The organism is Paenibacillus sp. FSL R7-0297 (assembly GCF_038009025.1).
Classification (GTDB): Bacteria; Bacillota; Bacilli; order Paenibacillales; family Paenibacillaceae; genus Paenibacillus_AQ.
In genome coordinates this window covers 2993332-3051002 of record NZ_JBBPAQ010000001.1, presented here as the reverse complement: position 1 = coordinate 3051002, position 57671 = coordinate 2993332, and the positions used below count along the sequence as shown (strand labels likewise).

Genomic DNA, 57671 nt, shown 5'->3' with positions numbered 1-57671 from the left:
AAATAAGGCCATTATTTTCTGGATATCTCTCTTTTTCATATTTTTCAGCTTGGGCAAGAATGACATTTTTGTCATCTTTGTTTCTCCGTATGCAAACTTCTGCCTCTTTATATATGCAGTTTCTTCCATCAGAGTGCCTAAAAAAGACAAGTGAAGATTCCTTCAAATAATTTTGCAGCAACTCGTGTAGATCTCCAACGATAGTAATATTTGCATCTACCCATACACTGTAGTTATAGTCTTGAAAAAACAAGTGAGGTTGTATTTTTACATATCTTGCCTTTCTTGTCGAATCAAGATTCTCACGCGGGAAGGGTATTATCTTCCAAAAATTTGATTTTATATCCGGATTATCAGTGAAGCATACATAATCAAATTTATCGGATTTATACTGGGGTTCATAAAGATTGTCATAATTAGCTGTGATAGCAGTATAAACGACAACTTTATTTTTATTAATTTGACCGACTGAAGTACCTACTTCAGATTGATATATTATTTTGTTTTGCTCCATTAGTAAATACCTCCAGTATGTTTGCTAATCTAAACGTGTACCACTTACACAGCGTCTGCTAACGCAAAAGTCTGAGCCAGGTACCTGTTATGCTGAATGAAGCTCAGCAACCTGGATGAGAATCTCCGATCCTTACAATGTTAGGTTTATCTATATTTTTAAAGGCATTTCTTGTATCCATAATTAAGTTGGAATTTTCCGAAATCTCGTGGTAGTTATAAACATTATGGTTTGTTAATAAGATAGTACAATCAAAATTACGAAGATTTTGATGATCCAATTCAATGGAATGTACAATATTTCCTTCATTATCTGTAAACTGGGTTGCATAAGGATCATTGTATTCAACTATAGCGCCCATTTCTTTTAATGTATGATAGATCGAAAGACTAGGAGATTCCCGTAAATCATCAATATTCGGCTTATACGCCATGCCTAGTAATAATATTTTAGAGTTTCTGACAGATTTATTAACCTTATTAAGCGCTATTTCAACCTTATTTAACACATACTCCGGCATATAATGATTTATTTCATGTGCTAATTCAATGAAACGGCTATAAAAGTTTAATTCTCTTGCTTTCCATGATAAGTACATAGGGTCAAGAGGAATGCAGTGTCCTCCAACACCAGGGCCAGGAGAAAAGGGCATAAAACCAAAGGGTTTTGTACTCGCCGCTTTAATTACTTCCCATATATTTATTTCTAATTTTTCGCATAACATGGCCATTTCATTAATGAATGCAATATTCACACTGCGAAATGTATTTTCTAAAAGCTTACTCATTTCGGCTATCTTAGGGGAAGAAACAGTCACAAGTGATTGAATGGCATCCTTATATAACAAGGTTGCTATTTCAGTACAGAATTTTGTTTTTCCTCCAATTACTTTTGGTATGTTTTTTGTATTATATTTTCCATTACCAGGATCTACTCTTTCTGGGGAAAAACAAAGAAAATAATCCTCGCCAGCTTTATATCCTTTTTGGGTCAATTCATATTCGATCAATTCCTCTGTTGTACCCGGATAAGTAGTACTTTCTAAAATAATGAGTAATTCTTTATGCATATATTGTTTTACTTCTTCAACTACTGATTTTATATACGACATATCCGGGATGTTATCCTTTGTTAAAGGAGTAGGAACACAAATGTTAATAGAATCTAAAGATGAAATTACTGAAAAATCATTTGTAGGAATAAATTTTTTACTGTTTATCACTTCGTGTAAATCTTCTTTATTTACTCCTGACATATAGAAATCCATGTTCTTTAATCTACTGATTTTTTCTACATTAATATCAATTCCATAAACTTGGTAACCTTTTTTTGATAATTCAATTGCTAAAGGCATCCCTACATAGCCAAGTCCAATTACGCCAACTTTAGCCTTTAGAGAAATTAATTTTTCTTTTAAATTAGAATATGGTGAGTTCTTCTCCAATTCTAAAACCTTCCTTCTTTCTACTTTTCACTTATAATTACATTATTTTTTAGTTAAAATGGATTGAATGGATTGCGTGATATAACAAGCATATTGTAACTAGCATAACGTTCCACAAGCCCCATAAGCCAAGGCATGGGTTATCTCACTGGTTTGTCAAAGGCCTAGGAAGATTGGCTATTCGTATGAGGTTTGGACGCAGCGTCTTCTGGCTAAGTACGTTCGAGAACATGCAGTGGCTGAAGGGTATGAATGCAGGAGCGTCACCGGAGTTGTGAATTGTTTATAGCCATGAATTACGCATCCAAATCATACTGGATAACCACTCTGCCCATATTTCCAAAGAGACCAATGCCTATCTAGCAACCTTACCTGAACGGTTTGAATTTACGTTCACACCAAAACATGGTTCATGGCTAAACGTAATTGAAAGCTTCTTTGCAAAAATGACAAAACAAGTTTTAAGGCATCTTCGTGTCAAATCGAAGGAAGAGCTCAAACAAAGAATTGAGTTGTATCTTGAAGAGGTCAACAATAATCCTGTCCCGCATCATTGGAAATACGGGTTAGAGCATTAAGCCTACGAACGTTATTTTATGAGCGTTCTACTAGTCATGATTATAGGTACCCAACATATAACCTCCCTTGCTGTTTACTCCCTATAATATGACTAGAGAACAAAAACGTAATAGGTTAGAAGACTAAATTTTCAACGATTTACATAATGTTTTTTTGCATATACAGTCGCATAGTAAAAAAACGCTTAACAGTTTTCCTGTCAAACGTTCTTTTATCCCGGGAAATTATGATCTTTAAGATTGAACTTTCAGCAACAAGTGATGAATCCGATGCTGAAAAGTATGTGAAATCAGAACACGTTTTCTAGCTTCTTCAGCAATTTGTTTGCGTTCTTCGTCATGTGCAATATAATAATGAGTCTTCTCAAGTAAATCATGCTTATCCTGGTAAGAAACAACTTCTTTCCCTTCCTCAAAATGATTTGCCAGCTCTTCTTTGAAATCTGTAAGCTGGAATGCTTCACAACTGGCAGCGTCAAAGGTACGGTTGTTGATACTTTTAGCAATAATACCTATACGATTTTTATTGTATTTCTCATTAGAAAGACGGTGACAATTTAAAACGATCTTGGAACCATTATAGTAATTAACAACTGTTTCAGGCTTTACCCATGCATTCACCAAATCTAAATCCCGGTTTTTTTTAACCCATTCATTATAATACTTCCCCCACCCTCTCCCAACGATTTGTATTTGATAATCTGTTCTCTCCAGCAAGAAATCAATAAGCTCAATCCGGTTACTGTAAGGCACTCCCACTAAACAAATATCACTTGTGAACTCATCAGAGACTAGTACGTGATGAAATATTTCCGGATCTGTTCCCAGTGGCAGATGATACACCTGTGGATGCCCAAGTTGTGTATATTGTTCTAATGCAGCTTGATCAATGGTGAAAATGTAGTCAAAATAAGGGATTAACGGAACGGTCCAATCCATATAATATGGATCCTCCGTCATCCAGATGGCTGACTTTACTTTTGTTTGTTTTATGAATTCCAGCATAGGTTTGGAGATTTTCAAGCCGGCCATGACCAATATTAGCTCTGGCTGCAAGGATTGCTTCTTAAGCTTTAATGCATTTAAGCCATTATTTAATGTAAAAGATTCACAATAGTGACCTGCATTATGTAATGCTTCTACTATAGTTTGCTCAAAAAAGGAATACACTGCTCGAAAACCCGAAGTAATAAAAAGAATTTTCATTTATCTTCCTCCCTTGAAAATATAAGATTTTTTTTAATTTATAGGATATTGCCACAAGCATAAAATAATAATCACCATATAATGCTTCTATGAAATATGTGGAGGTGAACTTATGGCACATACTTTAGTTGAATTTGCTAGAAGTCTACAGACCAATTTACACAACGGAGTAATTGTCCCAATTGATGCAACACCAACCTTGATATTAGCATTTGGTATGAATGTTCCTACTGCAACCAATTTTGTAGAACTCACTACTATAGTAGGTTGGCAGGTGACAAACGTTTTTGCTACACCACCAGATCAGCCGATACTATTACTTCAAGTCCTTATGGATGGAGTGGCAGTTGGTAGTACTGAACATGAGTCCATTTCAAACGATGAAGATGGACCACTTGAAATGACCACAACGTTCCAGACTATTCTTACGAATGTCTCCGTTGGATTCCATGCATTTCAAGTGTTTGCCACAAACGAGGAGGACCTTCAGGGAGACATCACTATAACAGGCCCAGTGAGTATCACTGGTAAAGTATATGCACCTGCTTAAAAATCCAAACAAAAAAACTCCTTTGTAGAAGTCTTGTTTATTCTAAAACAAACAAGATCACTTCTACTAAGGAGTTTTTTACTCACATGCGTTCCGAATCGTCCCGGAGGTTCGGATCATAAGACTGTATCCGCGCTCAAAGCGCGTTCTCGCTTACCTCGCGGCTCTCAAGCGCATTCCAGTCATCCTGCGACAGCAGCTCCAGCTGGGCTTCCAGCAGGGTCCGGAAACGGGTGCGGTAGATGGAAGCCTGCTTGCGCAGCTCCTCTGTCTCGATCGCTACCTTGCGGGATTTGGACAACGCTTCGTTGATGATCCGGTCCGCATTTTTCTCCGCTTCCTTGAGGATCAGCTGTGACTCTTTCTTGGAGTTGTTCTTCACATCATCTGCTGCCTCCTGAGCCACGATAATGGTCTTGGACAGGCTTTCTTCAATATTGACAAAATGATCAAGTCGCTCCTGAATGGATAAAAGCTGGTTGTGCAGCTCTTTGTTCTCTCGAATAACGCTTTCGTAATCCTTAATGACCTGATCCAGAAATTCGTTGACCTCATCTTCGTCATAACCGCGGATTCTCCGAGAGAATTCCTTGTTATGTATATCGAGCGGTGTTAATGGCATGCTGTGCACCTCCTAGAAATTTCGGACATCCATTGTCCCTGAACGATATTCCGTCCGGAAGACAAAGATGAAAGACTGCTTGCTTGGATATCCCCAAGTGTAAGGGGGGTGTTTCCCTGAGAATATCAATTTCGACAAGCACGCCTGTAATCCTGCAAAGAACTCAGACAAATTTGCCTACCAGAATCCGGTAACGGCCTTTCTTCGTCAAGCTGCCGATCTCCAGCACCTTGAACCGTCCGAAACCCTGGATAGAAACTACATCACCGTCTTTCAGACTGCAGGACGGATCTTCCTCCACTTTCCAGTTCACCCGCACACGTCCGGCTTTGATAGGAGCCAGAATTTTGCTCCGGCTTAGCCGGGTCACATCTGCTGCAATTCCGTCAAGTCTCAGAGAAGCCACAGTGAAATCCATCGTTTCGAGCTTAACCTGGCTGCTGCGTAAGCCGGATAGCGTCAATATCTCTGTACTAACGCTGATCCGGTGCACACCGGTCAGATTCATGGACAGATAATCGGCAATATCCTCAGCTACCACAACGTGACAGCCGTCCTCCAGCACATGAATATCACCGATCTTGCCTCTTTTGATGCCGAGTCCCAGGATGGCGCCCATATAATCACCATGCTCCAGCGCAAGGAATTTCTGCTCCCCCGAGGTAATGGCCAGCACTTTCAGCTCCATGTCCTCACCCGTGAGATCACGGTAATCCGGCGCAACCATAGCCCGCTTCCGCTCGGCATCGTCAGAACCGCCCTCCCAGCGTACAATGACATCGGGATGGCGGTTCACCAGGCTCTGCAGTATATATCCCTGACGGGGATCGAGAAATTCGGTCAGCTTGGTCTCATGGTACTCTCCTGCATTCGTAACCCATTCCCAGGCCTTGTCCACAAATTGCCGTTCATCCGGGTGGAAGTGGCCGTAAATTTCATTCTTCATGTGATTAGCCGAACACCAGGGCCACAATGGAATGAAGCCCGCCTACCGCAAACCGGAGCACGACAATCGCAATAATCGGGGAGATGTCGATCGTTCCGAATAGCGGAGGAATAATCTTCCGGAATGGCGTCAGATACGGCTCGACAAGCTTGCCGAGCAGTTCACCGATAAAGTTCTCACGCAGATTAGGCAGCCAGGACATGAGAATGTATACGATAATCATGTAATAGTAAATTGTAAATAGCATGTCTATAATCGAAGATATTTGATCCAAAACCTGCTCACCTCATTCTGTTGTAGTCTTGATCGTCACCAAGAATTTCTGTTATGGAGCCTTGGATTTCCACTGTATCTGGAGTGCACATAAATATATTGCCCCCAATTTTGGATATTCCTCCACCCAGGGCATAAACTGTTCCGCTTAAAAAATCAATAATCCTCATTGCCTGGTCGTTACGCACCCGCTGCAAATTAATAACTACCGTGCGGTGAGCACGCAGATGGTCGGCAATCTCCTGGGCCTCGTCATATGAACGCGGCTCGTAGAGCACAACCTTCACATTTTTTTGCGAATGGATACTGACGACGTTAGCCCGCTGATTTTTGCGTGTTTCTACAGGGGCGGGTTCGTATTCATCCTCATCACGGGAGATTTGCTCCCGCTCCACTATTTCCTCTTCCTCCTGCAAACCCAAGAAACTCATAAACCGGTTCATCACGCCCATCAATCTCCCTCCTAATGACCTACTAGTACCGTACCCAGGCGCACCCGGGTGGCTCCTTCCTGTATCGCCACTTCAAAATCATTCGACATTCCCATCGACAGCTCTTGTATAGGCTCAGGTGTCAAAGCAAGCTGATTAAGTGAATCACGCAGCTCACGCAGCCCCCGGAATACGGGACGGGTAAGCTCCGGATCTTCCTCATGCGGGGCCATGGTCATTAGTCCGATTACCTTCACACGGTTTAGCGGGGCGATGTCCTTCAGGAACCCCTCCACCGCTTCGGGCGGTAAACCGAACTTTGTATCTTCTCCGGAAATATTCACCTGCAGGAACACCTTAACATCCAGTCCGGCGGCGTCCGCCTTCTTGTGGAGTTCCCGTGCCAGCGATAGCCGGTCGAGCGAGTGTATATATTCAAATTTACCGATAACGTCTTTTACCTTATTGGTCTGCAAATGCCCGATAAAGTGCCAGATTCCCTTGTGTCCAAGCGCATTCCATTTAGGCTCTGCATCCTGCCAGCGGCTCTCCGCAATCTCCGTGAGCCCTGCTTCCAGTACAGCAGCTACCGTGTCCAGAGGTACATATTTCGTCACCGCGATAACCTTGACGTCACTCACCTCACGGCCGCTGACCGCGCAGGCCTGTGCGACACGTTCCATGGTGATGGCGATTCTTTCCTGTAATGAGGCCAACATTCAACTCTCCTTTATTCCGATCCAGCTCGTCATTCTCCCTGTAACCCCATTTTCCTTGCGGTACGAAAAGAACAGATCACTGTTACAGCTTGTACACCAAGATGTACATTCGATATGAGTCGGCAATATTCCTGCTTTTATCATAATGCGTTGATTCATTTCTTTCAAGTTCAGCATACTTTTGCTGCTGTCCTTATCCGAGCTTCTATATAAGTCCGGCGCCCCTTCCACCATCATCAGCGGGTTCAGCCCGGCCTCCAGCCGGCGGACATGGTCCATTACATAATCATCTACCTCGTAGCAGCATTCGCCAATCGAAGGGCCTATAGCAGCCTGGATATCCTCCGGACGGCTTCCATACTCCTGTTCCATTCTGTCCGCCATCGCTGCTGCGATCTCTGCCACAGTCCCCTTCCAGCCTGCATGTGCCAGCCCCACAACACTGTACACGGGGTCATAGAAGTATAGCGGCACACAATCCGCATAAAAGGAAGTCAGCAGCACACCCGGCATATTAGTCAGAAGCCCGTCGGTAGCCTGAAAAGCTGTAGACCGGTCCAGGCTGCCTCTTCCGCGGTCCTGTTCTGTAATTACAGCTATATCTTTACCATGGGTTTGTTCTCCGCAGGTCCAGGACTGGAGCCCGAAACCAAGACTTTCGGCCAGCAGCTTCCTGTTGCTAAGCACAATAGCCGGATCATCACCGACATGAAGCGCACAGTTGAAGCTGTCATACGGCTTCGTACCGCTGCCGCCCTCTCTGCCTGTGAATCCTGCTGTGATTGCATTATACTTCTCACGCCACGGCTCCAGATGAAGCAGCCTAGGCGTTCCGTCAATCCGCATAAACGGTTCCATATCTTCACCTCCGCTTAAGTGTAACATAAACTCAGCCCCATAAACTCTACCCCACAAACTCTACCCCACAAAGTGATGTAACGCTGCACTCTCCTGAGCCCACCCTATGCCTTTACCCATATACGCAGAAAAAAGACGCACCTGTTCAATAAGTGCGCCGCTCGCTGCGTTCCGGCCGCTCCAAATACATCATCTCCCGCTCTTCCTGGCCCTGAGGCATCCGGGATTCCTCAATCTTTACCAGGACGACATCGGCACCGATCTTGACGATATTCCGCCACGGGATAATCAGATCGGCACCGCCTCCGAACAGTCCCATGAACCTTGTATATCCCGGTACGATGATGGCATCAATAACCCCCCGGCGCAGATCCAGCTCCAGATCACTAATCTGTCCGAGCCGCTTGCCGTCCACAATATTAATAACATCCTTGGTTTGAAAATCAGAGATTTTCATCTTTTTGCCTGACCCTACGGAATCTTCATTCATCCTGCCACCCCTGTACATTCAGACCTATAGCTCCAGTATATGTCCTTAAGGCTTGGCAACATGTCTTAATTCATTTCCGGCATTCGTTGTTACATACAAAAGGATACCCCGGGCAGCCGCTTACGCGCCTTCCGGAATATCCCCCGCTTATCTATAGCCTGCTGTTTAAGACTTCACATGCTTTTGCATTTGCTGGATAGCCGACTTCTCAAGCCGCGATACCTGCGCCTGTGAGATCCCAATCTCATCCGCTACCTCCATCTGGGTTTTACCTTCAAAGAACCGCATGGACAAAATACGTTTCTCGCGCTGTCCCAGCCGCTGCATCGCTTCACGAAGAGCAATCTCTTCAATCCAGGATACATCCTTGTTCTTATCATCGCTGATCTGATCCATCACATAGATCGGATCACCGCCGTCATGATAGATCGGCTCGAACAGGGATACCGGGTCCTGAATAGCATCAAGGGCAAAGACGACATCCTCTTTAGGTACACCGAGCGCTTCTGAAATCTCGAGGATCGTCGGTTCCCGCGAATTCTGATTGGTCAGGCTGTCACGGACCTGAAGGGCCTTATAGGCAATATCCCGCAGCGAGCGCGATACCCGGATCGGGTTGTTGTCACGCAAGTAGCGGCGGATCTCTCCGATGATCATCGGCACCGCATAGGTAGAGAACTTGACATTCTGCGATAAATCAAAATTATCGATGGCTTTCATGAGTCCGATGCAGCCTACCTGAAACAGATCATCCACGAACTCCCCACGATTATTGAACCTTTGAATTACGCTAAGAACAAGTCTAAGGTTACCATTTACCAATTTCTCTCTGGCGGATCGCTCGCCCTGCTGCTGCAGCGAAGTGAACAATGCCCGCATTTCCACGTTCGTAAGAACGGGCAGCTTAGCGGTGTCCACACCGCAAATCTCGACTTTATTTCGGGTCATGATGATTTACCTCCCAAGGAGAAACATTACTGTACATTATCTCCCCGGTCCGGCATTTTATTCCTCGGTTCCCTCAGCTTACACCATCTTGTTGAACTCCTTGCGCAGCCGCTTGATAATTCTTTTCTCCAGCCGCGAGATGTAGGATTGGGAAATGCCAAGCAAATCAGCGACATCCTTTTGGGTTTTTTCCTCACCGCCGCGCAGTCCGAACCGCAGCTCCATAATTAATCTTTCCCGTTCACTGAGCTTCTCCAGCGCCTTCTGCAGCAGCTTGCGGTCCACCTGTTCTTCGATATTCCGGTAAATCGTGTCATTCTCCGTTCCCAGCACATCCGATAGCAACAGCTCGTTGCCGTCCCAGTCAATATTCAGAGGTTCATCAAACGAAACCTCGCTTCTAGTTTTGCTGTTGCGCCGCAGATACATCAGAATTTCATTCTCAATACAGCGTGAGGCATAGGTGGCCAGTTTTATTTTTTTCTCCGGATCGAAGGTGTTGACGGCTTTAATCAGTCCTATCGCCCCGATGGAAACAAGATCCTCGATATTGATCCCTGTGTTCTCAAATTTGCGGGCGATATACACCACCAGCCGCAGGTTGCGTTCAATCAGCATGGCCCGGACCGCTGCATCACCGCTCGAGAGCCGCTGCAGCAGGAATTCTTCCTCTTCCCGAGTAAGCGGAGGAGGCAGCGCTTCACTGCCCCCGATATAATATATTTCCTGGCTCTTCAGTCCCAGCAGAAACAGCATGCGATAATACTGCAGTTGCAGCACAAGTTTGAATTTGACCATTTATTGTTCCTCCTATATGTTCCTTAACTCATAGCCTTGTCTGCCGGCGCCTCTACAGCGCTCTCATTGTGGGTCAGGTCAGGATGTATGACCGCCCGGTACGCCCCGTCTCCCGACAGTGTCCCGCCATCCAGCCCGATGAGAACCCTCTTGCTGTAGAAGGTTTCGCCGCCAAGCTTTATCATCACTGAATCCGGCTTCAACGCGAGCATGAAGGATGCCCCGCGGTTAACGCCTCTGTACGGCACCAGCCGTATTCTGTCCTGCCAGGCGAACGACTGCCCGTCCGCTTCCAGCACAAGTGTATCTGCCCCCGTCTGTGTCAGCCTCCCTTTCCATGAGGCCGGCAGATGGCCTTCCCATAATGAGGATTCCATAACCATGACCGGAATTCGCGTAAGCGGATCATTCAGCCGGTTTCCGGTATCCAGCAGCCCGGGGCAAGTAACAATAACACCGTCAATCTCCACAGTCACTTCACCGATATATGTCTCCAGCTGCTCCCTGCGCCTGCGTGAGGCTTGAATCAGCTTGAAGAGAAGTAGCACCAGCGGAAGCATCGCAAGTACGAACCAGAATCCAATCTTCAGCCGGTAAGCTTGGCCGCCTGAAGAAGTAAAGATAATGCCGTTCCAGATGTCGCCTGAGCTTTGCAGCAAATAATGAATCCCTACTATACCTCCTGCCGCCGCAAAATTAATGATATAAAATGCCCCCAATGCACGAAGATAGCTTTGCAGACTTCTAAATCCAAACGCGATCCACAGCATCACTACCGACAACCCAAACTTGATGAGGAAGGTGTACATGAAGGACAGCTCCGGTACAAACATCATCACGACATAGAGCGCGCCAACCAGCGCAGAGAGAGACAGGCGCCACCAGGACACCTTCAGCTTGACCAGCCAGCTGGTCAGCCACAATAGAATTCCGTCGATCAGCAGATTGGCGGCGAAGATCAAGTCAATATAAACAACCAGTGTTTTCACCTGCCTGGTAACGGATATCTAGCCGGAGGCCAGGGTGAAGGCTCTCTTTTTAGACGATAAGATTAGTATAGGAACTCTCGCATTCAAAGTCTGTCTAAACTTGGGGGGCGTACTTACGTTTTTTTTGTCGAGTTATAGGTCAGCAGAGATATTAAGAGGATAAAACAAAAAGCCAGCCTGTAGAGGCTGACTTCAAGTTCGAATATTTATTTAACTAATAGATTTCAATTCTTCTTCAGTCAGTCCGGTTGCCTTCATTACAGAAGGAAGATCCATCCCCATAGCCAAGAGATTCTTGGCTATTTCCAGCTTTGCCTCGAGCTCACCTTCTGCTCTGCCTTCTGTTCTGCCTACTTCTCTGCCTTCCGCTATGCCTTTAGCAAACCCTTCTCTTTGTGCACCGTCTCTCTGCGAGGCTTCGTCAAGCAGAAACTTCTGGCGGTCCTCATATTTACGCCGGGCTTCCGAATCCTGACTCAGAAACTCCAGGGTTTCCATCGCCTTCCTCAAAGCAGGCTCGTTCATCAACAGCACCTCCCAATCCGAGTGGTTTATTCCCTTCAAGAACAGCAGCCAGTTCACCAGGCCGCCTTGGCCGGGAACCGCTGGCTGATTCAGCTTGGGTAATTCCAGAAAATGAATTTCAATATCATCCGTGAGCGGCATTCCGGTTGCATCCTCCCGTAAGTGAAACACACTATGCGGATGTTCGTTAGGCAGCACCTTATAATTCAGAATGTTGATTGTTACGCATTTCTTGAGGTCTGTGTATTTGCCGCTTACCTGAAGCTGGCCCGCGTAACGTTTGCTCCAGTAATATAAGGTCCTTTTCTCAATATCATATTTGTTGAACAGCTGCATTTCAATATTGATCAGCTTGCCGTCTGCAGACTTCGCCCAAATATCAAATATTGATAGCTTATCCAGCGGATCATCCTTATCTGTATAAGGATTGAGCAGCACTACTTCCTCCAGCGGCGGATCTCCCGCATCCATGAATATCCGGTTCAGAAAAGCCAGCAGCACATCCTTGTTACTCTCGCTTGCAAATATCCGTTTAAATACAAAATCCACCCGGGGGTCCAGCAGCTCCATTCCATCGTCTCCCGTTATCGTTATTATAACAGCCTGAAAAACAAAAAAACACCGTATTCGTCCCGGCTCAAGGCGGGTTGAATACGGTGCTTCCGTAAAAAGCTATGCAGTTCATTGCTCTTAGTTCTTAATCATTGTTGCCGCGTGTCCGGTTGCGCAGGAAGGTTGGAATATCCAGCTGATCAGAGGTTGTCTGATTGCCGAACGGACGCAGATTCGCATTCTTATCCTTGTCCGCTGCCGGCTCACTGCTGGATGCAGGACGGCGAGCAGGCGCTACAGGGGAAGGCTTATGTTCAAAGCCGGTAGCAATTACCGTAACCTTGATTTCGTCCTTCATGCTCTCTTCGATAATGGCACCGAAGATCATATTCACTTCGGGGTCCGAAGCAGAAGTAACAATCTCAGCCGCTTCATTAACCTCGTACAGGGAGAGGTTAGAGCCCCCTGTGATGTTCATGATTACACCGCGCGCACCTTCAATCGAGGTTTCGAGGAGCGGGCTCATAATGGCTTTGCGGGCCGCCTCTGACGCACGGTTCTCGCCGGTGGCAATTCCGATGCCCATAAGCGCCGAACCGCGTTCTGTCATGATGGTCTTCACATCGGCAAAGTCAAGGTTGATCAGGCCGGGAACGGCAATGAGATCAGATATCCCTTGCACAGCCTGGCGGAGTACATTATCCGCTTCACGGAAAGCCTCCAGCATTGGTGTTTTCTTATCCACAATTTCCAGCAGGCGGTCATTCGGAATCACGATCAGCGTATCCACTTTTTCTTTCAACGCTTCGATTCCCAGTTCTGCCTGATTGGAACGTTTTCTGCCTTCAAAAGTAAACGGACGGGTCACGACGCCAACCGTCAATGCTCCGCACTCTCTGGCAATCTCAGCAATTACAGGCGCTGCGCCTGTTCCGGTACCCCCGCCCATACCTGCGGTTACGAATACCATATCTGCACCTTTAAGCGTATTTGAAATCAGATCGCGGGATTCTTCAGCCGCTTTCTTCCCCACCTCAGGATTGGCTCCAGCGCCAAGTCCGCGGGTCAGTTTATCCCCGATTTGCAGTTTATGCTCCGATTTGGCCATATGCAGCGCTTGGGCATCTGTATTAACCGTAATGAATTCAACACCCTGAACGCCATTTTCAATCATCCGGTTTACAGCATTGCTTCCGCCGCCGCCTACGCCGATGACCTTTATTTGGGCTAAGCTCTCCATTTCAAAATCAAATTCCAACATATTGTTTCCATCTCCCCCTTGAGTAGTGCTTGGATGGCCAGTCCAAGTATATCTGGACTTACACTTATATGAACTCGCTGAACATATTCTTTAGACGTTCTACCAGCCCCGGCTTCTTGGAAGAATCCTGGCTAGGTGCAGCACTTTGCTTGCTGCGGTTAACCGTCTTCTTATTGGCGCTTCCGCCGCTGCTTCGTCCGCGGAATCTGCGCACAACGGTATGGAGTATACCTACACCGCCGGTGAACCCGGGGTCACGTACTCCAATATAATCAGGTACGGCAATACGTACGGAGGCTGCCAGCTCAGTCTGGGCGACCTTCAGGACACCCGGCATCGAAACGGTGCCACCCGTTAGTATATAACCTCCCGGAAGCTCATTGTAACCAAGCCGCTTCACTTCCTGGCGGATCAGATGGAAGATTTCTTGAACTCTGGGCTCAATAATCGCCGCCAGATCCTCCTGGTTGAATTCCTTCTCAACATTGCTGCCGATCCGCAGAACCTTGAACACGACATCCGAGGCGGCGTCATCAATCCAGGCACAGCCATATTTCAGCTTGACCTTCTCAGCCTGATCGGTAAGCGTTCGCAGACCGTATGCAATATCATTGGTTATAAATTCTCCTCCGATCGGAATCGTAGAGGTTGCGCACAAGGAACCTTCTTCATATACGGCTATCGTCGCCTGGCCGGCACCGATATCCACCAGTACTGCTCCCATTGATTTCTCATCCTTGGAAAGCGCTAATCCGCCTGCCCCGAGAGACATAAGCACAAGATCTTTAACCTTCAGACCTGATTTCTCCACGCAGCGCAGCAGATTATGTATTGGTGTCTTAGCCCCGGTAATGATCGTTGCTTCAACCTCGAGGCGAACTCCGATCATTCCGCGCGGATCTTGAATTCCTTCAAGCCCGTCGACGATATATTGCTTGGCGACAACATCAATGACTTCGCGCTCAGGAGGCAGTGCTATGACCTCAGCAGCCTTGATTACGCGGTCGATATCTTCTTCGCCGATCTCACGGTCTTCATTCTGCACGGCAACTACACCGTGACTGGATTGCAGGCCGATATGATTACCGGATATACCGACATACACCTCGGATATTTGAATACCGACCATTTGCTCCGCATGCTCTACGGCACTCTTGATCGATTGCACAGTCTGATCGATGTCTACAATCGCACCCTTGCGTATTCCTTCCGAATCAGCAGATCCAACGCCAATAATATTAAAGGTTCCATTGGTAACTTCCCCAATTATTGCCCGAACTTTGGATGTACCGATGTCCAAACTAACAATGATGTCATTGTTGCTCAAGCCCTATGGCACCTCCTGTTATAATCATAATGAATTGTGAAGCCAAATAAATAGAAAATGCGCTTTGATCCCGGTCCCGGGAAACTTCTCTGTACATATTCAACATCCCTAATCCTTTCCCTCTTTTTTCTACAAATTTTTTGAATGGAATAATATAACAGCCTTTTGGCATGCAAACAACTGCTTTTAATTTTTTCTAAAGCATATAAGTTCTACCTTTTAAGAAATGACAGCTATATCCATGAATGTATTTCAAAAAATCCGCAGAAAAAAGAGGGAGGTTGCTTATTGCCCGTAAAACCGATTGTAGCATTTTTTCCGCTCTATTAGTAGGGACTATTTACTCTTGTGTGTCTGCATCCTCCCCGGAATCCTCCGCTTCCGTATGAAATGGGACATAAGAATCGGCCTCAAGCATCTTGATCAATCCCGGCTGCTCATTTTCAATTACTTGATTTAGGTATTCCACTTTGTCCTTAAGCAGTGAAATTGCCGTAATGACCTCAAACCGTGAACGTGTATACAGCTTAATACGGTCCGGAAAAGACAAAGTCGGGGAGGGGACGATCTCGGATATATCACTGGTCAGTTCATTCGGAATATCAGCCAGCGCCTGGCACAGCTTCGTCTTGTACGGATCATCAGCCTTCCAGTTGGTTAATATCGGCTTTTCAACGGCAATCCCTGTATCCTTGACAGATACTGCAGCTCCGCTGGACAGAATCGCCTCAAGCGATCCAGCCTCATCCAGCTCGTATGCCACTGCGGGGAATTCCTTAATGCTGATGTTAATCACACCGGGGAAACTCTTGTCCACAGCCGCTTCCTGAACCGTCTTCAGTTCTGTCAATGCACTTTCCACGGAATCTCCGGAGACTGCGAAGAACTGTCCGCCGATCGTAAGACCGCTTGCGGCAAGCAATTCCTCCCGGGATGTATATTTATCCCCCTGGAAATGGATAGCTGTAATCTTACTGACGGACGAACGGAAAAATATCACGGCCAGCAGCGCAATAAACAACAGTAGCAGGATAATGGTAATTTTACGGCTCATTCTCTTACTGGGCTTGTCCTCTTTAAGAAGAGGCATTCGGGTTTTAGGCATTCTCATATCTCCGTAATAAGGCCCTGTCTCCTTCCCGCGCACTCGGGCCGAAGGAGACAGGGAGCTTTAATTGGCCAAATCCAGAGGGTCCGGCACAGGTACCTTGCGACTAATCCGTGCACCCAGCTTCTGAAACAGTACCTCAATGCCATCATATCCGCGGTCAATATGATGCGCCTGCTCAACAACGGTAGTCCCTTGAGCGGCAAGTCCGGCGATAACCAGGGCAGCTCCGGCACGCAGGTCGGTAGCTTCTACCGTAGCTCCGTACAATCTCTGCACTCCGCGTATAAAAGCCCGGTTCAGGTCAATGGAAATGTCGGCTCCCATCCGCGCCATCTCCTCTACATGCTTAAAGCGCCCTTCAAATACAGTTTCTTTAATCACGCTGAATCCGTCAGCCAGGGATAAAAGGACCATCACCTGGGATTGCAGATCTGTAGGGAACGAAGGATAAGGAGAGGTTACAATTCTTTCTACTGCACGCGGACGCCCCATACAGCTGATATTAATTATATCATTGCAAACTGTAATTTGAACACCGGCACGCCTCAGAACATGGATCAGAGAAGTCAAATGTCCTGCGTTGGTGTGGGTCAGCGTCACATTCCCCCTTGTAGCTGCCGCAGCGATCATTACGGTCCCGGCGACAATCCGGTCGGGAATGACCTCATAATTGCACGGATACAGCTTGGAGACGCCCTGGATGGTGATCGTATCTGTTCCTGCACCGATGATTTGCGCACCCATCGCATTCAGGAAATTCTGCAGATCCTGGATTTCCGGCTCTCTGGCCGCCCCAGACACCGTCGTTGTCCCTTCCGCCATAGCGGCTGCCATCATGATATTCTCCGTGGCTCCAACGCTTGGATAATCCAGATGAATATCACAGCCCGTCAGTTTGGCAGCCCGGCAGCAGATCATCCCGCTGGTTTCCTCAATCTCCGCCCCGAGCAGCTTCAGACCCTGCAGGTGAAGATCAATTTTGCGTTCCCCGATGGCACAGCCGCCCGGCTGATAAATCGTCACTTCACCAAACCTGGACAGAAGCGGTCCCATTAGAAAAATGGAGGATCTCATCTGCCGCATTAAATCCTCCGGAACATGCGAGGTTGCGACGTAGGTTGTATCGACCGTAACCGTTTCGTCTTCATGCACGGCCCTGCAGCCCAGCCTTTCCAGAATATCCAGCATAGTTTCGATGTCCAGCAGCTTCGGCACATTATGCAGTGAGTGAACTCCTTCGGCCAGCAGGCTTGCCGCCAGAATCGGCAGGGCCGCATTTTTCGCTCCATGGATACGTATGGTGCCTGACAGGGGATTTCCACCCTCAATCACCAATTTGTCCAATGTATCACCTCCGAGATTACCGCTCACCCACCGTTGGGCACTTCCTGTACACAGATCAACAGAAATAGGCCGGGAAGCTGCCCGCTCCACATTTCATGAACTGGAAGTGCTCTGGGTGATTGTCACGATTATAGGATCATCCTATGTTCGTGACCTCTCGTGTGTGACAATGTAAGCCCGGATTCTAGCGTTTCCGGCCTGCAGCCAGTCTGCGGAGCTCGGCGACAACCAGCGAGGCGGAATCTCTTTTACCCAGCCGCCTTGAGGCATCAGACATACTGCGGCGTGCAGCGTCCGCTCCGATAATCTTATGCACCGCTGCGAATAGTGCCTCGCCGCTCAGATCCTTCTCCAGCAGCACAACGGCTGCCCCTTCACGTTCAAGCTGTCTGGCATTCGCTTCCTGGTGATTATTCGTCACATTGGGAGAAGGGATAAGCACAGAAGGAATGCCAAGCGCAGTAATCTCTGCAAGAAACGATGCCCCCGCCCGGTTCACGATGAGTGAAGTACAGGCCAGCACCTCGGGCATATTATGAATATACGGAAGAATATGCAGGGAGTTCGGCAAGCTTCCGAGCTTCTCGCGCACAGCTTTACGGGTTTCCTCGAAATAAGCCTCTCCGGTAACATACACATAGTGAACACCATTACCCTTACCCACAAACGGAGCCATTTCAATCATCGCCTGGTTAATTGCCTTGGCGCCTCCGCTTCCTCCGACTACCAGCACAACCGTACTGCCTTCAGGAATCCCAAGTGAAGCGAATCCCCGCTGCGGGTTGGCAGTCATTACCGTAGTTGCCCGGGGGTTGCCCGTGTAGATTACGTTCTTAGCCCCTGGAAAAGCGGGCTCCGTGCCTTCAAAGCTTACGGCGACCGTATCGGCATACCGGCTTAGGAAACGGTTGGTCAGGCCCGGAATCGCGTTCTGTTCATGGATAAGGGTCGGGATGCCTAGCCGGGATGCAGCGTACACTACCGGCCCGCAGACATATCCGCCGGTGCCGATGACGACATCCGGCTTGAACTCCCGCAGCATGGCTTTGGAGGCCTTCACCCCCTTCAGAAAACGCATTACCGTCTTCACATTGTCCATCGAGAGCTTACGGCGGAAGCCGGTAATATCTATCGCTTTAAAGGGCAGATTCTCTTGCGGAACAAGCTTGCTCTCCAGACCGCGTTTACCCCCGATATACAGGAAGACGGATTTCTCTTCTTCGCATTCCAGCTGTCTGGCTACGGCTACGGCCGGATAGATATGTCCGCCCGTACCGCCGCCGCTTAATACAATACGCATGTCTTTCACCTCGCATAACGGGATAAATTAAGTAGAATGCCAAGGGCTGTAAGCATCAGGGTCAGCGATGAGCCTCCGTAGCTGATCAGCGGAAGCGTAATGCCGGTAACCGGCATGAGGCCGATAACCACACCGATGTTGATGATCACCTGAATAGCGACCATACATACGATGCCTACGGCCAGATAGCTGCCGAAACGGTCCGGCAGACTCATTGCTACCTTCATTCCGCGCCAAATCAGAATCAGGAAGAGCAGCAGCACTGCCAGCCCCCCGATAAACCCAAGCTCCTCAGCCAGTATGGAGAAAATAAAATCGGTCTGCGGCTCCGGCACATAGCTGTACTTCTGCCGGCTCATGCCGAGACCCAAGCCCCCCAGTCCGCCGGGTCCAATCGCGTACAGTGACTGTATGATCTGATATCCGGCCCCGAGCGGATCGGACCAGGGGTCCAGGAAGGCCGTAATCCGCTGCAGACGGTAGGGTGCGGCGGCAATAAGCCCCACGAACCCTGCGATACCCAGCGCGCCCAGGGAGAGCAGATGCTTCATCCGGGCCCCTGCCGTGAAGACCATCATCAAGGCAGCCCCGAACATGACAGTGCCTGTACCGAGATCCGGCTGGAGCATGATCAGCGCAAAAGCGGAACCGATCAGCGCAAGCGGCGGAAGCAGTCCACGGGTGAAGCTGGAAATATCGTAATCCTCTGTTCCGAGCCATTTGGCCAGAAAGAGGATCATCCCCATCTTCATGAACTCCGAGGGCTGGATGCCGAAGGAGCTGATCCCCAGCCAGCTGCGCGCACCGCCGCGCACGACCCCTATGCCGGGAACCAGCACCAACACCAGCAGTACGAAGCAGACAAGCAAGACCGGCCTGGCGAACTTCTTCAGCACCACATAATCCGTATTCGCGGTGATGAACATGGCGATAAGACCCAGGCCTGCGAACAGCAGCTGTCTTTTGACAAAATAAAACGAGTCGCCATAATTGCGGAAGCCTAAAACGGACCCGGCGCTGTATACCATTACCATACCGATGGCCAGCAAAGCCAATATCGGAAGCAGCAGCCAGATATCGGGCGCATGACGGGATTTGTTCATCAGGAGCACACCTCTTGCATCCGTAGTAGGGGCTTATCCACCCCCCTACTTAAAGGTTATGCACCGCCTCTTTAAAAATACGCCCGCGCTCTTCATAGGATGTAAACATATCCCAGCTGGCACAGGCAGGAGAGAGGAGAACTACATCTCCTGCTTCCGCAAGAGCGGAAGCCTCCCGCACGGCCTCTTGCAGCACGGCGGCGGCGCTCTCCCCATTATCGACGGAGATGATTGTCTTTACTCCTGCCAGCTGCGCAACCACGGCCAGCTTGTCCTTCGTCTCCCCAAGGGCCACCAGGGCCTTGACGTTCCCTCCGAGGACAGGCAGCAGCTCCATATAATCAGAACCGCGGTCCAGACCTCCGGCAACGAGGATGACCGGCTTCTTGAAGGACCCCAGCGCCATGGCTGTAGCTTTGGAATTGGTAGCCTTAGAATTGTTATAGTAGGCGGCCCCCGCCTTGTCTGTCACATATTCCAGCCGGTGCTCCACACCGCGGAAGGAAGCCAGCACTCCGCCAAGCACAGCCGGGTCCGCGCCTGCGGCAATGGCAATGCCGCAGGCGGCCAGCGCATTCTCCACATTGAAGCGGCCCGGAAGGCCAATCGAATCCACATCGGCTATTTCAGTCTCGCTCTCCGTATAATCCCGGTAGATGATGACCCGCTTAAGATCATCTTCTGTCTCCGGCAGATAGGATGGACGGACAAAGATGCCCTGAACCAGCTCTTCGGTCATGCAGAAGGGCAGGATGCCTGCTTTGATATAAGGAACCAGCTCGCGGCAGACCGGATCATCCCAATTCAGTACAGCAGTGTCGCCCGGCCCCTGATTCGCGAACAGCTTGGATTTGGAGGCCACATAATCCTCCATCCCCCCATGATAATCCAGATGGGTCTCGGCAACATTCAACAGGGCAGCGACCTTAGGCCGGAAGGCTTCCGTCCCCTTGAGCTGGAAGCTGCTGAGCTCGACAACCATCCAGTTGTCCACGTCAGCCTCCTGAGCGGCCTGACAGAGCGGCGTACCGATGTTCCCGGCAACTATAGGCCTCATCCCCGCTGCCTCCAGCATACGGCCAACCCAGGTCGTTGTAGTCGTCTTCCCGTTGGAGCCCGTAATACCGATCATAGGTGCGGCGCAGAGATGGTAAGCCACCTCTACCTCCGTTACGACTTCGATGCCAAGCTCAAGAGCCTGCTGCACCGGAGCCACGGAATAGGGAATCCCCGGATTCTTGACAACAAGTGCAACACCCTCATGAATCAGCCCCTCCGGATGCCCGCCGCATATAACATAAATTCCCAAAGATTCCAGTTCGGAAGCTTCGGGACTTTGATCTCTTTCCTTTTTATCATTGACCGTCACAACCGCGCCGCGCTCATGCAGCACCTTGGCCACCTGGACGCCGCTTTTGGCGAGCCCCAGGACGACCACTTCTTCACCACGGTACAAATCCGGATGCTTCATATGTTACAACCCCTTGATGAGATATAGTCCAACAGCCGCAAGCACCAGGCTCACCGCCCAGAAGGAGACAACCACACGCCACTCCGACCAGCCGCCCAGCTCAAAGTGATGATGGATCGGACTCATTCGGAACACCCGTTTGCCGCGTGTTTTGAACGAAGCGACCTGAATAATTACGGACAGCATTTCGACTACGAAGACACCGCCGATCACCACGAAGAGCAGCTCGGTCTTCGTTACAATGGCAATCGCGCCAATGGCACCGCCGATCCCGAAGGAGCCGAAATCACCCATGAACACTTTGGCCGGATGGGCATTGAATACCAGAAAGCCAAGTACTGCACCAATCATCGCCGCAGCGCAGACACCGGCAGCAATGGAGGTTGCCTGCATGGCAACTACAGCAAAAGCAGCGAGCGCGATCGCACTGACACCGGACAGCAGTCCGTCCACACCATCCGTGAAGTTAACCGCATTGGTTACCGCCATCATCATCAGGACAATAAACGGATAGTAGAACCAGCCGCCCCAGTCAAAGCTCACCGATGTTCCCGGAATGCTGATGTTTGTATGATGTCCGCCGGAAATGAGCAGGGCGCAGAGAACGATACCGACCAGCAACTGGCCGGCAAGCTTCTGGCGTGCAGTCAGTCCTAGGGAACGTTTGAAGGCAATCTTAATATAGTCATCCAGGAAACCGATCAGACCGTAACCCAGCGTAGCTACCAGAAGGACGTAGAAATCCGAATTAATCACTGAAAATTTCAGAAAAGACAATGTGAACGCCACCATGATGATAATTCCGCCCATCGTAGGCGTTCCCGCCTTCTTCAGGTGCGTCTGAGGCCCGTCATCGCGAACCTGTTGTCCGAACTTCATCCGGCGCAGTAGCGGGATAATCAGCGGAGCGGCAATGACCGCAAGGATAAAGGACACAGCAATAGTCAGTAGAAGTAATTGATAATCCATGGGTACACCCCCTCCATTAGTTTAAGTCAGCTTCAGAATATTCTTTCAGGCGGTGAAGCACTTCCTCCAGACGCATCCCCCGGGACGCTTTGAAGAGTACTACATCCCTGGAACCACATTTGGTGTTCAAGGACGTGATCAATGCTTCTTTGTCTTCAAAAGCAAATACATGTCCGGCCCCGAATCTCTCCGCCGCAGCCGCAGCAATATGAGCAGCGAGCGGTCCGTAAGTGTATACCGCATCCGTCAGTGCAGGATCGAGATAGCTGCCGATCTGCTGGTGGAACTGAACTTCATCAGGCCCAAGTTCCAGCATGTCCCCCAGCACCGCGATTCTGCTCCCACTGCACTTCATGGACTGCAGCACATCTATCGCTGCTCTCATGGACGTAGGGCTGGCATTGTAAGCATCGTTCAGCAGCGTCAGCCCGTTCGCCGCCTGTATCACTTCAATCCGCATTCCGGTCAGCTTAAGCCCGGCTAATCCGGTCTCAATATTCTCATCAGTCACAAGGAAGTGGCGCGCAACCGCCAGTGCGGCGAGTGCGTTAATGACATTGTGACGCCCCGGCAGAGGCAGCGTGAAGGCACGCTCGGCATGAAGATGCGAAGTGAAGGACATTCCTGCTCCATGAGTCATGAGACCTGTAGGATAGTCATCATTGTCTCCGGACTGCCCGAAACGGAAGCTGAGCATCCCTTCCGGCGGATTAAACCCCGGCTCTGCCATAACTTCTGCGAGCAGCGGTTCATCCCCGTTATAGATGAGCAGGCCGCCCGGCTTAAGTCCGTCCACAATCTCAAGCTTCGCCCGGGCAATTTCCTTGCGGGACCCGAGCTGCAGCAGATGGGATTCACCCACGTTGGTAATCATAGCCACATCAGGGGCAGCTATCCTTGACAGCAGGGATATCTCCCCGCGCGAGCTCATGCCCATCTCCAGCACAGCAATCTCAACATCACTGTCCATGGAGAGAATCGTAAGCGGCAGACCGATGTGGTTATTGAAATTCCCCTGTGTTTTGTGTACCTTGTACTGCACTTCAAGAAGAGCGGTAACCATATCTTTGGTCGTTGTCTTGCCGTTGCTGCCTGTCACGGCGACTACACGCGGTGCGAGCTCGCCCAGATATGCCGAGGACAGTCTCTGCAAAGCGGCCAGTGTATCCTCCACCAGAATGACAGGACCGCCTTCAGGCGCAGGCCCCTTATCCCGCTGCCAGAGCGTAGCGGCCGCTCCTGCCGCCAGAGAAGCAGCAGCGTAATCATGGCCGTCAAAGTTATCTCCGACCAGAGGAACGAACAGGCAGGCAGGCGTGATTTTGCGGGAATCGGTTACGACCCCCGCAATTTCGATATTGTTATCTTCAGCAGAGGACAGCTTTCCTCCGCACATTTGCGCGATAGTATACAGCGTTCTTGTAATCAATAGCTTCGGCCCCTTATCACTTCTTTGGCTACAATGCGGTCATCAAAATCATGAACGACTCCGCCGATTAGCTGATAGGTCTCATGACCTTTCCCCGCAATCAATACTACATCGCCGGGGCTTGCCATTTCAATAGCTTTTCTGATCGCTTCCCGCCGGTCGGGAATCATCTCATACCGTTCCTGTGACACGCCGTCCTCAAGAAGGCCCGCTTCAATATCGCGCAGAATCAGCAGCGGATCCTCTGTCCGGGGATTGTCGGAAGTAACCATGACATGATCACTGTATTTGGCAGCTATCTTGCCCATCAGCGGCCGTTTGGTCGTATCCCGGTCTCCCCCACAGCCAAAGACGGTAATGACCTTGCCGGCAGCGAATTCACAGACAGCCTTCAGCACATTCTCCAGACCATCCGGCGTATGCGCGTAGTCTACGATGACCGCGAAATCCTGTCCGGCATCCACAGACTCGACACGTCCGTCCACACCGGCTACGGACTCCAGACTGGCTTTGATTTCTTCCAGCGGCACATCCTCCAGCAGCGCAGCAGTAATGGCCGCTAGTGCATTATAGACATTGAACTTACCGACCATCCGGAGCGAAATATCTGTCTTCCCCTTAAACGTATCCACATGGAAAAAAGTTCCTTTGGACGTGATCGAAATTTGAGTGGCCCGGACATTTGCAGGGGTGTCGATACCATATGTAATCACTTCCGCAGCGGTCTGGTCAGCAAAATAGCTGCTTGCTGCATCATCCGTGTTGAGAACTGCATATTTACGTTCTTCCTTCCACGGAGAGATCACATTGCCAAGCCGCGAGAAGAATAGTGCCTTAGCCGCGCGGTACTCCTCCATCGTATGGTGATAATCCAGATGATCCTGAGTCAGGTTAGTAAATATTGCCGTGCGGTAATCCGTTCCCTTCACCCGTCCCTGCTGAAGTGCATGGGAGGATACCTCCATCACACAGCACTGCACGCCTTTGGACGCCATATCGTTCAAAGTACGCTGAAGCTCAAGCGATTCCTGCGTAGTACCGGACATCGGATAGCTTTGTCCGTCATAACGCATCTGAATCGTCCCGATCAGCCCCGTTTTCACGCCATGGTCCTGCATGATTTTCTCAATCAGATACGTAGTCGTGGTTTTGCCGTTGGTCCCGGTAATCCCAATCATCTTCATCCGGCTGCTGGGTGAGCCGAAGAACGCATTCGACAGCACGGACATCGCAAACCGGCAGTCATCTACCACGATCTGCGGCAGATCGATCTCCAGCTTCCGCTCACAGACTAGGGCAGCCGCACCGCCTGCGGCTGCCTGCGGTGCATAATCATGTCCGTCCACTGTATGACCGGGCAGGCAAATGAACAAATCGCCCGGCTTAACCTTGCGGGAATCCACCTGCAAATCCATAATCTCGGTCCCACCCTCCCCGTATAGACGCGAAGCGGCAAGACAGGATGACAATTCATTAATTTTCATAGTAATCCCTCACTCTACATTTGTCAGACTACCCTATTATTCACTGGAAGTTCCCATATAAATCCGGATGGTTGAACCCTGCTCCACTCTTGCCCCCGCTTTGGGTGCCTGATTAATCACTGTATTGCCTGATCCGGAGCGGGCCAGCATGAAATTCATGTTCAAATCCTCATAGATATCCTGAACAGTAGCTCCTGTTAAATCGGGAACTGTCACAATCGGAGTCTCCCCATATTTATAGGTCTTCGGCAGCTGATCCTTGCGCTGCGGAACCTTCAGATAATGAAGCGAATCCTCAAGAATATTCTGGACGATCGGAGCCGCTACCACACCCCCAAACTGAATTCCCTTGGGATTGTCAACTGCGGTGTAGACCACGATCTGCGGATCATCCGCTGGTGCAAATCCGATAAAAGAGACGATATGCTCCGTAGGAGAATATCGGCCGTTAATAACCTTCTGTGCCGTCCCAGTCTTGCCGCCCACACGGTAGCCGTCAATAAACGCCGGCCGGCCTGTGCCTTTGGCAACTACGCTCTCAAGGGCGGCCCGCACCTTCTTCGAAGTCTCCTCAGAAATCACCTGCCGCACTTCTTCCGGCTCTACCTCGGATACGACATTACCGGTATCCGGATTAATCCAGGCTTTGGCAACATGCGGAGTATACAGCTTGCCGCCATTAATCGCTGCAGACACCGCAGCAATCTGCTGGATCGGTGTTACGGATACCCCTTGGCCAAAGGCCGTGGTGGCAAGTTCGACCGGCCCTACCTGCGCCGGCTTAAACAGAATTCCGTTCGCTTCACCGTTGAGGTCGATCCCTGTCTTCGTGCCAAACCCGAAATCACGGATATACTTAAAAAGGGTATCCTTGCCAAGACGCTGGCCCAGGGCAACAAACCCGGGGTTGCAGGAATTCTCCACCACTTCAAGGAACGTCTGGCTTCCGTGTCCGCCTTTTTTCCAGCAGCGCAGCTTGGCCCCGCCCACTTCAATATATCCCGGATCGAAAAAATGCTCATGCTGCAGATCAACCTTCCCCTCCTGCAAAGCAGCAGCCAGGGTAATGATCTTGAAGGTGGAGCCCGGTTCATACGTCATCCAGATCGGAAGATTCCGGTTATATACTTCGGCATCGTATTCCTTATAGGAGCCCGGCTCATAACCCGGCCGGCTCGCCATGGCCAGTATCTCACCATTGCGGGGGTCCATCGCAATCGACCAGGCACCTTGCGCCTGATACTTCACCATGGCCTGATCGAGCTCGCGTTCCATGATTGACTGAATCTGCTTATCAATCGTCAGCTGCAGACTCAGCCCGTCCTGCGGCTCTGTATACTTCTCCGAGGAGCCCGGCATCAGCCGTCCTCCGGCATCGGACAGATACGATATATTGCCTGCGCTGCCCTGAAGCAGCTTATCGTAGATGCTCTCTATCCCGGTGATTCCCTGATTGTCGATGCCCGTGAAGCCGAGAATATGTGCGGCTAAATCACCAAAGGGATAATACCGTTTGTTATCCTCAGCCACAACGATGCCCGGCAGCTGCAAATCACGGATGCTCGCGGCAAGCTCCATCGTAATTTTGCGGCCGCCGGGCTGCAGTTTCACCGAGGCTTTCTTTTGGGTCAGCAGAGTGACCAGCTTCTCCTCGGTCATACCGAGCAGCGGAGCCAGCTGCTTCGCGGTCTGTTCCTTTTCCTTCACCTGCACAGGAATGGCATAGATCGTTGGCGAGCTGATATTATATGCCAGGGCAACGCCCTCTCTGTCCAGAATCTCGCCGCGTTTGGCGGTGAAGGGAATATTCCGCCGCCAGGATTCCTCAGCCTTGGCGCTCAGCTTCTCCCCTTGTGATAGCTGTACATAGGCAAGACGCACGGCCAGCGAACCGAACAACACGGCCAGTCCCAGCAGCGTCCACAGCATTCTCCGCCGAGTTACGACTTTCGAAACCTTCATTCCGTTCTCCCCGCTTTCGCTCGTATAGACATGATCTCTTATCTTCATGACTATTCGGGACAAACAGGGGTTAGAACAAGCCTGTATACGCGCTACTCCGCAGTCTCCTCTGCATCGGGGTCAACGTTGACGGCCACAGGGATATTCTCCCCGTATTCATTCAGGGGACTGAGCTTCAGAGAAATATGCGTTTTGCTGTTATTCTTGGTCTGCGTCTGCTCTGTGACATAACCTTCGCCCTCAACCGTAATCCCTACTTTGAGCAGATTGAGAATTTCCAGAGCATCGCGCAAAGATTCTCCCTTCAAATCGGGAATGGTCATTGCTTCATCCTGTTGGGTAAGCAGATAAATCCGCTGTCCGGCGGCAAGTTTTGTGCTCTTATCCGGATATTGGCTGATTACCTTTGCCCCTGTACCGACAATCTCGAAGTCAAAGCCTTGATTAAGGAGCAGCTGTCTGGATTCCTTAACCGTTTTGTTCACGAGATCAGGTGTACTGCGCAGCTCTGAGGAGTCTGCCGCCAGCTTGACTGACGTTTTGCTTCCCACTGCGTTATCTGATTCAACTGTTTTGGGTACGCCCATATATTGCAGGGACTGCGAGACAATCTCTTTGAAAATAGGTCCCGCTGCGGCTCCCCCGCCGGCAGCATCCGCAGGCTCATCAATTACGACGAATACCGCGATCTTCGGATTATTGGCCGGAGCGTAACCGAGGAAGGATGCTAGTACTTTATCCCGGTCATACCCGCCCTTGCCGTCAGGCTTAATCGCCGTCCCGGTCTTGCCGGCTACGCGGTACCCTTCGATATAGGCATGCCGTCCGGTTCCGATTACCTGGTCTGCCACGACCTGCTCGAGGTAGCTGCCGGTTTCGCGGGCGCTTTCCTCTGAAATCACCTGCCGTACAACCTCCGGCTGAGTCACCGTAGTCTTGCCTGTATTAGGATCGGTAACTTCCTTCACTACATGCGGTACCATCAGCTTGCCGCCGTTCGCAATCGCAGCCATCGCCGTGAGCTGCTGAATCGGTGTAACCAGCAGCTTGCCATGGCCATAGGCCAAGGTAGCATTCTCTATCGGCCTGTTCGGATTCGGGTTGACAATACCGGTGGTTTCGCCCGGGAGGTCAATACCCGTCTTTTCCGTAAAGCCGAAATCCTTGATATATTTCAGCAGCTTTTCCTGGCCCAGCAGCTCATAACCAATCTTGACAAAGGCTACGTTACTTGAACGTTTAACCCCTTGAAGCAGGGTGATATCTCCATAACCGGCTCTATTCATATCATAGATCGGTTTGCTGTACCCTTTGATCCGGATAGAGCCCGAATGGACGGTCTCTTCCGGATTAAACAGCTTCTCCTGAACGGCTCCGGCCAGCGGTACAATCTTGAACGTGGAGCCCGGCTCAAACCTCGACATGATCGCGTGGTTATAGAAGCCAGCCGCATCCTGATTAAGGTCATAATATTCATTTGGATTGAAGGTCGGCATATTTGCCAGTCCCAGAATTTCCATCGTATTCGGATCGGCAGCAATGACGCTTATCGACTTCGGTTTGTACTCGGCATAAGCCTTCTTCATCGCCTCTTCGATATAATGCTGAATGGTGCTGTCGATGGTCAGCTTGTAATTGCTTCCGTTCACTACAGGCTGGTAGCTATCCTGTGAATCGGGCAGCTTGATTCCCTTGCCGTCACTCTGATAATTCAGCTTGCCATCCGTACCGGAGAGCTGTTTGTCGAAGTACTTTTCCAGACCCATGACCGCATTGCCGTCCCTGTCGGTGTAGCCCAGAATATGCGCAGCCAGCGAATCCTTCGGATAATAACGCTTCTGCTCTCTCACGAGGCCTACGCCCGTTTCCAGGGTATCATGCTCTTTCTTGAGTTTGTCCACAAAAGCCGTAACCTTATCGGCCAGCTCCTGATTAATCTTCCAGCCTTCGTTGCGGATCTCCCGGTTCTTGTAGTAATTGCCCTTATCGTCTTTGGCCTCTACCAGCTTCTTCAACTGATCTACAGGCTTGCCAAGCAGTTCATGCAGTCCCTGGATGACCTCTTGGCCGATCCCCTTCTCCGCAATGACCTCGGGGTCAACCACAACGGTATAGGCAGGAACGTCACTGGCCAGAACACTGCCGTTACGGTCTTCAATCACGCCGCGGACCGCCTTGATGGTTGAAGTATGTGCCCACTGCGTAGCTGCTTCCTTCTGCCACTTCTCACTCTGCATTACCTGAATCCAGAAAACTCTGCCGACTAAAACAAGAAAAAAGAGGGTAATACACCCTCCTATAAACAGCGTGCGAAGTTTTATTCTTTTTACCATAGCAAACCTCACAGATTCTATTATTGCGATTGAAGTCAATCGCTGATTATTTTCCAGCTTTGTCAGTGACCTGGTTGCTAAGCAGTACATGGATTGTTGAATCTACAGGAGGAGTCTTATATCCCATCTCTTCTGCCCGCTTGACCACCGTCTGTTCAAGCGTCTGCTTCTCCATCTGATAAATTGCAATTTGCTTCTTGCTCTTCGCGATCTCGCTGTCCAGCTTCTGTGCCTGCAAGTTCAAATCATAAATATGGACGTAACGCCAGATCAGGGCGGCAGATACCAGGATAAAGGCTCCCAGCGTCATCATATACAAAAGCTTCTCCTTCAGCGGAAGCACTCTCCGCCTGGTGACGACTTTTGTCTTCTCACGGTAAAGCGGGTTTACCTCTTCTTTTCTCTTGGGTTGAACTGCTAAATTGCCGCGGGTATAGGCCATCTCTGACTCTCCTTTATCGTCATTTACAATTTCTCTGCAATGCGCAGTTTGGCTGAACGGGCACGTGAATTCAGCTCCAGTTCTTCTTCTCCGGGTACGATGGGCTTGCGGTTAATCAGTTTCAGGGTTCCTTTGGCGCCGCACACGCAGTAGGGCAGATCAGGCGGACAGGTACATCTGCTTAAATAGCTGCTGAAAATCTGTTTGCAAATCCGGTCCTCCAGCGAATGGAAGGTAATTACGGATACTCTTCCCTCAGGTGCAAGGCAGCGTACTGCAGCATGCAGTCCATCCTCAAAAGCTCCCAGCTCATCATTGACAGCAATCCGCAGACCCTGGAAACTGCGTTTGGCAGGATGTCCTCCTGTCCTCCGCGCAGCCGCTGGAATGCCCTCTTTAATCAGCTCAGCCAGTTCTCCGGTACCTTCCACCGGGCGTTCTTCCCGGCGCTCCACAATTTTGCGGGCAATCCGCCGTGAGAACTTCTCTTCTCCATACTGAAAAAGCACACGGGCTATTTCCTGTTCGCTCCAGGTATTGACGATATCGGCCGCAGTCAGCTGTGCCGACTGGTCCATCCGCATATCCAGCGGAGCATCGTGATTGTAGCTGAACCCCCGCTCCCCTTCGTCAAACTGCGGAGAAGATACCCCCAGATCGAACAGAATCCCGTCCACTTGGGGAACTCCGTCCTTTTGCGGAACAAAAGGCAGTTCCTTCAGTACTTGCTCGAGGTCACGGAAGTTGGTCTTAACCGTAACCACTTTGTCTCCGTACTCGGCCATTCTCTCTTTGGCATTGTTCAATGCCCAGTCATCCTGGTCCAGACAGATCAGCCGGCCTTCGCCGCTAAGCTTGGATGCAATAAGCGAACTGTGCCCGGCTCCTCCGAGCGTACAGTCCACATATATACCATCCTTCTTGATGTGCAGCCCTTCTGTCGCTTCTTCCTTAAGCACCGTGATGTGGTGAAACAAGCTGCATCCCTCCAAGGCAGTAATTCGAATTGTATGTTTTATAGATCAAAATTGAAATCAACCAATTTCTCGGCAATCTCGTTGAACGATTCCTCTGACTGTTCGAAGTACTGCTCCCATAGCTCCTTGTTCCAGATCTCCACCCGGTTCGAAACGCCCAGAATAACACAGTCCTTGTCCAGCTTGGCATATTGCCGCAGATTCCCCGGCAGATTCACCCTGCCTTGCTTGTCCCATACACATTCGGTCGCTCCCGAGAAAAAAAAGCGGCTGAAGGCACGGGCATCCGATTTCATCAGTGATAGGCTTTTAAGCTTTTGCTCCATGATTCCCCATTCTTCCATGGGATAAACAAACAGGCAGGAGTCGAGGCCACGGGTCGCCACGAAGGAGGTTCCGAGCAATTCACGGAATTTAGCCGGGATAATGATCCGGCCTTTGTCGTCAATGCTATGCTGGTATTCCCCCATAAACATGATCTTTCCCCACCCCTAAGTACCGATTCCCCACTTTGCCCCACTTTTCACCACTTAAGCATAATAGATTCGCCATTAAAAATCAAAAACCTTTTTCCTAAGCAAGGTAATTTTTTCTTGTTTGTCAAGTGTCTCTGCAATATTCCGTAAAAAATAAAAACCCGGGCCAGTTGATTGGCTCCGGGCTATTGCAGATCCATTCCTTAGTCGTTCAGATTCCAGCTGTCCAGGTAGTCCACCTGTGCCTGCGTCAGGCTGTCAATGGCGATTCCCAGACTCTCCAGCTTATAACGCGCAACCTGCTCATCAAGCTCATACGGAACATTCTCCACCTTGACGCCGATATCTTTATAATTGTCATTCACATATTTGAGGGATAAGGCCTGCAGCGCAAAGGTGGTATCCATAATTTCTGCCGGATGGCCATCGGCTGCCCCCAGGTTCACCAGACGTCCTTCCGCCAGCAGGTACAGCTTGCGGCCATCCTTCAGCAGATACTCTTCAATATTCTTCCGCACCGTCCGCTGGGAGGTGGAGCGTTCAGCCAGTTCCGGCTTGTTCACTTCAACATCGAAGTGTCCGGCATTGCAGAGGATCGCACCATCCTTCATGACATCATAATGCTCGCCGCGGATAACATACCGATTTCCGGTTACGGTTACGAAGAAGTCGCCGCGCTTCGCTGCTTCCAGCATTGGCATCACATGGAATCCGTCCATGTGGGCTTCTACAGCCTTAATCGCATCCACTTCAGTAACAATCACGTTCGCTCCGAGACCCTTGGCCCGCATCGCTACACCTTTACCGCACCAGCCGTAGCCCACCACAACCACTGTCTTGCCGGCTACAATCAGGTTGGTTGTGCGAACAATGCCGTCCCATGCCGATTGGCCTGTGCCATAGCGGTTATCGAACAAATATTTACAATAGGCGTCATTTACAGCCACCATCGGGAACTTCAGCATGCCTTGCTTCTGCAGCGCCTTCAGCCGGATAATTCCTGTAGTTGTTTCTTCAGCACCGCCGCGGATATTCTCCATCAGGTCAGGACGCTCGGAATGCAGCAGGGTGGCGAAATCTCCTCCGTCATCGATAATCAGATCCGGCTTGCTCTCCAGCGCCTTGATGTTAAGCGCCTTGAATTCTTCAGGAGACGGATTATATTTGGCGAACACGGTGATGCCGTCCTCAACTAACGCGGCACACACATCGTCCTGTGTAGACAGAGGGTTCGAGCCGGTTATCGTAACTTCGGCCCCGCCCGCCTGTACTACCTTGGCCAGATAAGCGGTCTTGGCTTCCAGGTGAAGCGTGATCGATACCTTAAGGCCCTTGAACGGCTGCTGCGCTTCGAACTGCTCGCGGATACGGTTCAGTACCGGCATGTGCTGGCGAACCCAGTCGATTTTGAGATGCCCCTCGGGCGCGAGAGACATATCGGTTACGATACTATTTTCCTTGGACAATGAACTCATGTTATAACCTCCTATAATATATTCCTACATATAAATAATGCGGTGTGTTCCGCTGTAATCGGCTGGTACAGCCATTAGTTCCTCCAGCCAGCCAAGGCCGTAACGGTTCAGATAATACATCATATTATATACTCTCTCCTGCAGTTTACCCAGAGGCATAACGGACAGCTCAATCCGTTCCCACTGACGCAGCGCCGCCTCATTCTGCTTCTCCATCGCATCCAGTGCTTTGCCCTGCAGGAAGGAAATCTGATCTATAATCTTGTCCTTATTGCTGTTCCCCAGCTTCAGCAGACCTGCCTGAATTCCGCCAAGCTGCTCAATCAGCGGCTCGTACATCGCGGAGAATGCGGCTTTGGTCTGTTCAAACCGTTCTTCAATCTTCAGCTCATCCTGTGCAGTTAACCACTCTTTGCGTTTATCATCCAGACCAAGACGCACATCCGTGAAGGACAGTCCGTATTTATCCATATGCTTGTTAAGCGTTCCCTCTATGACTGTAAAAGACATGCGCGGAATAATCAGCGGCATTTGTCCGCCCATTACCTTAAAGGCCTGATGCGGAATCGCCCAGTAAGCCATTTCTCCTTGTCCCAGCACCGTAGCCAGCACAGGCAGTATATAGTCCTGCATCAAGGGACGCGTCAGCACGTTGTTGCTGAACCGCTCAGGATGGCTCTCCAGCAGCTCCAGCAGCTCTGTACGGGAAAAAGATACCACGGATTTCCGGTCTGCGAATCTGTCCCCCTCCTTATGAAGCAGAAGCCGTGCGCCTTCATGTATATAAAAGAGGTTAGCATTCCCGGGTGTCACATCCGCCTGCAGCACGTAACCGCCCGCAGCAATACGATCAGCCGCTGCGGTGTAGGCAGCCTCGAGCTCGTCATTACGCTCGATCATTGCAGCAAACATTGGCATTTCAAGTCTGCGCAGCGCGGAATCGGCAGAATCCAGCAGAATCAGCCCGTATTGACCAAATAGAGAACCCATCAGCTTGGCAAAAGCGGCAGTCATATTGTCCGCACCCAGCGAAGCTGCTGTGACAAACTCCATCACCTGCGGCTTGAATTCGCTATCCTGCAGCAGTCCGTCCAGCTGCCCTACAGCCTGAAGCCAGCTCTCTGCTTCCACCTTGATTTCACTGACAGAAGAACGCGGACCTTCGCCTTTATCCAGCTTAATCCGCGTAATTTCGCCCGTCCGGTTCAGTACATACGTATGATTGACTTCATCCCAGTCATGATCTTCACCGGCAATCCAGAACAGCGGAACAACGTGGCGCCCAAGCTGGGCTGCTGCTTCCCGCGCAGCCTGAATTGTAGTAATTGCCTTATATACTACAAAGAGCGGACCTGTGAACAAACCGCTCTGCTGGCCGCCTGTGACCACCAGCGTATCCGGCTGCTCCAATAAGTCAAGGGAGCGCATTACCGCTCCATGGGCATTATGCTCTGCGTTATAACTGCGTAAGTATGAAACAACCGCGGTACGGTCTGCACGGAGGCTTGCCGTTCCATCAAGCCATTCCGCGCGCTTAACCCGGCTCTCCAGGTTGCGGAAATCCCCGCCGTACAAATGTCCTACAGTTTCATATTGATGTATATAGTCACTGGCGAGCGCAGATCCGCCCGGAAGTGGTTCCGGTACAACATTCATATGCATTTGCCTCCTGTTCTACTATAACCTGCTGTATGTAATCATAAATCGGTAAACCCTTTATGATTGTATCCAAAGTTAGGTGCGGCGTCAAAGAAGAAGCGCCGGCATGGAACTATACAAGCATATATTGAAAGAATAGACGAGAGCTAAACGCTCCCGCCTACGGTGATAATGCTGTTAAATTTTAAGCGAACTGTTTAGCAACAAAATGTCCCTTGGACACTTCGACCAGCTCATAATCGCTATCATTGGTTTTTTCATTTGCACTATAAATTGGGCTGCCCAGCTCATCATGCAGATGAATGCGTTTCTTGTTCGCTTCCACTTCCGGATCCGGAACCGGAATCGCCGAGAGCAGCGACTTGGTGTACGGATGGATCGGGTTAGCGTACAATTCTTCGCTTTCCGCAAGTTCAACCATTTTACCCAGGTACATAACAGCTACACGGTCACTGATATGCTTAACCATGGACAGGTCATGCGCAATGAAGAGATAAGTAAGTCCGAGACGATCCTGAAGTTCTTTGAGCAGGTTGACTACCTGTGCCTGAATGGACACGTCCAGTGCCGAGATCGGCTCATCGCAGACGATGAACTTAGGGTTAACCGCAAGGGAACGGGCAATACCGATACGCTGCCGTTGTCCGCCGGAGAACTCATGCGGATAGCGGGTGGCATGATCATGGTTAAGTCCAACCATATCCAGCAGCTCTTCAATCCGCTTCTTGCGTTCCTGCCGGCTTCCGGCCAGACCATGAATGTCCAGGGCTTCACCGATAATGTCCGATACCGTGAACCGCGGGTTAAGCGATGCATACGGATCCTGGAAGATCATTTGCATATCACGGCGCATCGCCTTCATTTTGCTGCCGGACAATTTGTAGATATCTACACCATTGTATTTCACGCTTCCTGCAGTCGGCTCGTACAAGCGGAGAACCGTACGGCCTGCAGTAGTCTTACCGCAACCGGACTCCCCTACCATACCCAGGGTTTCGCCTTCGCGAATCGAGAAATTAATATTATCAACAGCCTTAAGAACTCTTCCTTTACCTACATTGAAATACTTCTTAAGACCTTCTACTTCAATCAGATTCTTACTCAAACGAACTGCACCTCCTTGGCCATCGAATGCAGATTCCAGCAGCGCGCCATATGCGTTTCGCTGAACTCTGTGGCGCCGGGATCGATCTGTTCGCAAACATGCATTGCTTCGCTGCAACGCGCTGTGAACGGGCAACCGACCGGCGGCTTAATCAGATCCGGGGGAGTACCGATGATCGGAATCAGCGGCTCACCCTTCTTTTGGTCAAGACGCGGCATCGACCGCAAAAGACCTTTGGTGTAAGGGTGCTGGGGATTCTTGAAAATCTCCCAGCGTGTCCCTGTTTCGACCACTTCACCAGCATACATTACGATGACCCGGTCACACATGCCGGCAACCACGCCGAGATCATGTGTAATCAGGATGATGGAGGTCCCTAGTCTTTGCTGCATCTCTTTCATAACTTCCATGATTTGCGCCTGAATGGTTACGTCAAGCGCCGTTGTCGGCTCATCCGCAATCAGGAGAGCCGGGCGGCAGGCCAGAGCAATGGCAATCATTACGCGTTGGCGCATCCCGCCGGAGAATTCGTGGGGATATTGGTTAAAGCGAGCCTCCGCATTTTTAATGCCTACTAATTGCAGCATTTCAATACCTTGCTGTTTCGCTTCGGCCGCTGACATATTCTGATGTTTGATCAAAACTTCGGTTATCTGTTTGCCCACTTTGATAGTTGGGTTCAAAGAAGTCATCGGGTCTTGAAATATCATGCCAATATCTTTGCCGCGAATCGATTCCATTTGTTTCATGCTTAGGTCCAGCAGATTCTTTCCTTGAAAAACAATCTCGCCTTGCTTCACTTTGGAGAGCGGGGCAGGCAGCAGCCGCATAATCGACTGTGCAGTGACACTTTTGCCGCTGCCGGATTCACCGACAATAGCAACGGTCTCGCCTTTGCCTACTTCAAAGTTCAACCCGCGTACAGCCTGAACTTCTCCGCCTTTTACAAAAAAGGAAACTTGCAAATCCTTGACTTGCAGAATGGGTTCCATCATTGTTCACCTCCTATTTCTTCAGCTTGGGATCCAGTGCATCACGGAGACCGTCACCAAAAATATTAAAGGAAAGCATCGTTAAGCTGATCAGGATAGCCGGGAACAGGAAACGCCACGGATAATAAAGCCAGCCAGTCAGTGAATCATTAATCATCGATCCGAGGGAAGCTACAGGAGCCTGTACACCAAGTCCGAGGAAACTCAGGAACGCTTCAGCAAAGATGGCATTTGGTACAGACAGTGTAATGGTTACGATAATCGGACCAACCGCATTCGGCAAAAGGTGTTTGAACAACAGTCTTTTTGACCCTGCACCCATCGAACGCGAAGCCAGAACGAACTCACGGTTCTTCAGCTGCATAATCTCTCCGCGGACAATCCAGGACATCGTAATCCAGCCCGTTATCGTCAGCGCCAGGATGATCGTCCCAAGGCTTGGTTCAAGCACAACCAGGAGAAGGATAACAACCAGCAGGTAAGGAATGGAGTAGAGAATTTCAGATACTTTGTTCATGATATTGTCTACACGTCCACCGAAATAACCCATGATTCCGCCGTAGATAACCCCGATCAAAAGGTCAATGGCAGCGGCAGCCAGGCCGACAATCAGTGAGATACGTGCACCGTACCAGGTACGGACAAAGATATCGCGACCCAGATCATCTGTACCAAACCAGTGCTCGGATGAAGGAGGCTTGTTGGTACTGAGCAAATCATTGGAGTAGTAATTGTACTTTGAGAACAACGGAGCGATAAGCGCCGCAAGGATAATTAGTCCGAGAATACCCAGTGCTGTCATTGCCATTTTGTTCTGGCGCAGACGTTCCCAGGAATCCCGCCAGGCAGACAGACTTTCGCGCTGAATGACTTCAGCTTGCCGTTCATCAATTCCGATTTTACGGAAATCTTCCGGTTTCAGGTTCGCATCCTGCGATACCACATTTTTGTCAGAAGCCAATTTTAGCCCTCCTTTCCACCACTTAGTTTGATACGCGGATCTACAAACACATAAGCTATATCCGTGATAAAGCGTGCTAGCATGAGCAATACGCCATAGAAGATCGTAATCCCCATAATAACGGTATAATCACGCACGCCAATCGCTTCGACGAATTGCTTACCGATACCGCCGACTCCGAAGATCTGCTCGATAACTACAGAACCGGTTACGATGTTAGCCGTCATAGGTCCCATGTAGGTTACAACCGGCAGAATTCCGTTCCGCAGTACGTGACGGCTTAGGATTGCTGCCCAGCTTAGGCCTTTGGCCTTAGCCGTCTTGATGTAATCTGCATGCAGCACTTCCAGCATACTTGAGCGCGTTAGCCTCGCTATAAAGGCTATCGGCTGTGCCGAGAGTGCGGTTACAGGTAAGACATAATACAGCGGACCCTTAAATCCGGAAACCGGGAACATGTGGAACTTATAGGCGAACACATATTGAAGCAGCGAGGCGACTACAAAGCTCGGAACTGCAATCCCCAGCACCGCCAGCACCATGGCCGCGCTGTCAATAAACTTTCGGTGATAGAGTGCCGCCATCATGCCGAGAAAGACTCCGACAATAACCGACACTATAATTGCGATAACCCCCAGCTTTAGAGACGCCGAGAACGTTTGTCCGATCAAGTGAGTTACATCCTGATTCAGACGCTTCATAGATACACCCAGATCACCCTGGACAATTTCACCCAAATACTTGAAATACTGATGATAGAGCGGCTTGTCCAATCCATATTGCTCGTATAAACGCGCTTTTATTTCCGGCGGAACTTTCTTTTCAGAAGTAAACGGGTCCCCCGGAATGGCTTTCATCAGAAAAAAGGTCGCTGAAATTAGCACAAACAGCGAGACAAGCATATAGAAGAACTTATTGGCAACATAACGAACCATCCCCATCAACACCTCCTTCGACATTTTTTTTGAGACACATAATTAGATTTTATGAAAAAAATGGCCATTTGTCTAATTTCTTATTTTGTAAGTTCGTGAAATCTTTAACAAAAAGCCTGAAATGCAAAAAAAAGGGATATATATGGAATTCCACATATATATCCCGAAGTATATTGCTACCTTCAGACAACCACTATTCAGTTAAGCTAACCGAAGGTTCTACAATTCTTAGTGCTCAAGCAGGTAAGCACGAGTGAAGTCGATTGCACCGCTGAAGTCAAGAGTTACACCTTTGAGGTACTCTTTAGTCAGGGAGTTGTTTGTGTAGTAGTAGAACGGAATCAGAATCATATCATCTTCAATGATCATTTTTTCAGCTTTAGCAAACATTTCTTGGCGTGCTGCCAGGTCGGAGCTTGCTTTAGCGTCATTGATCAGCTTGTCGTATTCAGGGTTAGCGTAACCAGTATCATTGTTACCGCCGCCTGTTACCCACATATCCAGGAAGGTCATTGGATCATTGTAATCCGCAGTCCAGCCGGCACGTGCGATCTGGTAGTTCAGGTTTTGACGGTTGTCGATAAATACTGCCCATTCCTGGTTAACAGTGTTTACAGTGATACCCAGGGCTTGTTTCCACATATCAGCTACAGCCAAAGCGATTTTCTTGTGGCCTTCACTTGTGTTGTAAGACAATTCAACCGGTGGCAGTTCAGTCAGACCTTCTTCAGCTAGACCTTCAGCCAGCAATTTCTTAGCGGCTTCTGTATCTTCTGTGAAGTAGCTGTCTTTAACTGCTGTACGGAATTCACCGTCAGCGCCAGCGATACCCGGAGGTACAAAGCCGAATGCTGGAAGTTGTCCACCCAGTGTTACGTTGTCGATCAGCGCTTGACGGTTAACAGTCATCGCCAGGGCTTTACGGATTTTAACGTTGTCGAAAGGTTTTTCAGTGATGTTGAATTCATAGTAGTAGGTACTTGCGATACCTTTTCTCTGGAATTCGTTAGGAAGCTCTTTTTGTACAATTGGAATCTGTTCTTGCGGGATTTCACCGTGTGGTGCACCAGCACGGTCAAGCTCACCGTTCTTGTAGCTGAGCAGTTCAGTTGCGCCGCTGTTTACCAGGGAGAAGTCAATTTTAGCAAGCTTGATGTTAGCAGCATCCCAATATTTATCGTTCTTGCTTACTTGCAGGGATTGGCCGGTAGTCCACTCAGTCAATGTGAACGCACCGTTAGTGATCATAGTATCTTTGTTTGTTGCCCATTTAGTATTACCCTCAACGGATTTGTGTACAGGGTAATAAGTATAGAAGGACAGAAGGCCAAGGAAGTATGGAGTTGGTGCTTTCAGCGTAACTTCAAGAGTTTTCGCATCAACAGCTTTTACGCCCACTTCGTTGAAATCTGTAACTTTCTTTCCATAATATTCTTCAGCGTTCTTCAGGTAGTACAATTGGTAAGCATAAGGTGCAGTTGGATCTGTGTTAGGATCCAGCACGATTTTCCAGGCGCGAACGAAGTCAGCAGCTTCTACAGGGTCGCCGTTGCTCCATTGTGCATCACGCAGTTTGAATGTATATACCAGACCGTCAGGGGAAATTTCCCAAGATTCGGCAATTCCCGGCTCAGCTTGGCCAGTTTCGTCATTCATGCGGGTCAAACCTTCATACATAGTTTTCAGGACGGTATTCGCTTGGCTGTCCTGAGCTTGAGCAGGGTCAAAAGTAGGTGGTTCTGCAGTCAGGTTGACTCTAAGTGTCTGGTCAGCAGCCAGTTTCTCGTCACCGGTTGTTCCTGTGTTCGTGCTACCTTCATTACCGGCTGCATTTGTTGCTGCAGCATTGGTGCCGCTGTTAGCATTGTTATTGTTTCCGCCGCAGCCAGCAAGCACTGTGCCGATAACCAAAACTAATGCGAACATGAGCAATAGACTTTTACTCTTCTTCATCTAGCAGTTCCCCCTAAATAGAATGTGGTATATGGTTTATGATTATACAACCAGTGGTCAAAAAAATCTAGAGCAATATTTTCTGAAAACGACTTTTTTTTAATTCTTTAAAATTTTGTGACGTTGACGCTTCACCGGAGCAGTGGAACATTACATCGCTTGTGATATGTATCGTATGAGGCCTACAATCATAAATATTACGTAACTGGTCCCCATAAAAAAGAACGAAAGCCGCCAAACTGCCCGTAATAACCGTTTTCCGTCGACCGATCCCTTAAGCCGGTTTTGCGCGCCTCCAATCAGTCCAGCGGATATTAATACAATAAGTAGTATAAGAAAGAACCCGAAATTCGAATGAAAGATCGTATTAAATAATCCTGAAACTGACAGCAGTAAAAATAAAGTAGTCACGTCCATCGCCAGCAGAAAAGTTTTCCTCTTCTCTTGCTTAAGACCGATGCCCGCGAAATATACGATTAAAAAAGGAACAATCGGAATAACGCTTAATACGCCGAACGAATTCCGCAAAAATTCCAAACAGCCTCACCTCTCCCTCACAGTCATGCCCTCTACCAGTCCGCAGATCCAGCGGTGCAGCGGAACCTCCACCCCGTGCTGCAGCCCCATATTCACAATGCTTCCGTTAATCCAGCGGATTTCCGTTTCCCTTGAAGCAAGCACATCGGCCAGCATGGATGAAATATTGCCCGATGTAGCCCGGCAAACTTCAAGAATGGCCTCCCAGACATGCTTCTCATAGGTAATCCCGCAGGCATCATAGGTCTGTACAGCCTCTGTGTACAGTTCCTTCATGATCTGTACACGCTCAGGTGAAGCCAACAGCCCGCCGTTTGGGACCCGCCATATTGCGGTTAGAGGATTAATTACAGCATTGATCAAGAGCTTCCGGTAAATGATGGTATCCACTTCTTTCGACAGAGAGGCGTTGAATCCTGCTGTTGCAAGGGCCTTAGCAAAACTTATTGTGCCGCCATTACCCCAATCCTGTGCGTTTGATTCATTGTGATGTAGAGATTGATTGCTTTTCCCTATACAGATTTCCCCTCTACCTGCATGAATAACCTCTGTTAATGTTTTCCTCTTGGCAGCCTCAGTGGTTACCGCCACCCAGAGGGAGGATTCCGGCAGAAGCTCCTGCAGCAGCTCTAAGTGTCCACAGCCGTTCTGGAAACATATCATTGTAAGATTCCGTTCTTGAAGCGGCCGCAGAATCTCCGGAAGCTCATGATGCAGCACCGTTTGTTTGACCGTTATCAGCGTAACCTCTCCCGGATCAGCCAGCTGCCGTTGCGTATACTTACTCACTGGTTCAGCCGAGAAGCGGTCACCCTTAACGAATATTGCCTCTCCGCCGTCCTCATAGCTGACTGTTAGACCACTGCTTGCTAATTCTCTGCACTGCTGCTCACTCCGGCACCACAGTCTGACTTCGCTCCCCGCACTGATGAGCTTGCCGGCAAGCAGGAGGCCGAGCGCCCCCGCCCCTATGATATCAATCTTCATGCATACGCCTCCTCCTGCCGCCGGTAATTTTCCTAATTATATCCTGCACCTCCGCTCAAAGCAAAACACAAAAAATCCTGCAATGCCGGTGCCGTGAGGCACTGGGATGCAGGATTTGCGGGATTCATGTTCTATTCGATCCGTTCCAGGTTTCCATTCGCGTCCATTTTGAAGCGGGTTTTTTCCTCTTCTTCTTCATTTAGAAATGCGAGTCTGCGGGCCCGGTCCATAATCTGGATCAGCGCTTTGTAATCATCATTGACTACACGGTAATCGCTCTGGGCTAGATTAACTTCCTTGGATAAGCGTTCATTCTCTGCTCTCAGCTCCGTCAGTTCATCTTCCTTCTCTCGCAAATCCCGCTCCAGCATCTTCAGCTGCCGCCCAGCCTCCTGGAACGTGCCTTTCCATTGTCTCAGAAACCGGATTACCGCATCAATCGATAAGCTGTTCTCGCTTAACCCTTCGCTTCGTCCGTAATCCTCTTCAATGTCTCCGAGAATCAGTCCTGCTACCTGCGCACCTCTGGAAGCCGGCTGTTTCTTCAAATAACTTCGTTTCTGACGCTGGCCTTTTGCAATCCCGATAGCATCCTCGTAACTTTTGCGTACGCAGCTGTTCCAGCGGAAACCGCAGGCAGCCGAGGTTCTGCCGATTTTTTCACCCACCTCTTCAAAAGCAGCAAGCTGTGTGCTGCCCTCACGGATATGACGCAGCGTTATTTCTGCCAATATCAGATCATCTTCCGCACTCCAAGCATCCTGTCTAACGGCTGTCATAAAGCCTAACCCTCCTAACAACATCATGAAATAACCATCTTCAGAACCGGCAGCTCCGCCGGGTAGTGAATAGGGATAAAAGCTGCTTACTCCATTTCTATGCCTCTATTAGAGTTCATAGAATCTATTTGATACTAAATTGTATTGCCATTTTGGCTGAACATCATACTTACAATGCTATAAATTCTTTAATTTCACGAGAAAAGCTTGTGTCAATTATAAAAATCATAAATATTATGATTTCCTGCTTTTTTTTCAATGAATTCGTTTACAGTGTTTTGCCGAGCCGTTATAATGAAAGGTAAGCAGCAGTAGCCGGATTCATACTGGAAGGGGGACTCTCTCTTGGACCGCATGTTTCGCGTATTGGGATTTTTCACACTCGTTATCGGACTTATGGCTTTCGCCGGTGATCTTACAGAAATGGCCCTGCTATTCTTTTTACAAACCGCTTTTTTTGTGATCCTTGGCTACATGAAATTCACGGAAAAGACCTACATTCTGCTTTTCTGGGGTTATATGATCCTGACCTTCTCGGGCTTCAGCTATTGGACAGTCTTTCAGATGGGTCTGCCGCTGTAACGAATATACAGTACTGAAACGGATAGTGTTCCTTTATCTCAAGGAGCATACTCCGTTTTTTTATTTTGAGAATTGGGGTCCCCGCAAAGTACCTGAGTAATCCCCGAAGCTAGGCCCCACTTTGTGGGGTAATTTTGTTTGTCCGAATGTAGTTCCCGGATGCCGAAACAGGGTATGATATTTTAACAGGCAGAAACATATTATTAGTACATACCTATTACTCAACTCTGTTCAAGGTGGTGATGTGGTGTTATTCCGCAGTTCCTTACGCCGGTTATTTGCAGCTCTACTCCTTCTCACCTGCACACTTCTGCCGCTGGCTTCACCGGTATATCTGTCCGCCGACCCAGGTTCCGGCCTCAGTGCTTCAGCACCTGCCGTTCCGGATAATGAAGAAACCCGCAAGCTGCTCGAACAGACTCTGTCCTCAGGGGAAATTGAACGGGAGATTGTCCGGATTACGGCAGAACAACAAGCACTTGAAAGTGAAGTCGCCACGCTGACCCGGCAGTCGGCCGCCAAACAAACGGCCATTGCAGATCAGCAGGAACGCGCAGGCGCAGTTGTGCGGGCTTATTATATGGGGGAACGCGATGGATTGCTTGCAGCCTTACTGTCCGCCAAAAGCATCAGCAGAGTACTCGCTCTTTATGATTATTATGAGATTATTATGGGGCAGGACCGGGACACGCTGTCGCAGTATGAAACACAATACAAGGATTTGAAAAAAACAATTGCGGCCGTACAGCGCAGCTCTGAAGAGCTTGCCGGGCTCAAAACAGCACTCCAGGAGCAGCAAAAGCGTGTGCTTGCTTTGAATGAAGAAATTGAGGGCGGTATTCAGGCCAGTACAGATCCTGAGCGCATGGGGGTACTGCTGGAGGAATTCAGTAAATATTGGGAGAATATCGGAATACATGAGGTTAAGACTTATTTCAAGGCGTTATCCTCGGCGATGAAGCATCTGCCGCAGTTCGTCCAGGACCGGGACGGTGTGCTGGTACGTAAGGGGATGACTTATAATCTTGCGCTGAAGGAAAAGGATTTGAACGAATTCCTGGTCACGCAGAATACGCTGTTCAAGGATTTCGCTTTTCATTTCAAGGATAACGAGATTACAGCCACGGGCAAGAGCGGCGGGCTGTCACTGACATTGACCGGTCATTACACCATTCAGGAGGAACCGGTCAACGGATTAATGTTCCATGTGGACCATGTGGTCTTCAATGGACTGGAGCTGCCGGATACCACCCGTCAGGCGCTGGAGGAAGAGTTCGATCTGGGATTCTATCCGTCAAAAATCGTCTCATTCCTGCATGCCACGGAAGTATTCAGCTCGGACGGCGTGCTCCATGTCAAGCTGTCCCTCTCATTCTGAGGCTGCGGCCGCGGCTTGGTATCCCGCCGCATCCAGCTTGCCGGTCAAGAGCAGGATTGCCGCTTCCGCCTTGCGGCTCCACTCGCCCTCAGAGTCTGACTCGGGGGCATTGTCATCGGTGAGGAATAATTTGGAGTCGAACGGAAGCCGGGAGATTTCAGGCAATCCGGAGCGGTACAACTCATCCAGTGCAGGCAGATGGTCGGTATTCTCCAGCCATTCCAGCTGAGCCGAGCTTGAAGTCACATAAGCCAGCCATTTGACCGCTGCTTCAGGGCTGCCGGATTGTGCCGGGAGCGCAAAAAAGCGGCTATGGATTGCCTCGTAGATGTTGTAGCCCGTCTGTTCCAGCGGCGCTTGGACCGCCAGTGTGGAGTTTCCATATTTTTTCCATTCGGAGAGCGGCACTACGGCCACCGCAAGCTTACCATCCTGCAGCATATCCCAGATATTCTGATTAAACCGGCTGGTCAGAAAAAAATATCCTCGGACAGCTTCGGTCCACGCCGCTTGCGCTTCACTCATAGACAGCAGTCTCCCTCCCATGCTATGCAGTACAGCAGCATAACCATAAGGATTCCGCGTATCCATTGCCAGCAGATAATGTTCCTTCGTCTCTTCCCCGTTCAGCCGGCCTAGCAGTCCATTCCATTCTTCCAGACTTGAAGGTGCCCCGGAAAGACCCCACTCCGCAAGCCGCTGCGGAGAATATACCAATACATAGGGATCAATATCGAGCGGAACGCCCCAGTCGTATCCGTTCCACTGCATTTGCTGGATCAGCATGGTAAGAGGGGTGCTCCCGGGAACACTCTGGTATATATCTACAGGCAGCAAATATCCGCGGGAAGCCAGATCAAAAATACTGTGGCCGTCCAGCATCACAATATCCGGACTATCCCCGACCGTCAGTTCCTCGCGTACCTGAGCTGCCCCGTCTTCTTCAGCATCCACATTGGTCAGCTGTACGCTGACCCCGCTCGAAAGGCTGTAATTTTGGCTGATCCGCTGCAGTACACTAAATTCCAAACTGCTGAGTGATACGCGGATGGTCAAGCTCTGCTCGTCCCCAAGTTCACCTGAAGGGGGGCGCTTCGATTGGTCCAGCGGCTGTCTGGGCGGATAGCTTCCCTCATCCGTGTCCAGCTCCATGCCGGGTGACAGGCTTGTCAGCGACAGCAGCAGAACAGCAAACAGCAGCCAATAGTTTTTGCGTCTCAGCACGTGCTTCTCTCTCCTCCCGCGATCCTCGTCTTCCTCATTTTAGCAGACATATACGTGCTTGTCTGCGTTTGTGAAAACGTTCTCTTTCTATTATATAGGTGTGAACGGCGTGAGGGGGTGAGTCTGATGAACCGGTCGCCGGTTGGGCGGTATTCGCACCTGCGGTGAATATTTGGACTTCCGGCCGCTGTTGTCTCCAGATTTCTTCGATTAGTCCGCTGTGCGCGGTTGAAATCCGGAGACAAAGGCGGACGCTCCCGCTCCTACAGTTCCAAAATCCCCCTCCGGTGCTCCCGCCATATCGGCTCAGCTCTTACAGCCTGACCCCCCACCGTTCCGGGGGCGGGGCAGACAAAAGCCGGGAGTGGTCATCTCCCGGCCGTGATTGTGCTTATCAACCGGCGGACTGCCGGCTAATGAAGCTGATAGAGCTGTAGTGCATAAAACCATAGTGCATAAAGAGTTAAAACTAAGCAGCTACAGCAAATCCGCAGCCAGCTGAGCCAGATGCGAACGCTCACCCTTCTCAAGCGTGATATGGCCGCTAATGCCCTGCTGCTTAAATTTCTCAACGATATAGCTGAGCCCGTTGCTCGCGGCATCCAGATAAGGATGGTCGATTTGCTCCGGATCTCCCATCAGAATCACCTTGCTGCCTTCACCGGCGCGGGAGACGATCGTCTTCACTTCATGCCGGGACAGGTTCTGCGCCTCATCAATGATGATGAACTGCGACGGAATCGAACGTCCGCGGATATAAGTGAGCGCCTCTACCTGGATGCTGCCCAGGCCCATCAATATTTTATCGATATCTCCGGCTTTTTTGGTATCAAACAGGAACTCGAGGTTATCATAGATCGGCTGCATCCAGGGACGGAGCTTCTCGTCCTTCTCCCCCGGCAAATATCCGATATCCTTACCCATCGGGACTACAGGACGCGCGATCAGGAGCTTCTTGTATTTATGTTCGTCCTCCACCTTGAACAGTCCGGCGGCAAGCGCCAGCAGCGTCTTCCCTGTACCCGCTTTACCGGTAATGGTCACCAGCGGAATATCATCATTCAGCAGGAGCTCAAGCGCCATCCGCTGCTGGGCATTCCGGGCGCTGATGCCCCACACCGCATCATTGCCGAGGTACAGCGGTTCGAGCCGGCTGGCATCACTGTTCACCTTGAGCAGTGCCGATTTGCCGCTGCCAATCTCATCCTTCAGAATGACAAATTCATGAGGGTAGAGCGGGTAGGACAACGACAGCTGCTTGATAGACAAGAAACGGTGACTATAATATTCATCGATCAGCGAAGGATGCACCATCAGCGACTGGCAGCCGGAATACAGCTCATTCAAATCTCCGGTTCGGTCGGATAAATAATCCTCCGGTGTTATGCCAAGCACATCCGCTTTGATGCGGACGAGTACATCTTTACTTACGAGTACCACAGGGCTGGGGTCAGCCTTTTCATTCTCCTCATGGAGATAATTGAGGGCAACAGCCAATATGCGGTTATCGTTCGAGACCTCCCCGAACATCTCCTGTACCTTTACGAAGCTGCGGTGGTTAAGCTCTACCTTCAGCGTGCCTCCATGTTCCAGTACCACACCACTGTGCAGGTGGCCCAGTTCCCGGAGTCCGTCTAACAAACGTGACACGGTGCGGGCGTTGCGGCCGATTTCATCGGCATTACGCTTCTTGGAGTCGATTTCTTCCAGGACTACAGCGGGAATGACAACTTCATTCGCCTTGAAAGCAAAAATCGAATTGGGGTCGTGCAGTAGCACGTTAGTGTCTAGTACGAATATCTTTTTCATGGTATCCCCTCCACAGCGCCTGGTTTGATTGATCATACATAACTCTATTCAGCAAGGGCAAGATAAAGTAAACCACTGAACTATGGCTGAAAGGAGTAAGCACATATGAGAAAATCAATGTGTCTGTTGCTGGTACTGCTGCTGCTGACAAGCTGCGGTATCGCTAATAAAGAGACATCACCCTCTCCTCAGGATAAACAATCGTCAAAGGCCTTGAGCAGCCAGGGGAATCGCGGAGTACGGACATTGTCCGAAGATGGTACAGCACTTGAACCTACAGCAGAGAACGGACAACCTTCTAACGTTAAGGGCGAAAGCGATGTTGCACTTAAGGATTATTTTGAACAGTTAGCCAAAAGAGTTCCCGGTGTAAACGGAGCCCACTGTGTCGTAATGAACAACATTGCCGTTGTCGGCATTGATGTCGACGGATCGCTTACCCGCTCACGGGTCGGAAGCGTGAAATACACGGTAGCGGAAGCTATCCGCAAAGACCCGAGGGGTGTAAGAACGCTCGTTACTGCCGACATGGACCTCACCAGCAGGTTAGCCGAGATGGGAAAGCATATTACTAAGGGAAACCCGGTATCCGGCTTCGCCTCAGAAATGGCCGACATTATCGGCCGGATCATCCCGCAGCTGCCAGAGGATATCAAACCGCAAGGTAACGGACAATAAGCTTGAACATTCCTGTACAAAGCACTGGATCTGGAGACAAAAAAAGCCTAGTGACGGCACACTAGGCTTTTTGCATGGCGGCAAATACTTGTCCGTCCAGCTTCTCAGCCGCACGCGCATCGTATACCTTCGCATATTTCGGAGCAGATTCCAGATGAGCGCCGTAGAACAGCGCATTGCGGACCGCTTCAATCTCAACATCAAAACAGCACATCTTAAAAGGAACATCCGGCAGAGGGTCCTGCTTCACAGAAGCACGCCCGTTGATGGCATGAACCGTTCCCTCACCAAACACAGTAATGGTTACCAGCGGATTGACCTTCATGTTGTTCACAAGTCTGGAACGGTGATCTACCGATAAGCGCACAATAGAAGGGCTCACTGCATAGATCCAGGAAATCGCAGTAGAGGTAGGGCCACCGGATTCAGCATCCACAGTGTTTAGAAGAACAAAGGTTTCCGACTGCAGCATAGCTAGCAGTGTTTCGCCCAGCTGAGCAACGGCTTCGGACATAAGTACAGACCCCCAATCGCAGCGTGAGTGCATTCAATTTATTATATTATAGCACAGGATGAAACTTGCATTCAATTTGTAGATTCTTTCCTGCTGATTATGGACTGTCTGCGGCTGCAGAAGCAGCGGTGCCAGAGAGGCCGGATATCTGGTCCTGAAGGCTTTTCTTGGCTGCGTCCAGCTCTTTATCGTCAATATATACATAGGGACTGCGCCAGGTTCCTGTCACCGGCACAAATTCTACATTCTCCTTAGATATATTCCAGTAAGTAGCTATCATGCTTTTGATCTGGGCATTCTCAATATCGCTTGCCAGATTATCGTCCACGGCATCCAGCACCTTGCCGATTTTGAGCACCCCTCCGAGTGATTGCATCTGTGCGATCAGCGAATTAAGCACTTCATTCTGGCGTTTATTGCGGTCAAAATCGTCAGAAGGCTTCGTTGCCGGACTGCAATTGGATTTACGGTAACGTACATAATCAAGCGCCTTATCCCCGTTTAGCTGGGCTTGGCCTTTCTTGAGATTAATATCGGTTCCGTCCACACTGTCCGTGTAGCACATATTCTCGCTGATATTGACATCTACACCACCGAATTCATCCACGATATCCCGGAAGCCCTGGAAATCAAGCACAGTGACATAATCGACCTGAATATCGAGATATTTGCTCATCATGGTCTTCATTTCATCCCCGGCCAGAATCCCTGAGGTCTTCTCCTTGCTCTTGAAGCGGGAGTAGAACGCATTGATTTTGGTTTTCTTATAGCCACTAAGCTCTACGTAAGTATCGCGCGGCAGTGAAACTACGGTTGCCGATTGGGTCTCCGGGTTCAGCGCCGCAACCATAATGACATCCGTCAGATTGGACGGGTGCTTCGGACGGTTGTCAGTGCCTAGCAGCAGCATTGTCAGCGGCTTCTCTGAAGCAGACTGCCCCGCCTGAACTGGCTGGTCCACGCCGAATCCTCCCTGATCAAACTTCCAGTACAAGTACCCTGCGTAGCCCAGCGCCGCAATTACGGCAACCAGGAGGAGGATCAGCAGCAGTTTCATCAGCCGGGCGAAAAACCCGCGTTTCTTAGGCTTCTTCTTATTAGGTTTCGTAGATTTGGTTGATTTCGTTGATTTGGTTGAGGCAGCGGGTCTGGACTGCTGTCTGTTGGTTCCTTGCTGGCCATTCGATCTGGGTGGCAGACTGCCCTTGCTTGTATTCATAATTGAATTAGGTCCTTTTCATTCAGGTAGAATTAGATAACTTTATAATAACTTAGACGATCCGGAGCACTAAAAGTTGCGCCTAGTGCCGTTTCGCAGCAGCTGCAGCTTTCCGCTTCTGCCGGGCCTCTACCAGGTAGCGGACCCGCACGAGCAGCATTAACCCTACCGCCACCAGCAGGCACTGGATGATCGGAAGTTTATCATGCTGGAAGATGAGCAGCATCCCCGAGCCTATAGCCATCATAATATATAGTACGATCTCTTTGCCGATGGGCAGCTTCTGGTTGACGCGAAATACACGGTTATACACATAGGTCAGTAGAATAAAGATGACAATGTAAGCGACAATTGGATGCTCAGCGAACCAGCTCTGCACAGCTCGTCACTCCTCCCGGATATAAGTATCGTTTACATTATATCATCCTCAGCAGTTTTATACTTCTTTTAATCCCTGCAATTTGAACGATCTTCTGTCCGGTTAAATAACAAGAAAAGCCGCCGGATTCTTCATCCGGCGGCTTGAATGGGTTACAGCTTACGCTTGGCTGGCTTGTGCCGCTTTACGCTGCTTCTCTACACGTTCGCGCTCACCCTTGTTCAGGATCTTTTTGCGCAGACGAACGGATTTAGGTGTAATTTCGCAATATTCATCATCATTCAGGTATTCAAGCGCGCCTTCCAGAGAGAACATACGCGGAGTCTTCATTTTAACAGTCTCATCCTTCGTTGCAGAACGAACGTTGGTCAGCTGTTTTTCTTTGCAGATATTTACAATGATGTCATTATCGCGGGTGTGCTCACCTACGATCATGCCTTCATAAATTTCAGTTCCCGGTTCCAGGAAGAGAATACCGCGGTCTTCTACGCCCATCATGCCATATAGAGTCGTATTGCCGGTTTCACTGGATACGAGTACGCCTTGGTGACGTCCGCCAACCTGTCCGCCAATCAGTGGAGCATAGCTGTCAAACGCATGGTTCATAACGCCATAACCGCGGGTCAGGGTCAGGAAGTAGGTGTTGTAACCAATCAAACCACGTGCAGGAATCAGGAACTCCAGTCGAACCTGGCCCGTACCATGATTAATCATGTTGACCATTTCTGCTTTGCGTGTTCCCAGACTTTCCATAACAGCGCCCATGCTTTCTTCCGGAACATCAATCATCAGGCGTTCAAGCGGCTCCATTTTGGCTCCGTCGATTTCCTTGACGATAACTTCAGGCTTGGAAACCTGCATTTCGTAACCTTCGCGGCGCATGTTCTCGATCAGGATACCCAGGTGAAGCTCACCACGGCCGGATACGACAAATGCATCAGGGGAATCCGTTTCATCTACACGCAAGCTGACATCCGTTTCCAGCTCTTTGAACAGACGTTCGCGCAGCTTACGGGAAGTTACCCACTTGCCTTCTTTACCGGCAAACGGACTGTTGTTCACGAGGAACGTCATTTGCATTGTAGGCTCGTCGATCTTCAGAACAGGCAGCGCTTCTGGATGCTGCGGATCGGCAATGGTCTCACCGATGTTGATGTCCTTGATACCGGCAATCGCTACGATGTCGCCTGCACCCGCTTCTTCAGTCTCAACACGCTTCAGGCCCTGGAAACCAAACAGCTTCTCGATACGCGCTGTTTTGCTCTTGCCGTCACGCATAATAACAGTTACGGACTGGCCCTGCTTGATTACACCGCGGTTAACACGGCCAATGGCAATACGGCCAAGGTATTCATTGTAATCCATCAGAGTTACCAGGAACTGCAGGGGCTCTTCAACTTTTTCAGTTGGAGCCGGGATATGTTCAACAATGGTTTCGTAAAGGGCAAGCATCGTTTCATCCTGCTTCTCAGGGTCCATGCTCGATGTGCCGTTAAGCGCTGAAGCATAAACAACCGGGAATTCAAGCTGATCGTCACTGGCTTCAAGCTCAATGAACAGATCCAGAACTTCATCAATAACTTCCTTTGGACGTGCAGCCGGACGGTCAATTTTGTTCACGACAACGATAGGTGTAAGGTGCTGCTCCAGTGCTTTGCGCAGAACGAACTTAGTCTGCGGCATGCAGCCTTCATAAGCATCTACAACCAGCAGTACGCCGTCAACCATCTTCATGATACGTTCTACTTCACCGCCGAAATCGGCGTGTCCAGGGGTATCTACGATGTTGATCAGGAACTCTTTATAGGTAATTGCTGTATTTTTGGCTAGGATAGTGATTCCGCGTTCCCGCTCCAGGTCGTTCGAGTCCATGGCCCGTTCTTGCAGGTGCTCGTGAGCGCTGAAAATTCCTGATTGCTGCAGAAGCTGATCGACGAGTGTTGTTTTACCATGGTCAACGTGGGCAATGATCGCAATATTGCGAATATCTTTTCTTGAATGCATGATTTGTATCCAAATCCTCTCATTTATCAAATTAAAAATGTTTAAATTTATAGCATGTCACGGCAGTCTCACAAAAGAAGCGCCAGGCAGAAACCCGACGCTCCAACATATCCTTAATAGTATCGTGAAAGCACCATGAAAAGCAAGTCTTTTTCTGAAAAAAACGTTACCAACTTCGTTTAATTTTTCTAATTTTGCCTTAAGTCAAATTCTGCGGTGTCCATTCCCTCAATCGGTGCCGTATGCCCGGCTGTCTTACCAGCCGCCGTTCCACTTCTTGCGCCCGCCCGGTCTGCCCCGGCCCAGCATCAGCCATAGGCCTGCGGCAACCAGAACGGCACCCAGCAGATACAAGGCTCCGGTCCCGAGCAGGGTGAAGATGAACAACACAATGCTTAGCAGCCCCAGGATAACAGCGGTTGTTGTTAGTCCTCTGGTTCTGGCTGAAGAATACAGCGAATATTCATAAAGTCCAACCGCAATGCCCAGCAGCAGGATAGGCCATAAATGCCTCATCAGGTCCCAGCCCCATGTATTACATAATCCAAAGAGCAGACCGTATACCGTTAATATGCCCGCAGGTATTAATACAGATGCAGAAGCACGGCGGGTGAAGAATAGCACATGCAGGAACAGGCCCGGAACCAGAATTACGAGCGGCCACAAGGCATGTCCAAGAAATCCGAACACCCCCAGCTTCCCGAGCAGAATCACAATGCCGGCGGCGGCGATGAACACACCCAGTTTCATGTCGTTTTTGGAAGACATCTTTCACCCATCCCTTCAAAATTCGCGTCTTTTCTCTGGCCCTCGTCATTTTATATTTTATCTGAAAAATAATTAAAACACCATCATTCTTCGTGCATTCGGGGGAACTGCACAAAAAAAGCTGAACCAAAGCTTTCCAGCTTTTGGCACAGCCTCTAGTATTGCCGCTTCTTATCCCGCAGATACCATCCTCCGCTTAAGCATACCTGTTGCTACGACAATAATCCCCAGCACCATCGGAAGCATGGAGTGGAATGTAGGCAGCATGAAGGAAATGACCGCACCAAACTTGGCATCCTGCAGCAGCATATTACCGGCCGTATACGCCAGAATATAGGCTCCAATGAAGACCAGCACAGGGAAGCGGTGCAGCCAGCCCACGATGATGCCGCTTCCCCAGACTACAATCGGAATGCTGATGGCAATCCCGATTACGATAAGTGCCAGATCTCCTTTGGCCAAGCCTGCAATCGCCAGCACATTGTCCAGACTCATGATGAAGTCCGCGAGCAGAATGGTGCGCACCGACTTCCATACGCTGGAGCTCCCCTCAATCCTAAGTTCCTCCTCCTCCTCCAGCAGCAGCTTAAAGGAGATCCAGAGCAGCAGTATCGCGCCTCCGGCTTCAATATAAGGAATTTTGAGCAGCAGCACTGCAGCAAAAGTCAGGATGCAGCGCAGACCCACTGCCCCGGCAGCTCCCCACCATACCGCTTGCCTGCGGTGCTTCTCCGGGAGATTCTTGCTGGCCATCGCAATGACCATCGCGTTGTCTCCGCTCAGCACCAGATTGATCATCAGTATTTCACCCAGCAGCAATAAAGAATCCATTCTCTTCAACCTCCCTGAACTCCATGTAAATACATGTATGCCTCAGGGTGACAAGCTATGCATTCTGTCCGGCTTTTTCAGAAACTACGCATGAGCGGGGCTGTTCCAGCGTATACAAAATTATAGCCTGCCTGCCGCATGTCAACAAAGCCCGTATATCTTTCCAACAAATTCGAGGAGTGACCCCTATTGAATCCATCCGTTACGGATTTCATATTATCCCTGCTGAATATTGTCTTCCTCGATCTGATTCTGGCCGGTGATAATGCCATTGTGATCGGCCTGGCCGCGCGGAACCTGCAGGGAAGTTCACAGAAGAAGGCGATCCTGCTGGGCACTGGCGGCGCCGTGGTGTTGCGGATTATCGCAACGATTCTTGTCGTGTGGCTGCTCAAAGTGCCCTGGCTGCTGCTATTCGGCGGATTGCTGCTTATTATGATCGCCTATAGGCTGCTGACGGGGGGAAATACGGAGGACACGGACATACAGGCAGGAGGAACACTGTGGTCGGCCGTACGGACGATCATTGTCGCAGACGCGGCGATGGGGCTGGATAATGTAATCGCGATCGCCGGGGCAGCCAAGCACAATATTACGCTTGTGGTGCTCGGGCTGCTGATCAGCGTGCCGATTGTGGTCTGGGGCAGCACGCTGTTCATCAAGCTGATCAACAGATATTCCTGGATTATCTATATCGGCTCAGCCGTGCTCGGTTTCACCGCAGCAAGTATGATTACCAGTGAGAAGCGGATTGCCCCCTTCTTCGAACAGCAGCCGCTGCTCCACTATCTGTTTATTGCTCTGGTGATTGCAGGCATCCTTGCCGCCGGCCTCTGGCAGCGCCACCGCGCTCAGGGCAGAATTCCGCATAGCGGCAACTCTACCCGGTAATGCAATGCATATATCCCCATATATTAGAAAGAGGTGCCCCGGCCAACCATTATTACTGGCTGCAGGGCACCTCATCTATAGCTATTCTAGAACCATTCTTCCTGTAAACCTGCCTGTGCAGGGATCACATCACTCGGCTTCTCATCACCGTATGGTGTAATCGATACCGTCTCTGTTCCGGCAACCGCCGCTTCCAGGAGTGCCTGATACCCGGGCAGTGTAGCTTCAATCTTATCCACAATCCGCATGTTCGGATTCGTCGTCGGCGACTTGGGCACGAACAGCGTGCAGCAATCTTCATAAGGAAGGATGGACAGGTCATAGGTGCCGATGCTCTGTGAGATTCCGACAATCTCACTCTTATCCATCATCACCAGCGGACGCAGCAGCGGCAACTCAGTGGCCCGGCCAATGACATTCATGCTTGGCAGCGTCTGACTGGCGACTTGCCCCAGACTATCACCGGTGATCAGGGCCAGCGCCCCTTCGCGTTCAGCAAGAGCGGTAGCAATCCGCAGCATGGCCCGGCGCATTAGTGTAATAATCAGATTATCCTGACCAATTCCGGTAAAAGACGTCTGGACCTCCGTGAACGGAACCAGGTGGAGCTTAATCACTCCGGCATAACGCGACAGTACCCGCGTCAGATCTACAACCTTCTGCCGGGCAAGCTCGCTGGTATACGGGTAGCTGTAGAAATGCACACATTCCACTTCAAGTCCTCTGCGCATGGATGACCAGCCCGCAACCGGGCTGTCAATGCCGCCGGACAGCAGCAGCATTGCTTTGCCGTTCGTACCGAGCGGGAACCCGCCGACACCGGCAATATTCTCGCAGAAAATATAGGTATGCCCTTCACGAATCTCAATTCTCAGCTCCATCTGCGGAGATTTCACATCCACAAGCAGCCCGGGATACCCCTGCAGCAGAGGAGTGGCAATCAGCTTGCCCATCTCAATGGAGCCATACGGAAAGTCCTTCCATACCCGGCGGGCACTAACCTTGAAGGTTGTTCCTGCCGCCGGGGCAATAATATTCAGGAATATTCTGCTGGCTGCAAGAATCTCTTCAAATTCCGACCTGGATACCTTCACCGGGCTAATTGAAGCGATGCCGAATACATTCTTCAGTGCATCCGTTAACTCTCCCGCCGGCTCACCGTTCAGTTCGACATATATCCGCCCGAATTCTTTGCTCAGCACCACGCCGGGATAGGGTTTAACCATCTCCTTCACATGACGGAGCACTGTTTTTTCGAACCGGCTGCGGTTTTTTCCTTTTAAGATAAATTCTCCAAAGCGCAGCAGAAGCATATCCGCATATTCAATGCTGCTTCCAATTCCCGCAGCCTTAGCTCCGTTGTCAGACTCTATAATTGTCATTTATTATTTCACGCCTCCTTCAGCAATCTTCAAAGACTGGACAGCGGCAAGCAGCGCCTGCTCCAGCTGCTGCACCTCCTGCTTCGTATGGCTGTCACCCAGACTGATACGGATGCCGCCAAGCGCAGCAGCCCTGTCCCTCCCGATGGACAGCAGAACCCGGCTCGGTTCGGCCAGCCGTGACGAACAGGCGGAGCGGGTGGCAACGGCCATTCCCAGTTCCTCCAGCTTCCGGGCCATAACCTCCCCCTTCATTCCGGGGTAAGAGAAATGGACAATATGAGGCGCCCCGTCTCCGCTGCTGTTCAGCACAAGCTCCGGAATTCCTGATATATAATCCTCCAGCTGTTTTTTTAGCGGCGTAATACAGCGGGTGAATTCCTGCCGCCGTTCGCCGCTCATGCGCACCGCCTTGGCTGTGGCTACAATATTCGGCACATTCTCTGTTCCGGCGCGGTTGCCCATTTCCTGAGAGCCCCCGGTAAGCAGAGGGAACAAGGTTACGCCTTCCCGTACATACAGGATTCCTGTTCCGCGCGGGCCGCGGATTTTGTGCGCTGACAAGCTGTACAGATCCGCCTGCCATTCCTTCAGCCGGGTCTCCAGCTTGCCATAGCCCTGCACCCCATCGACATGAAACAGTGTCCGGCGGTTCACAGCCTTGACCTGCCGTCCGATCTCTTGCAGCGGCTGCACCGTGCCAATCTCATTATTCACATGCATTACACTGACCAGCACAGTATCCGGCCGGACCGCAGCGGCAACCCGCGAGGGTTCGAGGACTCCGGAGCTGTCCGGTGCAATAAAGGTAATCTCCCAGCCCAACTGCTGCAGCTGAAGACAGCTCTCATAGACTGAAGGATGCTCCAGCTCGGTAGTTATTATATGGCGCCCTCTGCCCTGATATTGCAGCGCAGCTCCTTTGATGGCCAGATTATTGCTCTCCGTAGCTCCCGAAGTGAACACAATCTCCTGCGGCTGCACGCCAAGCGCTGCCGCACACACTTCCCGCGCACGCTTGATCAGCTTATCCGCCTCCGCCCCTGCACGGTGCAGAGAGGAGGGATTGGCAAAGTGCTGCCTCATGACTTGTTCCATAGTCTGAACTACCTCCTCATACGGCGGAGCAGCAGCGGCATAATCCCAATACAGCATATATCGGCGTTCTCCTTTGCTTATCGTTTCAGCATTCCCATT

At 50.0% G+C, this 57671-nt stretch carries 55 protein-coding genes (1 of these 55 running past the window's edge); 6 read left to right on the top strand and 49 right to left on the bottom strand.

Features of this window, described 5'->3' with window-relative positions:
* Positions 1-514 carry the 5' portion of a glycosyltransferase domain-containing protein gene (locus tag MKZ24_RS13340; RefSeq protein WP_340783635.1) on the bottom strand. Its footprint begins 230 nt before the window's first position, so 514 of the gene's 744 nt are visible here — the first part of the coding sequence; it begins with the start codon at positions 512-514; its stop codon lies off the left edge, out of view.
* A gap of 103 nt (positions 515-617) precedes the next feature.
* Positions 618-1958, bottom strand: coding sequence for a nucleotide sugar dehydrogenase (locus tag MKZ24_RS13335; protein WP_340783633.1), 1341 nt, complete (start codon positions 1956-1958; stop codon positions 618-620).
* Positions 1959-2236: 278 nt separating this feature from the next.
* Between MKZ24_RS13335 and MKZ24_RS13330 the strand changes: the two genes are divergently transcribed.
* A complete protein-coding gene (locus tag MKZ24_RS13330) occupies positions 2237-2536 on the top strand; it encodes a transposase (protein WP_445323705.1) in 300 nt (99 codons plus the stop codon).
* A gap of 234 nt (positions 2537-2770) precedes the next feature.
* Here MKZ24_RS13330 and MKZ24_RS13325 read toward each other — a convergent pair whose 3' ends face one another.
* Positions 2771-3742 (bottom strand): CgeB family protein, encoded by a 972-nt coding sequence (locus tag MKZ24_RS13325; RefSeq protein WP_340783631.1) that lies wholly within the window; start codon positions 3740-3742, stop codon positions 2771-2773.
* A 112-nt stretch (positions 3743-3854) separates the two neighbouring features.
* On the opposite strand from MKZ24_RS13325, the gene MKZ24_RS13320 reads away from it, so the two are divergent.
* Positions 3855-4292: a hypothetical protein gene (locus MKZ24_RS13320; protein WP_042238517.1), complete on the top strand. Its 438-nt coding sequence runs from the start codon at positions 3855-3857 to the stop codon at positions 4290-4292.
* Positions 4293-4428: 136 nt separating this feature from the next.
* On the opposite strand, the gene MKZ24_RS13315 is transcribed toward MKZ24_RS13320, so the two are convergent.
* The 36 genes from MKZ24_RS13315 to MKZ24_RS13140 form a co-directional block, all read right to left on the bottom strand.
* Positions 4429-4914 carry a DivIVA domain-containing protein gene (locus tag MKZ24_RS13315; RefSeq protein WP_039304308.1) on the bottom strand — a complete coding sequence of 162 codons (486 nt, stop codon included), beginning with the start codon at positions 4912-4914 and terminating at the stop codon, positions 4429-4431.
* 163 nt (positions 4915-5077) lie between these two features.
* The gene (locus tag MKZ24_RS13310) at positions 5078-5860 is read right to left on the bottom strand and encodes a YlmH family RNA-binding protein (protein WP_042238520.1); all 783 of its coding nucleotides are present in this window, start codon (positions 5858-5860) and stop codon (positions 5078-5080) included.
* Positions 5861-5864: 4 nt separating this feature from the next.
* Positions 5865-6107, bottom strand: coding sequence for a YggT family protein (locus MKZ24_RS13305; RefSeq protein WP_042243191.1), 243 nt, complete (start codon positions 6105-6107; stop codon positions 5865-5867).
* Positions 6108-6141: 34 nt separating this feature from the next.
* Positions 6142-6585 (bottom strand): cell division protein SepF, encoded by a 444-nt coding sequence (locus tag MKZ24_RS13300; protein WP_039304302.1) that lies wholly within the window; start codon positions 6583-6585, stop codon positions 6142-6144.
* 11 nt (positions 6586-6596) lie between these two features.
* On the bottom strand, positions 6597-7283 hold the full coding sequence (locus MKZ24_RS13295; RefSeq protein ID WP_042238522.1) for a YggS family pyridoxal phosphate-dependent enzyme: 687 nt from the start codon (positions 7281-7283) through the stop codon (positions 6597-6599).
* Positions 7284-8141 (bottom strand): peptidoglycan editing factor PgeF, encoded by an 858-nt coding sequence (gene pgeF / locus MKZ24_RS13290; RefSeq protein ID WP_042238523.1) that lies wholly within the window; start codon positions 8139-8141, stop codon positions 7284-7286.
* Positions 8142-8286: 145 nt separating this feature from the next.
* Positions 8287-8631: a YlmC/YmxH family sporulation protein gene (locus tag MKZ24_RS13285; protein WP_039304293.1), complete on the bottom strand. Its 345-nt coding sequence runs from the start codon at positions 8629-8631 to the stop codon at positions 8287-8289.
* Positions 8632-8796: 165 nt separating this feature from the next.
* Complete coding sequence (gene sigG / locus MKZ24_RS13280; RefSeq protein ID WP_039304289.1) at positions 8797-9579, bottom strand: RNA polymerase sporulation sigma factor SigG; 783 nt, start codon at positions 9577-9579, stop codon at positions 8797-8799.
* 78 nt (positions 9580-9657) lie between these two features.
* Positions 9658-10377 (bottom strand): RNA polymerase sporulation sigma factor SigE, encoded by a 720-nt coding sequence (gene sigE / locus MKZ24_RS13275; RefSeq protein ID WP_039304286.1) that lies wholly within the window; start codon positions 10375-10377, stop codon positions 9658-9660.
* Positions 10378-10400: 23 nt separating this feature from the next.
* Entirely contained in the window at positions 10401-11366 is a 966-nt protein-coding gene (gene spoIIGA, locus MKZ24_RS13270) for a sigma-E processing peptidase SpoIIGA (protein WP_197072976.1), read from the bottom strand.
* A 210-nt stretch (positions 11367-11576) separates the two neighbouring features.
* On the bottom strand, positions 11577-12461 hold the full coding sequence (locus MKZ24_RS13265) for an Rpn family recombination-promoting nuclease/putative transposase (protein WP_042238524.1): 885 nt from the start codon (positions 12459-12461) through the stop codon (positions 11577-11579).
* 127 nt (positions 12462-12588) lie between these two features.
* Positions 12589-13704: a cell division protein FtsZ gene (gene ftsZ / locus MKZ24_RS13260; RefSeq protein WP_042139382.1), complete on the bottom strand. Its 1116-nt coding sequence runs from the start codon at positions 13702-13704 to the stop codon at positions 12589-12591.
* 64 nt (positions 13705-13768) lie between these two features.
* Positions 13769-15031 (bottom strand): cell division protein FtsA, encoded by a 1263-nt coding sequence (gene ftsA, locus MKZ24_RS13255; protein ID WP_042238525.1) that lies wholly within the window; start codon positions 15029-15031, stop codon positions 13769-13771.
* A gap of 340 nt (positions 15032-15371) precedes the next feature.
* The gene (locus tag MKZ24_RS13250; protein WP_042238526.1) at positions 15372-16136 is read right to left on the bottom strand and encodes a cell division protein FtsQ/DivIB; all 765 of its coding nucleotides are present in this window, start codon (positions 16134-16136) and stop codon (positions 15372-15374) included.
* Between the two features lie 66 nt (positions 16137-16202).
* On the bottom strand, positions 16203-17486 hold the full coding sequence (murA, locus tag MKZ24_RS13245) for a UDP-N-acetylglucosamine 1-carboxyvinyltransferase (RefSeq protein WP_042238527.1): 1284 nt from the start codon (positions 17484-17486) through the stop codon (positions 16203-16205).
* A gap of 184 nt (positions 17487-17670) precedes the next feature.
* The gene (gene murG / locus MKZ24_RS13240; RefSeq protein WP_340783614.1) at positions 17671-18786 is read right to left on the bottom strand and encodes an undecaprenyldiphospho-muramoylpentapeptide beta-N-acetylglucosaminyltransferase; all 1116 of its coding nucleotides are present in this window, start codon (positions 18784-18786) and stop codon (positions 17671-17673) included.
* Between the two features lie 5 nt (positions 18787-18791).
* Positions 18792-19889 (bottom strand): stage V sporulation protein E, encoded by a 1098-nt coding sequence (gene spoVE / locus MKZ24_RS13235; RefSeq protein ID WP_042238529.1) that lies wholly within the window; start codon positions 19887-19889, stop codon positions 18792-18794.
* Positions 19890-19938: 49 nt separating this feature from the next.
* Positions 19939-21360: a UDP-N-acetylmuramoyl-L-alanine--D-glutamate ligase gene (gene murD / locus MKZ24_RS13230; protein WP_340783610.1), complete on the bottom strand. Its 1422-nt coding sequence runs from the start codon at positions 21358-21360 to the stop codon at positions 19939-19941.
* Positions 21361-21363: 3 nt separating this feature from the next.
* Positions 21364-22329: a phospho-N-acetylmuramoyl-pentapeptide-transferase gene (gene mraY, locus MKZ24_RS13225; protein WP_039304257.1), complete on the bottom strand. Its 966-nt coding sequence runs from the start codon at positions 22327-22329 to the stop codon at positions 21364-21366.
* Between the two features lie 16 nt (positions 22330-22345).
* Positions 22346-23758 (bottom strand): UDP-N-acetylmuramoyl-tripeptide--D-alanyl-D-alanine ligase, encoded by a 1413-nt coding sequence (locus tag MKZ24_RS13220; RefSeq protein ID WP_340783605.1) that lies wholly within the window; start codon positions 23756-23758, stop codon positions 22346-22348.
* Positions 23755-25242, bottom strand: a complete 1488-nt coding sequence (locus tag MKZ24_RS13215; RefSeq protein ID WP_042238533.1) for a UDP-N-acetylmuramoyl-L-alanyl-D-glutamate--2,6-diaminopimelate ligase — start codon at positions 25240-25242, stop codon at positions 23755-23757. Before MKZ24_RS13215 ends, MKZ24_RS13220 begins: the two co-directional genes overlap by 4 nt.
* A gap of 36 nt (positions 25243-25278) precedes the next feature.
* Complete coding sequence (locus MKZ24_RS13210) at positions 25279-27204, bottom strand: stage V sporulation protein D (protein ID WP_039304248.1); 1926 nt, start codon at positions 27202-27204, stop codon at positions 25279-25281.
* A gap of 92 nt (positions 27205-27296) precedes the next feature.
* Complete coding sequence (locus MKZ24_RS13205; RefSeq protein ID WP_231637708.1) at positions 27297-29441, bottom strand: PASTA domain-containing penicillin-binding protein; 2145 nt, start codon at positions 29439-29441, stop codon at positions 27297-27299.
* A gap of 142 nt (positions 29442-29583) precedes the next feature.
* On the bottom strand, positions 29584-29979 hold the full coding sequence (locus MKZ24_RS13200; protein ID WP_042238535.1) for a hypothetical protein: 396 nt from the start codon (positions 29977-29979) through the stop codon (positions 29584-29586).
* Positions 29980-30002: 23 nt separating this feature from the next.
* Positions 30003-30956: a 16S rRNA (cytosine(1402)-N(4))-methyltransferase RsmH gene (gene rsmH / locus MKZ24_RS13195; protein ID WP_042238536.1), complete on the bottom strand. Its 954-nt coding sequence runs from the start codon at positions 30954-30956 to the stop codon at positions 30003-30005.
* A gap of 38 nt (positions 30957-30994) precedes the next feature.
* Positions 30995-31432 (bottom strand): division/cell wall cluster transcriptional repressor MraZ, encoded by a 438-nt coding sequence (gene mraZ, locus MKZ24_RS13190; protein ID WP_039304237.1) that lies wholly within the window; start codon positions 31430-31432, stop codon positions 30995-30997.
* A 203-nt stretch (positions 31433-31635) separates the two neighbouring features.
* On the bottom strand, positions 31636-32907 hold the full coding sequence (locus MKZ24_RS13185) for an adenosylhomocysteinase (protein ID WP_042238537.1): 1272 nt from the start codon (positions 32905-32907) through the stop codon (positions 31636-31638).
* A gap of 24 nt (positions 32908-32931) precedes the next feature.
* Positions 32932-34563, bottom strand: coding sequence for a bacillithiol biosynthesis cysteine-adding enzyme BshC (bshC, locus tag MKZ24_RS13180; RefSeq protein ID WP_042238538.1), 1632 nt, complete (start codon positions 34561-34563; stop codon positions 32932-32934).
* 187 nt (positions 34564-34750) lie between these two features.
* Positions 34751-35671: an ABC transporter ATP-binding protein gene (locus tag MKZ24_RS13175; RefSeq protein WP_042238539.1), complete on the bottom strand. Its 921-nt coding sequence runs from the start codon at positions 35669-35671 to the stop codon at positions 34751-34753.
* The gene (locus MKZ24_RS13170; protein WP_042243196.1) at positions 35668-36663 is read right to left on the bottom strand and encodes an ABC transporter ATP-binding protein; all 996 of its coding nucleotides are present in this window, start codon (positions 36661-36663) and stop codon (positions 35668-35670) included. The genes MKZ24_RS13175 and MKZ24_RS13170 overlap by 4 nt, the downstream gene beginning before the upstream one ends.
* A gap of 13 nt (positions 36664-36676) precedes the next feature.
* Positions 36677-37624 (bottom strand): ABC transporter permease, encoded by a 948-nt coding sequence (locus tag MKZ24_RS13165; RefSeq protein ID WP_039304225.1) that lies wholly within the window; start codon positions 37622-37624, stop codon positions 36677-36679.
* Between the two features lie 2 nt (positions 37625-37626).
* On the bottom strand, positions 37627-38559 hold the full coding sequence (locus MKZ24_RS13160; RefSeq protein ID WP_039304450.1) for an ABC transporter permease: 933 nt from the start codon (positions 38557-38559) through the stop codon (positions 37627-37629).
* Between the two features lie 228 nt (positions 38560-38787).
* Positions 38788-40512: a peptide ABC transporter substrate-binding protein gene (locus tag MKZ24_RS13155; protein WP_042238540.1), complete on the bottom strand. Its 1725-nt coding sequence runs from the start codon at positions 40510-40512 to the stop codon at positions 38788-38790.
* 150 nt (positions 40513-40662) lie between these two features.
* Positions 40663-41040, bottom strand: a complete 378-nt coding sequence (locus MKZ24_RS13150; protein ID WP_339843014.1) for a DUF3397 domain-containing protein — start codon at positions 41038-41040, stop codon at positions 40663-40665.
* A gap of 15 nt (positions 41041-41055) precedes the next feature.
* Positions 41056-42036: a ketopantoate reductase family protein gene (locus MKZ24_RS13145; protein WP_042238542.1), complete on the bottom strand. Its 981-nt coding sequence runs from the start codon at positions 42034-42036 to the stop codon at positions 41056-41058.
* Between the two features lie 131 nt (positions 42037-42167).
* Entirely contained in the window at positions 42168-42815 is a 648-nt protein-coding gene (locus MKZ24_RS13140) for an RsfA family transcriptional regulator (protein ID WP_039304213.1), read from the bottom strand.
* A 345-nt stretch (positions 42816-43160) separates the two neighbouring features.
* Between MKZ24_RS13140 and MKZ24_RS13135 the strand changes: the two genes are divergently transcribed.
* The gene (locus MKZ24_RS13135) at positions 43161-43397 is read left to right on the top strand and encodes a DUF2626 domain-containing protein (RefSeq protein WP_042238543.1); all 237 of its coding nucleotides are present in this window, start codon (positions 43161-43163) and stop codon (positions 43395-43397) included.
* Positions 43398-43644: 247 nt separating this feature from the next.
* Positions 43645-44775, top strand: coding sequence for a coiled-coil domain-containing protein (locus MKZ24_RS13130; protein ID WP_052416666.1), 1131 nt, complete (start codon positions 43645-43647; stop codon positions 44773-44775).
* On the opposite strand, the gene MKZ24_RS13125 is transcribed toward MKZ24_RS13130, so the two are convergent.
* Positions 44767-45999 carry an extracellular solute-binding protein gene (locus tag MKZ24_RS13125; RefSeq protein ID WP_340783584.1) on the bottom strand — a complete coding sequence of 411 codons (1233 nt, stop codon included), beginning with the start codon at positions 45997-45999 and terminating at the stop codon, positions 44767-44769. The two genes, MKZ24_RS13130 and MKZ24_RS13125, sit on opposite strands and share 9 nt — an antisense overlap.
* 477 nt (positions 46000-46476) lie before the next feature.
* Positions 46477-47808, bottom strand: coding sequence for a PhoH family protein (locus tag MKZ24_RS13120; protein ID WP_039304201.1), 1332 nt, complete (start codon positions 47806-47808; stop codon positions 46477-46479).
* A 105-nt stretch (positions 47809-47913) separates the two neighbouring features.
* On the opposite strand from MKZ24_RS13120, the gene MKZ24_RS13115 reads away from it, so the two are divergent.
* Complete coding sequence (locus MKZ24_RS13115) at positions 47914-48486, top strand: YhcN/YlaJ family sporulation lipoprotein (RefSeq protein WP_340783582.1); 573 nt, start codon at positions 47914-47916, stop codon at positions 48484-48486.
* 61 nt (positions 48487-48547) lie between these two features.
* Here MKZ24_RS13115 and MKZ24_RS13110 read toward each other — a convergent pair whose 3' ends face one another.
* The 6 genes from MKZ24_RS13110 to MKZ24_RS13085 form a co-directional block, all read right to left on the bottom strand.
* Complete coding sequence (locus tag MKZ24_RS13110; protein WP_042139404.1) at positions 48548-49000, bottom strand: pyridoxamine 5'-phosphate oxidase family protein; 453 nt, start codon at positions 48998-49000, stop codon at positions 48548-48550.
* Positions 49001-49097: 97 nt separating this feature from the next.
* Positions 49098-50219: an LCP family protein gene (locus tag MKZ24_RS13105; RefSeq protein WP_340783578.1), complete on the bottom strand. Its 1122-nt coding sequence runs from the start codon at positions 50217-50219 to the stop codon at positions 49098-49100.
* An 82-nt stretch (positions 50220-50301) separates the two neighbouring features.
* Positions 50302-50598, bottom strand: coding sequence for a YlaH-like family protein (locus tag MKZ24_RS13100; RefSeq protein ID WP_042139406.1), 297 nt, complete (start codon positions 50596-50598; stop codon positions 50302-50304).
* Between the two features lie 159 nt (positions 50599-50757).
* A complete protein-coding gene (gene typA, locus MKZ24_RS13095; RefSeq protein WP_039304185.1) occupies positions 50758-52602 on the bottom strand; it encodes a translational GTPase TypA in 1845 nt (614 codons plus the stop codon).
* A gap of 255 nt (positions 52603-52857) precedes the next feature.
* Positions 52858-53370: a hypothetical protein gene (locus tag MKZ24_RS13090; protein WP_042238548.1), complete on the bottom strand. Its 513-nt coding sequence runs from the start codon at positions 53368-53370 to the stop codon at positions 52858-52860.
* A 171-nt stretch (positions 53371-53541) separates the two neighbouring features.
* Positions 53542-54201, bottom strand: coding sequence for a TerC family protein (locus MKZ24_RS13085; RefSeq protein WP_042238550.1), 660 nt, complete (start codon positions 54199-54201; stop codon positions 53542-53544).
* A gap of 189 nt (positions 54202-54390) precedes the next feature.
* On the opposite strand from MKZ24_RS13085, the gene MKZ24_RS13080 reads away from it, so the two are divergent.
* Positions 54391-55092, top strand: coding sequence for a TerC family protein (locus MKZ24_RS13080; protein ID WP_039304177.1), 702 nt, complete (start codon positions 54391-54393; stop codon positions 55090-55092).
* 86 nt (positions 55093-55178) lie between these two features.
* Here MKZ24_RS13080 and thiI read toward each other — a convergent pair whose 3' ends face one another.
* The gene (gene thiI, locus MKZ24_RS13075; RefSeq protein ID WP_445323704.1) at positions 55179-56405 is read right to left on the bottom strand and encodes a tRNA uracil 4-sulfurtransferase ThiI; all 1227 of its coding nucleotides are present in this window, start codon (positions 56403-56405) and stop codon (positions 55179-55181) included.
* Between the two features lie 72 nt (positions 56406-56477).
* Complete coding sequence (locus tag MKZ24_RS13070; RefSeq protein ID WP_340783568.1) at positions 56478-57629, bottom strand: cysteine desulfurase family protein; 1152 nt, start codon at positions 57627-57629, stop codon at positions 56478-56480.
* Positions 57630-57671: the final 42 nt, after the last annotated feature.

Coding starts and splice junctions, on each gene's coding strand:
- sigE (WP_039304286.1), bottom strand. CDS start 10,377: ATGGTCAAATTCAAACTTGTGCTGCAACTGCAGTATTATCGCATGCTG.
- MKZ24_RS13185 (WP_042238537.1), bottom strand. CDS start 32,907: ATGAGTTCATTGTCCAAGGAAAATAGTATCGTAACCGATATGTCTCTC.
- MKZ24_RS13320 (WP_042238517.1), top strand. CDS start 3,855: ATGGCACATACTTTAGTTGAATTTGCTAGAAGTCTACAGACCAATTTA.
- MKZ24_RS13120 (WP_039304201.1), bottom strand. CDS start 47,808: ATGAAAAAGATATTCGTACTAGACACTAACGTGCTACTGCACGACCCC.
- MKZ24_RS13115 (WP_340783582.1), top strand. CDS start 47,914: ATGAGAAAATCAATGTGTCTGTTGCTGGTACTGCTGCTGCTGACAAGC.
- MKZ24_RS13325 (WP_340783631.1), bottom strand. CDS start 3,742: ATGAAAATTCTTTTTATTACTTCGGGTTTTCGAGCAGTGTATTCCTTT.
- MKZ24_RS13210 (WP_039304248.1), bottom strand. CDS start 27,204: ATGAAGGTTTCGAAAGTCGTAACTCGGCGGAGAATGCTGTGGACGCTG.
- MKZ24_RS13285 (WP_039304293.1), bottom strand. CDS start 8,631: ATGAATGAAGATTCCGTAGGGTCAGGCAAAAAGATGAAAATCTCTGAT.
- MKZ24_RS13305 (WP_042243191.1), bottom strand. CDS start 6,107: ATGCTATTTACAATTTACTATTACATGATTATCGTATACATTCTCATG.
- MKZ24_RS13090 (WP_042238548.1), bottom strand. CDS start 53,370: ATGTCTTCCAAAAACGACATGAAACTGGGTGTGTTCATCGCCGCCGCC.
- MKZ24_RS13215 (WP_042238533.1), bottom strand. CDS start 25,242: ATGAAAATTAATGAATTGTCATCCTGTCTTGCCGCTTCGCGTCTATAC.
- murD (WP_340783610.1), bottom strand. CDS start 21,360: ATGAAGCATCCGGATTTGTACCGTGGTGAAGAAGTGGTCGTCCTGGGG.
- thiI (WP_445323704.1), bottom strand. CDS start 56,405: ATGCTTCTGCTGCGCTTTGGAGAATTTATCTTAAAAGGAAAAAACCGC.
- MKZ24_RS13070 (WP_340783568.1), bottom strand. CDS start 57,629: ATGCTGTATTGGGATTATGCCGCTGCTGCTCCGCCGTATGAGGAGGTA.
- mraZ (WP_039304237.1), bottom strand. CDS start 31,432: ATGTTTATGGGGGAATACCAGCATAGCATTGACGACAAAGGCCGGATC.
- MKZ24_RS13140 (WP_039304213.1), bottom strand. CDS start 42,815: ATGACAGCCGTTAGACAGGATGCTTGGAGTGCGGAAGATGATCTGATA.
- MKZ24_RS13200 (WP_042238535.1), bottom strand. CDS start 29,979: ATGGCCTATACCCGCGGCAATTTAGCAGTTCAACCCAAGAGAAAAGAA.
- MKZ24_RS13085 (WP_042238550.1), bottom strand. CDS start 54,201: ATGGATTCTTTATTGCTGCTGGGTGAAATACTGATGATCAATCTGGTG.
- MKZ24_RS13110 (WP_042139404.1), bottom strand. CDS start 49,000: ATGTCCGAAGCCGTTGCTCAGCTGGGCGAAACACTGCTAGCTATGCTG.
- MKZ24_RS13170 (WP_042243196.1), bottom strand. CDS start 36,663: ATGGAACCCATTCTGCAAGTCAAGGATTTGCAAGTTTCCTTTTTTGTA.
- typA (WP_039304185.1), bottom strand. CDS start 52,602: ATGCATTCAAGAAAAGATATTCGCAATATTGCGATCATTGCCCACGTT.
- MKZ24_RS13205 (WP_231637708.1), bottom strand. CDS start 29,441: ATGCAGAGTGAGAAGTGGCAGAAGGAAGCAGCTACGCAGTGGGCACAT.
- sigG (WP_039304289.1), bottom strand. CDS start 9,579: ATGACCCGAAATAAAGTCGAGATTTGCGGTGTGGACACCGCTAAGCTG.
- MKZ24_RS13250 (WP_042238526.1), bottom strand. CDS start 16,136: ATGCCTAAAACCCGAATGCCTCTTCTTAAAGAGGACAAGCCCAGTAAG.
- MKZ24_RS13155 (WP_042238540.1), bottom strand. CDS start 40,512: ATGAAGAAGAGTAAAAGTCTATTGCTCATGTTCGCATTAGTTTTGGTT.
- MKZ24_RS13265 (WP_042238524.1), bottom strand. CDS start 12,461: ATGGAGCTGCTGGACCCCCGGGTGGATTTTGTATTTAAACGGATATTT.
- pgeF (WP_042238523.1), bottom strand. CDS start 8,141: ATGGAACCGTTTATGCGGATTGACGGAACGCCTAGGCTGCTTCATCTG.
- mraY (WP_039304257.1), bottom strand. CDS start 22,329: ATGGATTATCAATTACTTCTACTGACTATTGCTGTGTCCTTTATCCTT.
- murG (WP_340783614.1), bottom strand. CDS start 18,786: ATGCGTATTGTATTAAGCGGCGGCGGTACGGGCGGACATATCTATCCG.
- MKZ24_RS13300 (WP_039304302.1), bottom strand. CDS start 6,585: ATGGGCGTGATGAACCGGTTTATGAGTTTCTTGGGTTTGCAGGAGGAA.
- spoVE (WP_042238529.1), bottom strand. CDS start 19,889: ATGAACAAATCCCGTCATGCGCCCGATATCTGGCTGCTGCTTCCGATA.
- MKZ24_RS13160 (WP_039304450.1), bottom strand. CDS start 38,559: ATGGTTCGTTATGTTGCCAATAAGTTCTTCTATATGCTTGTCTCGCTG.
- ftsZ (WP_042139382.1), bottom strand. CDS start 13,704: ATGTTGGAATTTGATTTTGAAATGGAGAGCTTAGCCCAAATAAAGGTC.
- MKZ24_RS13105 (WP_340783578.1), bottom strand. CDS start 50,219: ATGAATACAAGCAAGGGCAGTCTGCCACCCAGATCGAATGGCCAGCAA.
- bshC (WP_042238538.1), bottom strand. CDS start 34,563: ATGAATGTTGTACCGGAACCACTTCCGGGCGGATCTGCGCTCGCCAGT.
- MKZ24_RS13145 (WP_042238542.1), bottom strand. CDS start 42,036: ATGAAGATTGATATCATAGGGGCGGGGGCGCTCGGCCTCCTGCTTGCC.
- MKZ24_RS13295 (WP_042238522.1), bottom strand. CDS start 7,283: ATGTTGGCCTCATTACAGGAAAGAATCGCCATCACCATGGAACGTGTC.
- MKZ24_RS13310 (WP_042238520.1), bottom strand. CDS start 5,860: ATGAAGAATGAAATTTACGGCCACTTCCACCCGGATGAACGGCAATTT.
- MKZ24_RS13315 (WP_039304308.1), bottom strand. CDS start 4,914: ATGCCATTAACACCGCTCGATATACATAACAAGGAATTCTCTCGGAGA.